Source organism: Bacillus sp. ISL-18 (genome assembly GCF_018613415.1).
Taxonomy (GTDB): Bacteria; Bacillota; Bacilli; order Bacillales; family Cytobacillaceae; genus Neobacillus.
On record NZ_JAGGQG010000004.1, the window covers coordinates 157,587 to 215,257 of the forward strand.

General features: G+C 38.8%; 50 protein-coding genes, 1 pseudogene and 1 riboswitch (1 of these 52 only partly in view). Of the genes and pseudogenes, 15 read left to right on the forward strand and 36 right to left on the reverse strand.

The features are described 5' to 3' along the window. From J7E81_RS08300 to J7E81_RS08365, 14 genes are all read right to left on the reverse strand, one after another. Positions 1–216: hypothetical protein (locus J7E81_RS08300; RefSeq protein WP_374104010.1), on the reverse strand; the 216-nt coding region annotated here is incomplete at its 3' end. Positions 217–456: 240 nt separating this feature from the next. After that, the gene (locus J7E81_RS08305; protein WP_215041689.1) at positions 457–1,122 is read right to left on the reverse strand and encodes an SDR family NAD(P)-dependent oxidoreductase; all 666 of its coding nucleotides are present in this window, start codon (positions 1,120–1,122) and stop codon (positions 457–459) included. Positions 1,123–1,260: 138 nt separating this feature from the next. Further along, positions 1,261–1,878, reverse strand: coding sequence for an AmiS/UreI family transporter (locus tag J7E81_RS08310; RefSeq protein ID WP_215041690.1), 618 nt, complete (start codon positions 1,876–1,878; stop codon positions 1,261–1,263). 100 nt (positions 1,879–1,978) lie between these two features. After that, positions 1,979–3,160: a NupC/NupG family nucleoside CNT transporter gene (locus J7E81_RS08315; RefSeq protein ID WP_215041691.1), complete on the reverse strand. Its 1,182-nt coding sequence runs from the start codon at positions 3,158–3,160 to the stop codon at positions 1,979–1,981. 61 nt (positions 3,161–3,221) lie between these two features. After that, positions 3,222–3,620, reverse strand: a complete 399-nt coding sequence (locus J7E81_RS08320) for a cytidine deaminase (protein ID WP_215041692.1) — start codon at positions 3,618–3,620, stop codon at positions 3,222–3,224. A gap of 62 nt (positions 3,621–3,682) precedes the next feature. Beyond that, positions 3,683–4,984, reverse strand: coding sequence for a pyrimidine-nucleoside phosphorylase (locus tag J7E81_RS08325; RefSeq protein ID WP_215041693.1), 1,302 nt, complete (start codon positions 4,982–4,984; stop codon positions 3,683–3,685). A gap of 597 nt (positions 4,985–5,581) precedes the next feature. After that, on the reverse strand, positions 5,582–6,727 hold the full coding sequence (locus tag J7E81_RS08330) for a glycerate kinase (protein ID WP_215041694.1): 1,146 nt from the start codon (positions 6,725–6,727) through the stop codon (positions 5,582–5,584). Positions 6,728–6,813: 86 nt separating this feature from the next. After that, positions 6,814–7,734: a ribose-phosphate diphosphokinase gene (locus J7E81_RS08335; protein ID WP_215041695.1), complete on the reverse strand. Its 921-nt coding sequence runs from the start codon at positions 7,732–7,734 to the stop codon at positions 6,814–6,816. A 147-nt stretch (positions 7,735–7,881) separates the two neighbouring features. Further along, the gene (locus J7E81_RS08340) at positions 7,882–8,748 is read right to left on the reverse strand and encodes a MurR/RpiR family transcriptional regulator (protein WP_215041696.1); all 867 of its coding nucleotides are present in this window, start codon (positions 8,746–8,748) and stop codon (positions 7,882–7,884) included. 106 nt (positions 8,749–8,854) lie between these two features. Further along, positions 8,855–9,814, reverse strand: coding sequence for a D-2-hydroxyacid dehydrogenase (locus J7E81_RS08345; protein WP_215041697.1), 960 nt, complete (start codon positions 9,812–9,814; stop codon positions 8,855–8,857). A 286-nt stretch (positions 9,815–10,100) separates the two neighbouring features. Further along, positions 10,101–11,438, reverse strand: a complete 1,338-nt coding sequence (locus tag J7E81_RS08350; RefSeq protein WP_215041698.1) for an MFS transporter — start codon at positions 11,436–11,438, stop codon at positions 10,101–10,103. A gap of 49 nt (positions 11,439–11,487) precedes the next feature. Next, positions 11,488–13,017: a xylulokinase gene (locus J7E81_RS08355; RefSeq protein WP_215041699.1), complete on the reverse strand. Its 1,530-nt coding sequence runs from the start codon at positions 13,015–13,017 to the stop codon at positions 11,488–11,490. Between the two features lie 15 nt (positions 13,018–13,032). Further along, positions 13,033–13,857, reverse strand: coding sequence for a class I fructose-bisphosphate aldolase (locus J7E81_RS08360; protein WP_215041700.1), 825 nt, complete (start codon positions 13,855–13,857; stop codon positions 13,033–13,035). A 36-nt stretch (positions 13,858–13,893) separates the two neighbouring features. Then, positions 13,894–14,931, reverse strand: a complete 1,038-nt coding sequence (locus J7E81_RS08365; protein WP_215041701.1) for a zinc-dependent dehydrogenase — start codon at positions 14,929–14,931, stop codon at positions 13,894–13,896. Positions 14,932–15,534: 603 nt separating this feature from the next. On the opposite strand from J7E81_RS08365, the gene J7E81_RS08370 reads away from it, so the two are divergent. The 4 genes from J7E81_RS08370 (at position 15,535) to J7E81_RS08385 (ending at position 21,530) form a co-directional block, all read left to right on the forward strand. After that, on the forward strand, positions 15,535–17,379 hold the full coding sequence (locus J7E81_RS08370; protein WP_215041702.1) for a beta-glucoside-specific PTS transporter subunit IIABC: 1,845 nt from the start codon (positions 15,535–15,537) through the stop codon (positions 17,377–17,379). Between the two features lie 14 nt (positions 17,380–17,393). Further along, on the forward strand, positions 17,394–18,860 hold the full coding sequence (locus J7E81_RS08375) for a glycoside hydrolase family 1 protein (protein ID WP_215041703.1): 1,467 nt from the start codon (positions 17,394–17,396) through the stop codon (positions 18,858–18,860). Between the two features lie 33 nt (positions 18,861–18,893). Then, positions 18,894–19,742, forward strand: coding sequence for a PRD domain-containing protein (locus J7E81_RS08380; protein ID WP_215041704.1), 849 nt, complete (start codon positions 18,894–18,896; stop codon positions 19,740–19,742). A gap of 615 nt (positions 19,743–20,357) precedes the next feature. After that, positions 20,358–21,530 carry an N-acetylmuramoyl-L-alanine amidase family protein gene (locus tag J7E81_RS08385; protein WP_215041705.1) on the forward strand — a complete coding sequence of 391 codons (1,173 nt, stop codon included), beginning with the start codon at positions 20,358–20,360 and terminating at the stop codon, positions 21,528–21,530. A gap of 259 nt (positions 21,531–21,789) precedes the next feature. Here the strand turns inward: J7E81_RS08385 and J7E81_RS08390 are convergent, their stop codons facing one another. The 11 genes from J7E81_RS08390 to J7E81_RS08440 all read right to left on the reverse strand — a co-directional run bounded on the left by J7E81_RS08390 (position 21,790) and on the right by J7E81_RS08440 (position 34,405). After that, positions 21,790–21,969, reverse strand: a complete 180-nt coding sequence (locus J7E81_RS08390) for a sulfurtransferase TusA family protein (protein WP_308162178.1) — start codon at positions 21,967–21,969, stop codon at positions 21,790–21,792. Between the two features lie 69 nt (positions 21,970–22,038). After that, positions 22,039–23,268, reverse strand: coding sequence for a selenium metabolism membrane protein YedE/FdhT (gene yedE / locus J7E81_RS08395; RefSeq protein ID WP_215041707.1), 1,230 nt, complete (start codon positions 23,266–23,268; stop codon positions 22,039–22,041). Positions 23,269–23,543: 275 nt separating this feature from the next. After that, positions 23,544–25,451 carry an Ig-like domain-containing protein gene (locus J7E81_RS08400; protein ID WP_215041708.1) on the reverse strand — a complete coding sequence of 636 codons (1,908 nt, stop codon included), beginning with the start codon at positions 25,449–25,451 and terminating at the stop codon, positions 23,544–23,546. Positions 25,452–25,585: 134 nt separating this feature from the next. Then, positions 25,586–28,342: a sigma-54-dependent transcriptional regulator gene (locus J7E81_RS08405; RefSeq protein ID WP_215041709.1), complete on the reverse strand. Its 2,757-nt coding sequence runs from the start codon at positions 28,340–28,342 to the stop codon at positions 25,586–25,588. A 253-nt stretch (positions 28,343–28,595) separates the two neighbouring features. Then, on the reverse strand, positions 28,596–29,252 hold the full coding sequence (locus tag J7E81_RS08410; protein ID WP_308162179.1) for an HAD family hydrolase: 657 nt from the start codon (positions 29,250–29,252) through the stop codon (positions 28,596–28,598). 39 nt (positions 29,253–29,291) lie between these two features. Further along, positions 29,292–30,347, reverse strand: a complete 1,056-nt coding sequence (locus tag J7E81_RS08415; protein ID WP_215041711.1) for an SIS domain-containing protein — start codon at positions 30,345–30,347, stop codon at positions 29,292–29,294. A gap of 20 nt (positions 30,348–30,367) precedes the next feature. Continuing rightward, on the reverse strand, positions 30,368–31,174 hold the full coding sequence (locus J7E81_RS08420; protein ID WP_215041712.1) for a PTS system mannose/fructose/sorbose family transporter subunit IID: 807 nt from the start codon (positions 31,172–31,174) through the stop codon (positions 30,368–30,370). Continuing rightward, complete coding sequence (locus J7E81_RS08425; protein WP_215041713.1) at positions 31,167–31,961, reverse strand: PTS mannose/fructose/sorbose/N-acetylgalactosamine transporter subunit IIC; 795 nt, start codon at positions 31,959–31,961, stop codon at positions 31,167–31,169. Before J7E81_RS08425 ends, J7E81_RS08420 begins: the two co-directional genes overlap by 8 nt. A gap of 21 nt (positions 31,962–31,982) precedes the next feature. Then, the gene (locus J7E81_RS08430) at positions 31,983–32,465 is read right to left on the reverse strand and encodes a PTS sugar transporter subunit IIB (protein ID WP_215041714.1); all 483 of its coding nucleotides are present in this window, start codon (positions 32,463–32,465) and stop codon (positions 31,983–31,985) included. Then, positions 32,443–32,883, reverse strand: coding sequence for a PTS sugar transporter subunit IIA (locus J7E81_RS08435; protein ID WP_215041715.1), 441 nt, complete (start codon positions 32,881–32,883; stop codon positions 32,443–32,445). The genes J7E81_RS08430 and J7E81_RS08435 overlap by 23 nt, the downstream gene beginning before the upstream one ends. A 484-nt stretch (positions 32,884–33,367) precedes the next feature. Further along, positions 33,368–34,405: an asparaginase gene (locus tag J7E81_RS08440; protein WP_215041716.1), complete on the reverse strand. Its 1,038-nt coding sequence runs from the start codon at positions 34,403–34,405 to the stop codon at positions 33,368–33,370. 184 nt (positions 34,406–34,589) lie between these two features. On the opposite strand from J7E81_RS08440, the gene J7E81_RS08445 reads away from it, so the two are divergent. Next, a complete protein-coding gene (locus tag J7E81_RS08445; protein ID WP_215041717.1) occupies positions 34,590–34,937 on the forward strand; it encodes a helix-turn-helix domain-containing protein in 348 nt (115 codons plus the stop codon). An 81-nt stretch (positions 34,938–35,018) separates the two neighbouring features. Here the strand turns inward: J7E81_RS08445 and J7E81_RS08450 are convergent, their stop codons facing one another. Beyond that, positions 35,019–35,894, reverse strand: a complete 876-nt coding sequence (locus tag J7E81_RS08450; RefSeq protein ID WP_215041718.1) for an SH3 domain-containing protein — start codon at positions 35,892–35,894, stop codon at positions 35,019–35,021. 756 nt (positions 35,895–36,650) lie between these two features. Between J7E81_RS08450 and J7E81_RS08455 the strand changes: the two genes are divergently transcribed. The 4 genes from J7E81_RS08455 (at position 36,651) to tatC (ending at position 40,258) form a co-directional block, all read left to right on the forward strand. Then, positions 36,651–37,418, forward strand: coding sequence for a gluconate 2-dehydrogenase subunit 3 family protein (locus J7E81_RS08455; protein WP_215041719.1), 768 nt, complete (start codon positions 36,651–36,653; stop codon positions 37,416–37,418). Positions 37,419–37,443: 25 nt separating this feature from the next. Continuing rightward, positions 37,444–39,153 (forward strand): GMC family oxidoreductase, encoded by a 1,710-nt coding sequence (locus J7E81_RS08460; RefSeq protein WP_215041720.1) that lies wholly within the window; start codon positions 37,444–37,446, stop codon positions 39,151–39,153. A gap of 160 nt (positions 39,154–39,313) precedes the next feature. Beyond that, on the forward strand, positions 39,314–39,526 hold the full coding sequence (gene tatA, locus J7E81_RS08465; RefSeq protein ID WP_215041721.1) for a twin-arginine translocase TatA/TatE family subunit: 213 nt from the start codon (positions 39,314–39,316) through the stop codon (positions 39,524–39,526). A gap of 12 nt (positions 39,527–39,538) precedes the next feature. Then, positions 39,539–40,258 carry a twin-arginine translocase subunit TatC gene (tatC, locus tag J7E81_RS08470; protein WP_215041722.1) on the forward strand — a complete coding sequence of 240 codons (720 nt, stop codon included), beginning with the start codon at positions 39,539–39,541 and terminating at the stop codon, positions 40,256–40,258. 235 nt (positions 40,259–40,493) lie between these two features. Here tatC and J7E81_RS08475 read toward each other — a convergent pair whose 3' ends face one another. The 7 genes and pseudogenes from J7E81_RS08475 to J7E81_RS08500 all read right to left on the reverse strand — a co-directional run bounded on the left by J7E81_RS08475 (position 40,494) and on the right by J7E81_RS08500 (position 49,660). Next, complete coding sequence (locus J7E81_RS08475) at positions 40,494–41,810, reverse strand: putative bifunctional diguanylate cyclase/phosphodiesterase (protein ID WP_308162181.1); 1,317 nt, start codon at positions 41,808–41,810, stop codon at positions 40,494–40,496. A gap of 20 nt (positions 41,811–41,830) precedes the next feature. Continuing rightward, a complete protein-coding gene (locus tag J7E81_RS08480) occupies positions 41,831–42,808 on the reverse strand; it encodes a hypothetical protein (protein WP_215041724.1) in 978 nt (325 codons plus the stop codon). 19 nt (positions 42,809–42,827) lie between these two features. After that, entirely contained in the window at positions 42,828–43,394 is a 567-nt protein-coding gene (locus J7E81_RS08485; protein WP_215041725.1) for a hypothetical protein, read from the reverse strand. 243 nt (positions 43,395–43,637) lie between these two features. After that, the gene (locus tag J7E81_RS08490) at positions 43,638–45,329 is read right to left on the reverse strand and encodes a methyl-accepting chemotaxis protein (protein ID WP_215041726.1); all 1,692 of its coding nucleotides are present in this window, start codon (positions 45,327–45,329) and stop codon (positions 43,638–43,640) included. A gap of 217 nt (positions 45,330–45,546) precedes the next feature. Continuing rightward, the gene (locus J7E81_RS31325) at positions 45,547–46,377 is read right to left on the reverse strand and encodes a methyl-accepting chemotaxis protein (protein ID WP_374104015.1); all 831 of its coding nucleotides are present in this window, start codon (positions 46,375–46,377) and stop codon (positions 45,547–45,549) included. Positions 46,378–46,488: 111 nt separating this feature from the next. Continuing rightward, positions 46,489–47,154, reverse strand: a pseudogene (locus J7E81_RS31330) (HAMP domain-containing protein); the annotation flags it as partial. Positions 47,155–47,467: 313 nt separating this feature from the next. Then, positions 47,468–49,660: a bifunctional diguanylate cyclase/phosphodiesterase gene (locus J7E81_RS08500; RefSeq protein ID WP_215041728.1), complete on the reverse strand. Its 2,193-nt coding sequence runs from the start codon at positions 49,658–49,660 to the stop codon at positions 47,468–47,470. A gap of 435 nt (positions 49,661–50,095) precedes the next feature. Next, positions 50,096–50,180, forward strand: a riboswitch (cyclic di-GMP riboswitch). Between the two features lie 157 nt (positions 50,181–50,337). On the opposite strand from J7E81_RS08500, the gene J7E81_RS08505 reads away from it, so the two are divergent. Continuing rightward, the gene (locus tag J7E81_RS08505) at positions 50,338–50,946 is read left to right on the forward strand and encodes a response regulator (RefSeq protein ID WP_251028539.1); all 609 of its coding nucleotides are present in this window, start codon (positions 50,338–50,340) and stop codon (positions 50,944–50,946) included. 393 nt (positions 50,947–51,339) lie between these two features. Here J7E81_RS08505 and J7E81_RS08510 read toward each other — a convergent pair whose 3' ends face one another. Continuing rightward, entirely contained in the window at positions 51,340–51,486 is a 147-nt protein-coding gene (locus J7E81_RS08510) for a YwzD family small protein (protein ID WP_215041730.1), read from the reverse strand. A gap of 207 nt (positions 51,487–51,693) precedes the next feature. After that, a complete protein-coding gene (locus tag J7E81_RS08515) occupies positions 51,694–52,224 on the reverse strand; it encodes a hypothetical protein (protein ID WP_215041731.1) in 531 nt (176 codons plus the stop codon). A 249-nt stretch (positions 52,225–52,473) separates the two neighbouring features. On the opposite strand from J7E81_RS08515, the gene tagU reads away from it, so the two are divergent. Then, entirely contained in the window at positions 52,474–53,406 is a 933-nt protein-coding gene (gene tagU, locus J7E81_RS08520) for a polyisoprenyl-teichoic acid--peptidoglycan teichoic acid transferase TagU (RefSeq protein ID WP_215041732.1), read from the forward strand. 122 nt (positions 53,407–53,528) lie between these two features. Here the strand turns inward: tagU and J7E81_RS08525 are convergent, their stop codons facing one another. Beyond that, entirely contained in the window at positions 53,529–53,672 is a 144-nt protein-coding gene (locus J7E81_RS08525) for a hypothetical protein (RefSeq protein WP_215041733.1), read from the reverse strand. A gap of 314 nt (positions 53,673–53,986) precedes the next feature. On the opposite strand from J7E81_RS08525, the gene J7E81_RS08530 reads away from it, so the two are divergent. The 4 genes from J7E81_RS08530 to J7E81_RS08545 form a co-directional block, all read left to right on the forward strand. Continuing rightward, entirely contained in the window at positions 53,987–55,342 is a 1,356-nt protein-coding gene (locus J7E81_RS08530; protein WP_215041734.1) for a DUF6056 family protein, read from the forward strand. A gap of 45 nt (positions 55,343–55,387) precedes the next feature. Further along, complete coding sequence (locus J7E81_RS08535; RefSeq protein ID WP_215041735.1) at positions 55,388–56,371, forward strand: glycosyltransferase family 2 protein; 984 nt, start codon at positions 55,388–55,390, stop codon at positions 56,369–56,371. Then, a complete protein-coding gene (locus tag J7E81_RS08540; protein ID WP_215041736.1) occupies positions 56,364–56,756 on the forward strand; it encodes a GtrA family protein in 393 nt (130 codons plus the stop codon). Before J7E81_RS08535 ends, J7E81_RS08540 begins: the two co-directional genes overlap by 8 nt. Before the next feature lie 482 nt (positions 56,757–57,238). Continuing rightward, positions 57,239–57,671, forward strand: partial view of a methyl-accepting chemotaxis protein gene (locus J7E81_RS08545; protein ID WP_215041737.1) — the start only. 935 nt of this gene lie beyond the right edge of the window; 433 of the gene's 1,368 nt are visible here — the first part of the coding sequence; its start codon is at positions 57,239–57,241; its stop codon lies off the right edge, out of view.

Genomic DNA, 57,671 nt, shown 5'->3' on the forward strand with positions numbered 1-57,671 from the left:
TCGGACACATCCTCGCTCTTTTTGCTTTGCCTTGTCTGAAGTTGGTTCGACTTCGGACACCTCCTCGCTCTTTTGGCTCTTTCTTGTCTGAAGTTGGTTCGACTTCGGACACATCCCCGCTCTCTTGCCTCTTCCTTGTCCGAAGTTGGTTCGACTTCGGACACAGCCTCGCTCTTTTGACTTTGCCTTGTCTGAAGTTGGTTCGACTTCGGACACGATCTTGCCATTTTAGCTTTGCCTTGTCCGATATTGAACCGATATTTAGACTGCCTCTATTTATGGTAAGGTTCTACAGAGTTAATTTTAAACTCTTTTCTTTATAATCCCATCTTCCAAAAAATACAAAACCTGCCTAACCGATTGAAGCCATAATTGATTTGTAGTTCAGCAATCCATAAAAAAGAAGCATGAGAACCGTCCCCATGCTTCCCCATGCTTCCTGCTAAAGATGAAATACTAACCAATAATCAACTCGATTTCATCTTCCCTTTCCAGTATTTCCAATGCCACTTCTTTTGCTGATTTTAATCTTGAGCGATCCGTTATATAATGATTTTCATCCCAAAAAGGAGTATCCATGCCACCCATATAAACACCAGAAACCGAAATCGAAGTAGGCTCTAACTCTTTCACTAAGGCTTCAGTGAACCCACGAATGGCAAACTTACTTGCACAATAGGCCGTTTCATGGACCTTCCCCCGTAATCCTGCGGTTGAAATAATGTTCATAATCTTCCCGGCATTCCGTTCCAGGAAGGCTGGCAATAGCGCTTTTGTTACATAGATGGTTCCTTTTACATTTGTATCGATCATGTGACTAATCTGATCCTCCGGGATGTTTTGCAAAGGACCGAAATAACCGATCCCTGCATTATTAATCACTTGATCAATTTTTTCGGTTTCATTCAAATCGGCGAGCACTTGTTTAACCTGAATAGAATCCGTAATATCACAAACCAATGATCTCGCACTGCCATTTGTTTGATCAATCATTTGCCTCACTTTATCCAGGTGTGTTTCGGTTCTTCCAATTAGAATAATCCTGTTTCCCTTTTGTGCATAGGCCAGGGCCAGTTCTTTTCCCAGCCCTGTGCCTGCCCCTGTAATGAGTATTGTTTTCAACCCCCGCACCTCCATACAAATAGTTAGTCCTATTCCAGACGTTGCCTTCTTTCAAATTTTTTAAAAAGCTTGTCCCCTAGCAGGCATGTTCACATTAATCTATTTTATATCCTCCCCAAATCAGTATCATCAAATATTTCATTGTTTTTCTGCATGGGTTAACGGGACGAATAACCTAAATTTGAATAAGCTTATACCAAAATAAGCGATGGATACGATTAAAACAATCAGCATTATTTGATTAACAACCGGGGTATTCCAAATACCTAAAAAATACAATAAAGATGGGATGGTTAATGTGACCCAGGATTGAACAAAGGCAACCTTCCCAAGATAATGGTCAATTTTCATTTCCAGTGAATTGGATAAAAAGAATAAAAACCAAAGAAAAGCCCACATCCCCCATGTTAGTGCACCCACAGTATCATGAAAGTGGATGATAGCTGTCAACGTATAAACAACCGCTATGACCGCCACCCATAAACAAAACCAGCCAAGTCCCCTGCCATCCAGTCCTTTTAATGCGGTGACTCCAACATATAAATAAGTTAAGCCAAATAAAAAGATAGAGGCGTAATTATATATGTCCCAATGATCTTGACCTGAAACCATTAGCAAATAAAACGGTATAATCAGCTGTATAACACCTACAAACAGATTAAAGACCCCAACACTTTTCGCTTCCGCTTTTCCTGTTAACATCAAGCTATTAAGAAATAAAACGGCACCCGAAAGAAATAGTCCGACAAAGCTCATATTCTCTGTTGTGAAAAAGTCTTTTCACAACATTCCCTCCTTCAAAAAGGAAAAAGCAGTTTTCCATCCTTTGAATGATGAAAAAATGCTTTTTCACAGATTATAAAACGATACTTACTACTACAGCCGACAATACACTTACTAAAGTGGCGCTGTATAAAAGCTTTAAGCCAAATTTGGCCACAACGTTCCCTTTTTTCTCGTTCAGACTTTTGACCGCTCCGGCAATAATCCCGATCGATGAAAAGTTGGCAAAAGAAACAAGGAAAATCGAGATAATTCCTAATGTACGAGGACTAAAGGATTTACCCACCTTTGCCAGGTCCATCATCGCTACAAACTCGTTCGTTACAAGCTTTTCAGCCATAATACCTCCTGCTTGGACAGCCTCTGAGAATGGAATTCCCATGATAAACGCAATTGGTGAGAAGACATATCCTAATAATTCCTGGAAGGTAATATGGAAAATTAAATCAAAAACATTATTAATCGCAGCCATCAAGGCAACAAATCCAATAAGCATCGCACCAACAATGATTGCTACTTTAAAACCATCAAGAATATATTCGCCTAACATTTCGAAAAAGCTTTGTTTTTCTACCTCTTGAATTTCAAGAATATCCTCGTTTGGATCAACCGTATAAGGATTCACAATCGAAGTGATGATAAATCCGCCAAATAAGTTAAGAACTAGGGCCGTGACCACGTATCGTGGTTCAATCATCGTCATATAGGCACCGACAATCGACATAGAAACCGTGGACATCGCTGATGCACAAAGGGTGTATAGACGATGGGCAGGCAGAAGACCAAGCTGTTTTTTCACGGTAATGAACACTTCAGATTGACCAATCATGGCCGAAGCAACAGCGTTATATGATTCCAATTTCCCCATGCCATTTACTTTGCTTAGCAATAACCCAATGGCCTTCATAATAAACGGAAGAATTTTCAAGTGCTGGAATATGCCAATTAACACGGAAATAAACACGATGGGCAGTAAAACATTTAGGAAGAATGGCATTTCTCCTTTATTGGCCATTCCGCCGAATACAAACGATATTCCGGCACCGGCATAATCTAGTAATTTAGTAAAGACCCCGGCAAATACTTTGATCAAATCTAATCCTAATGTGGTATTTAATAATAATGCTGATAATATCACTTGAATAATGACCATAAGAATAATCGGCTTTAATTTAATGTCTTTCCGATTATTGCTTGCCAAGTAGGCTAGTCCAAAAACAACAAGCAGTCCAATAATCGCAATGATGTATTTCATGTCAGACCTCCAGATGTATAAAATCTTTAGTGTATTCGCTTCCACTGCGAACAAAAAATAGTTACTTTGTTAAATCTTTAGAAGAAAAGTAACCAGGCAGCAATTGATCAATGGTTGTCTCTAGCTTTTCGCCTTTTAAATTCGCTAAAATGATTTTCGTATCTTTATCACAGAATTCTGCCATTACCTGCCGGCAGGCTCCACAAGGTGAAACAGGGCCCTCTGTATTAGCAACGACAATGATGGTATCAATTTCATTTTTTCCTTCAGAAACCGCTTTAAAAATGGCTGTTCTTTCAGCGCAATTAGTCAATCCGTAGGAGGCATTTTCAATATTGCATCCTTGGAAGACATGATGATCTTTTGTCAAAACAGCTGCGCCTACTTGAAAATTTGAATAAGGAGTATACGCTTTTTTTCTAGCTTCTATCGCTTGATCGAGTAATGCTTGCATATCCATACTTTGTCACCCTTTCAGTTATGTTGGAGGATACAGGCTGACCAAACGGCCAGCCATCTAGATTAATGAATTTCTGTATAAATGAGTGTAGGCTTGGCTACTTTTTCATCTGTCACTTTATAAGCGGAGTAAATTTTTTCAATGACTTCCTCAACATTTTCTTGATTGCTATGAATCGTAACCAAGGACTCTCCTGCCTCAACACGATCTCCTACTTTCTTTTGAAGGACAACACCTACGGCCAAATCAATGACAGATTCTTTAGTAGCTCGTCCCGCACCGAGCATCATCGCCGCAGTTCCTACTGTTTCCGCTGTAATTTCAGCCACATAACCTGAAGTTTTAGCTGGAACCTCTATCATAAAGGAGGCTGTAGGAAGTTTAGCTGGATCGTCGACAACCGATGCATCTCCTCCTTGTGATGCAAGGAAGGTTTTAAAGGCTTGTAAAGCCTGACCGCTCTGAATAGATTCGTTTAACATTTCACGTGCCTGCTCTAGATCAGCAGCCTTTTCTGCCAAGACAACCATATGGCTTCCAAGGGTTAAACAAAGTTCTTGCAAATCTTCAGGCCCTTGTCCATTTAGAGTGTCAATCGCTTCTTTCACTTCAAGAGCATTCCCAACTGCAAATCCAAGCGGCTGGCTCATATCGGAAATGATTGCCTTTGTTTTACGGCCGACGCCATTGCCGATCTCCACCATCGTCTCTGCTAATTCTTTCGCATCGTCAAGATTTTTCATGAATGCACCGCTGCCTGTTTTAACATCGAGAACAATTGCATCCGCTCCTGCAGCAATTTTCTTGCTCATGATGGAGCTGGCAATAAGCGGAATGGAGTCAACTGTTGCCGTTACATCCCTAAGTGCATACAATTTTTTATCCGCAGGTGTTAAATTCCCGCTCTGACCAATTACAGCAACTTTATTTTCATTTACTAATTGGATAAATTCTTCGTTTGATATCTCTACATGAAATCCCTTAATGGATTCTAATTTGTCAATCGTACCTCCAGTGTGACCCAAGCCTCTTCCTGACATTTTTGCTACTGGTACGCCAACAGACGCAACAAGCGGTGCCAGCACAAGAGTTGTGGTATCGCCAACTCCACCGGTACTGTGCTTGTCTACTTTAATCCCTTCAATGCCTGAGAGGTCAATTTGATCACCGGATTGAACCATTGCCTCTGTTAGGTAAACACGTTCTCCCTTTGTCATTCCTTGGAAAAACACAGCCATGGCAAAAGCCGACATTTGATAATCAGGAATATCACCTTTTGTAAACCCGTTTATCAAAAATTGGATTTCGTCTTTGGTTAATTCGTAACCATCACGTTTTTTCTCAATTACATCAACCATTCTCATGGAAGCGCACCTCTTTTTTATAAAAGTCATTTTTGTTTAAACTACGTATATGAATATAAAGGTTAGATGTTAGATGTCGGACGTCTAACGAACAACTTGATTTTACTCCTTTATCACTAGAGTTGTAAACCCTTTCTTTTTTGAAATTAATGGTAATAGATTCTTGGTTGCTCTGAACCTTCACTATCATTCCTGATAATAAGCGTTTACATTTCTGCGAATACAAGGTTTACTGTTTACTATTGCCACAGATTAATAAAAAACTATGTGATTACTATAGTGGTAGTAACCTGATTTGTAAAGGGGCTACCAAATTGTTTTAGTTTTATAATTTTTCAAAAAGAAGCACGGGGACGGTTCTTCTGCTTCCAAATCATCCCTTTAGGAGAAGGGTGCAAAGATTTGTGGTACACAATCATACCACTCATTGGCGAAGCAAGTTTCCCCATCGTGTGACCCTTTATTTTGCCTTACTAGATTAAGTCAAGGTCAGATCTAGTGGTCCAATCTAGCAAAATCTGCTCGACTGAATATAGCCGTAATGTGCTAGAGAATAGGATTCAATAAAAAGAAGCATGAGAACCGTCCCCATGCTTCTTAATTTATTAATTTTTTTTGATAAAAAAAGGAACGAACGATTTGCTCTGAGGTGAATTCGGTTAATTCGCATGCTTTATCCATTGCTTCTGTTAGCATCATGGGCTCGTTGATAATACTGTTGACGCTTACTACACCGTACTGGTAAAGCGCTTCGATGCCTTTTCCGATAGAGCCTGCTAGAATGATAGTGGGAATATTTTTCGATGAGGCAGCCTGAGCAACACCCATTGGTGTTTTCCCAGAGGCTGTTTGAAAATCTACCTTTCCCTCCCCTGTAATCACAAGGTCTGCTCCTTCGACTAATTGGTTCAGCCTGGTATACTCGATCACTACATCAATACCGCGCTTCATTTTAGAAGGGAAAAAGGCTTGAAAAGCACCACCAATTCCGCCTGCTGCCCCGGCACCGGGAAGATCATGAAGATGTACGCCCGTTTCCTTTTCAATTACATCTGCAAAGCTCCTCAAACATTCATCAAGAAATTCTACATCCTGAGGAGAAGCACCCTTTTGGGGGCCAAAAACTTTTGATGCGCCGTCCGGACCGATGTAAGGATTTTGTACATCGGAAGCGATCAAAAATTCACATCCTGCAATCCTTGAGTCAAACGTTGAATTATCTATTGAAGTAACTCGTATTAACTCGGCACCACCCAATCCAATCTCTTCTCCGTTATCGTCAAGTAGCTTTAACCCTAGGGCCTGCAGCATTCCAGCCCCTCCGTCATTAGTGGCCGAACCGCCCAAGGCGAGAATAAATGATTTGTATCCTTCATCCAAAGCCTTTTTAATTAATTCTCCTGTTCCATAGGTTGTGGTTTTTAAAGGATTTAACTGAGATGGAGGCACAAGCACAAGGCCAGAAGCCTTTGCCATTTCAATTACACATGTTTCTCCATCACCAAGAATGCCGTATTCAGCTTCAGTCATGTCTCCAAGAGGACCTTTAACATCCACAGAAATCTTATATCCCTCGGTAGCTGCAACTAGTGTATCTAATGTTCCTTCTCCACCATCCCCAACAGGCAACAGAATCGTTTCTGCTTCAGGGAACGCACGTAATACTCCCTTATTAATGGAATTCGCTGCCTTTACTGAACTCATACATCCTTTAAATGAATCGGGGGCAATTACAATCTTCATGGAAACCTCCTCGTTAACTCTTTTGGTTTAATACTATTTCTTGTCCTACTATAGCATCTACCAGTTAATGCAAATGAAACTTACTTCTATTCAAATAACGGACTTACTGACTTATTATTATGAATTCGATCAATTGCCTCTACCAACAATGGGGCCACGGATAAAGAGGTAAGTTTATGAATTCTTTTCTCATACGGCAGTTCAATTGTGTTCGTGACAACAAGTTCTTTAATGGCTGAAGATTGGATTCTACAAATAGCTTGACCTGAGAGAACAGGGTGGGTACAGCAGGCATAAACAGCCTTTGCCCCTTTCTCAACTAAGGCATTTGCTGCTAGTGTAATAGTACCTGCCGTATCAATTAGGTCATCGATCATTATGGCATTTTTACCTTCAATACTTCCGACAATATTCATGATTTCAGCAACATTCGGCCGAGGGCGTCTTTTATCGATAAAAGCAATCGGAGCATTTAGACTGCTTGCCATTTTCCTTGCTCTTACAACACCACCGTTATCTGGTGCAACGACAACAATATCTTCTAATCCTTTATTCTCAAAATATTTAGCAAGGATTGGAACACCAATTAATTGGTCAACAGGTATATCAAAAAAGCCCTGTATTTGCGAAGCATGAAGATCCATTGTAATGACCCTATCTGCCCCAGCTCGTTCTAAAAGGTTTGCAATTAACTTAGCCGTAATCGGTTCACGGGAACGAGCCTTCCGATCCTGCCGCGCATAGCCATAATAGGGTATGACAACGTTAACAATTTGAGCAGAGGCTCTTCTTAAAGCATCGATCATAATAAGAAGCTCCATAATATGTTCATTACCGGGCTGTGAAGTAGATTGGATTAAGTATATTTCACTTCCTCGTACACTTTCTTCAATATTAATTTGAATTTCACCATCACTAAACCTTTTTACAGAGCATTTCCCCAACTCACAGCCTAACAGTGCGGCCATCTCACTAGCTAGCTCTTGATTAGAATTTAAAGCAAACATTTTAAAACACTTCTTTAATTGGTACGCCACCTAAGTCCACCACACAATATTTCAAATTTTTGAAAATATTTTTCATATTATTATCTTATCATGTGGTGGTAATTTCCTTCAATGCATTTCTAAAAAAAAGAGTAACTTTTTAATAAGCTACAGCTTTTTTTCGGTTGTTGAATGGCGTGTTTTCTGAAGGTTAGCTTGACTAAATTCATATTTTTGATTTGCAACCGCAGCGACAAGAATATCAATAATGGTTAATTGAGCAATCCTTGATGAGATTGCATCAGTACGAAACAATGTCTCCTTTGATGCGGTTTGCAGAACGATATTTGAAATTTTTGTAATGGGCGATTTAGATGAATTGGTAATACAAATAAGGGTGGCACCTGCTTCCTTAGCCAATTTCATCGCAGCCAATACGTCAGTATTTGAACCGGTATGTGAGATTCCAATGACTACATCCTGCTCTGTCAGTACACTCGCTGACATCGCCTGAAGAACCGAATCGTTATAGGCAAATGATTTTATCCCTAATTTTAAAAGCTTATGCTGTGCATCAAGAGCAACCGTTCCTGATCCTCCTGTTCCATAAAACTCAATTAAACGGGCATTTGCAATGGCTTCAACGGCCTTAAGAATTTCATCATCACTACAAACTTCAATGGAATCATATAAAGCTTGAATGTTTGACTGAAAAACCTTCTTTTTAATGGTAACAGCATTGTCGCCTTTTTCAATAGCCTCATGAATCTGCATTTCAGGGGCGACTACTTCCTTTGCCAAATTGATTTTTAAATCTTGAAATCCTTTATAGCCAAGCCTCTTGCATAAACGGACAATGGAAGATTCACTTGTTTCACTTCTCTCCGCTACTTCTGTAATGGAAAGGTGGATAATTTCTTCCGGATTCTGTTCAATAAACTCAATAATCTTTTTTTCTGAATCCCGCAGTTTAGACATCGCTGCATTTATTCTCGTAAAAAATCCAGGATTTGTATTTATGTTTAATTCACTCATATGTTTTCCTCCTTTCCTTTGATTTTATAATATTTATTCGACATTTTTCTACCTTATTTTAGAAAAAAAAAGGGCAATGGAATTCCCAATGCCCTTAATCCAGGTTCTAACTGGAATATACCACGTTCTTAGATGTTCCAACTACAAACGCTTTTATATTGTCCACTGCCAAATCCAACAAGCGGCTGCGTGCCTCCTTGGTAGCCCAAGCAATATGAGGCGTGATAATACAATTTTTTGCATGCAGCAGTGGGTTTGTATCTTCTGGAGGTTCCACAGCCAGAACATCCAATCCGGCACCGGAAATCACTCCTTGATTAAGAGCCTCCGCTAAATCCTGGTTGTTGACAAGTTTCCCCCTTGATGTATTGATAATAATGGCTGAAGGTTTCATAAGGGATAAATTTTCAGCGTTTATCATCCCTTCCGTAACCGGGGTCAGCGGACAGTGCAAGCTGACAACATCTGATTGCCTCATTAAATCAGACAGCTCGGCCCATTGGAAATTTGGCAGATCAATATCGCGATGATAAGCGTCATAGGCGAGAATGTGCATACCAAAAGCGGAAGCAATCCTTGCCGTCTGAAGTCCGATACGCCCGAAACCGACGATTCCCATCGTTTTACCAGTCAATTCAACAAGCGGGTAGTTCCAGAAGCACCAATCAGGATTCTTTCCCCATTGTCCATCCATAACTGCATCACTATGGCGTTGAACATGATGACAATGTTCTAACAGCAGAGCAAATACCATTTGGGATACCGATTCCGTCCCATAAGTCGGAATGTTACTAACGACGATTCCTCGTTCTTCTGCAGCCTTTGTATCCACCACATCAAAGCCTGTTGCCAAAACCCCTATATACTTAAGATTAGGCAGCTGCTCAAGTGTTCCCCTGCTTAATGGCGTTTTATTTGTTAAAATAATCTCTGCGTTTTCAGCCCTTTCAATGATAAGATCCTCTGGAGTTCGATCATAGACAACAGTCTTCCCTATCTGCGATAATTGATCCCAACTTAAGTCACCAGGGTTCAAGGTATATCCATCTAATACACAAATATTCATCAAAAAGCCATCTCCTCTTATCGTTTTATCACTTTGGCAAATTACAGTGGAAAAACACTTTAAATTATCGGTAATAATTTCCGTGTTTTCCCACAATAATAAGGTGGTAATTTCCTTCATCGTCGCTTTAGAGAAATCCCTTTTTCTATCATTGCTAGCCTTGTCTCTTTTCAATTGGGTATCTACGTATTTTCCTCAGGTAGTCTGAATGATCGTTAGAAACGAATCATTTCCTGCGAGAATTTCCATCCATGGCTGGAAACTTCGTTTCATTTAGGTTTTTTAATTAAGCTTGTTTAGGTTCTTTTAATGTTAAAATAACACAGAAGCCAATGATTAACATAATTCCGAAGAAGCCAAATGCCAGGTTGTAATTGCCGGTTGCATCAAGAATCGCACCAACAATCATTGGAGAGAAGAATCCACCAAGGTTTCCTCCGCTGTTAACAGTGCCAATTGCAATTGGATAAGTTTCTCTAGTTGTTAAGCCCATTGGATAGGCTGTAAAGGACGGCCAGCCAATATTAAGGAAGAAACCAGCCAAACCTAAGGAAAGGGCTACAAGTGTACCATTGTTAGGGATTTGTGTAACAACCAACATCATAACCGCTGTTGCTAACGCGGTAATCAACATCGTTGGTTTACGTCTCTTTAAGAAAACTCTATCAGAAATTAAACCGCCTAAAAGTGCGCCGATTAGTCCGCCAATTGCCGGTGTGGAAGCAAGGAAGCCCATCTTGATCAAGGAGAAGTGCTTCGCATTTACTAGATACATAGGAACCCATGTCAACATCCCGTATAACACACTGTTCATCAAGAAATAAGCAAGCGTATTTCCCCAAATATTCCAAGAACTGAACACCTTTTTTGGAGTGCTAATGGGTTGTATTTTTTGATAACGAATCAATTTATCGATCCAGCCTAGTGATCTTTGGTTATCGACAGTAGTTTCAGTCGTAACCACTTCTTCCTGACGGATGTAGTCCAACTCTGCTTGTGAAACCTTTGAGCTGTCTTCTGGTTTTGACCGAACAAATAAATACCAAAGTATGGCGATAAAGATCCCTGGAATGGCAAAATAGAAGAAAACAGAACGCCATCCGAACGATACAGCAATTGCCGCAGCCACTATCGGTACAAAGATTGGAGCAAGCTGGGTGGAAGCAATATAAAAGCCTGTTGCGGTTGCCTTTTCTTTAGCCGGGAACCATTGGTTAATCGTCGATGTCATACTGACCGGTACAGGGCCTTCAGTTATACCTAAGAGTAACCTTAAAATAACAAGGAAAGCAGCACCTGAAACTGTTCCAAGTAAGAACGTAACAATTGAAAAACCAATAACGGCAATCGAAACGATTTCACGGGTTCCTTTTTTACGAAGCAAGAAGCCTGCTGGAATTTGGGTACAAGCGTATCCTAAGAAGAAGAAACTTGAAATCGCTCCCATCTGGAAATTATTTAACGTAAATTCTTTTTGAATAAACGGAAGGACTATACCAATATTTGCACGGTCTGCATAACAAACCATGTATAGAATAAACACGAGTCCGAGAACTAACCAGCGATAATTCGACTTCTGCTTAAGTGCATGATTGACCCTGACCTTTGCCTCAGGTACTGACATTTGATTTCCCCCAGTTCGCTATTTTTTTGTAAAGGTTTTCACTTTTTTTTTAACTAAATACCTCTCTATCTACATTCTTTAACTTGTTTTCCCTTGATCTAGCACTTAACGTAAAGAATGATTGTAAGGACGGATATAACTCATTAAATACTGGATGTAACTCATCATACGATCTCAACAGTTCTTCTTCAGGCTCAACAATAAAGATTGTATCGTTACTGATTTCATCTGCTGCATTTTCCAAAGACGAATACCGGCCGATTGCTGTGCCCGCTATTAAACAAGTACCTAAAACACCTGTTTCACAAATATCCTTTAGATGAATTTTCTTATTTAATACATTGGCTTTAATTCGTGCCCACTCTCTATTTTTGGCACCGCCGCCAATCGAGGTAAAGCCGTCGAAACGCAGCTGATATTTCGTTTCAATAATCTCATTGATTTGTCTGAGTCCTAATGCGCACCCTTCCAAAACGGCTCGATACATATCCGCTTTCGTTGTATTCAAATGAATTCCGACAAAAACACCCCGTGCATCGCCATCCCAAATAGGCGCCCTCTCCCCTTGCATATAAGGGAGGAAAAAAACACCGTTGGAACCCGGTATCGAAGCCTGAGCCAGCTCACTTAAAATCGCTTTGGAATGACCCTCCGGCTTCAAAAATTGTTCATAGAACCATTGAACAGCTGCACCCGGAAACGACATCGGCCCATGAGATAACCAGCGGTCTTTAATGACATGGCATCGATTCATAAAGCGGATATCCAACACATCAGGGTTATCCATGCAGGTGGTTAGCACGTTAGAGGTTCCGACGGATTCAAACATTTCATTAACGCCGATCCCAAGGGCAATTGTTGAACATGCTGTGTCTGCTGCACCGGCGATGACAGGAACAGGAGTAAATTGTGCTTCATCGAGAATCAACTCACCAACAATTGAACTGGGTGCAACAACATCCGGTAGTTTTTCATGTTCAATGTCAACGCTTTCATAAATAACTGGAGACCACTCGTAATTTTCAATATCATACATACCGGTGTAAGAACTTTGCGTCCAATCCATCACAAATCTTCCCGTAAGCTTATGCAAAATAAAGGTGGAAAGGTTACCCCATTTATACATTTTTTTATACTCATTTGGATAATGGTTCTTAAACCACAAAAGAGTTGTTAGCGTATACATTCCGGGTTCTAATCGGTTTTTCGTTATCTTAAATATCAGGTCTTCCCCAATTGTGCTCTTAATCCAATCGCACTCAGCTCTACTTCTTTGGTCTAAATAGGTAATCCCTTGATGTAACGAATCTCCATTTTCAGTTAAAAATACGGAACTATTGCAAAAAGTAGAAAGGGAAATCGCCTCAACTTTGCCAACTGTTTCTACCTGCTGCCAAACTTTCAATAAAAGCGCCTTCGTTTTTTGCCAAACGTCCTCTAAATCTATCTCTACCAAACCCATTTCAGGGTAAATCAGGGAGTATTGCTGGTACTCGAGGTACCGCAATACTCCTTCATTATTCATGGCTCCGACCTTAATTCCGCTCGTACCGATATCGATCCCAATAATATGAGACATCGCTTTTCACCTTCATTATATATTTACTGGAGTGTGAATTAACTCGTTATATAATTCGATGGTTTCTTTGACAGTTCCTTTATTATGAATAATATTTTTAAATGCTTCTACCACTGCTGTTGGATTAGCGTTGTTCCATACAATTCTTCCAAAGGTAATTCCTGTTCCTCCGGCATCAATGACGTCATAAACCATTTGGAAATAATCTTCGATACCGCCGCCGTTATCCCCCCCTGCCACAACTACTTTTCCAGGCGTAGATTCAACGACTTTACGGAATGTATCTGGATTTCCAGTATATTTTGTTTTTACAATATCTACACCAAGCTCTGCTCCTGCCCGGACAGCATAAGCAATATGTTTCCAATTATCTTTATCTTCTTGTGGAATTTGGTTTCCTCTTGGATAAATATGAGCAATCATTGGAAGACCGTGTGCGGCCGCTTGACCGGCAATGATTCCAAGATTACGAAGCTGTTCAGGCTGGTCATCTCCGCCAACGATACAACCCATTGAGACAGCATCTGCTCCTAAACGAACGACTTCATCTACTTGAGTAACCCATGCATCATAGTTTGGCTGCCAAGGTGAAAATGTGGAACATTTTAAAATCAAACCTGCTTTACCAGCATGTGGACGGAAGCACATTTCAGCAATTCCTTTGTGCATGGTCATTGCATCAGGACCACCTGCGACAATTTCATCAATCTTTCGTTGGATTGGCATAAGTTCATCAAATATACCACGTGCCATTGCTTGATCAACTGCAACTGCTAATAGTTTTCCATCCTGCTGGTTTAATAGACGGCTCATACGAATTTCTTTACCTAAAAATGACATTTTCAAAAACTCCTCTTCCAATTTTATTTTTTTGGTTTATTGAGTAATAATTGTTTTCATACCATTTCCATTTTTTACATCTTCAATCGCCTGTTCAATATCATTTAGGCTATATCCCGTTGTTGTGATGACCTCCGTATTAATCTGACCGGAAGCAATCAGTGAAAGTGACTTATGATAGTCAGAGCGAGTTAGAGCAGAAGTTCCATTTATAGTAATCTCGTTATAATGGATAACATTAGGATCGATTTCTGATAGTACCCCTTTTGTAAATCCGGCAAATAGATTTAAATTACCACCCTTTTTCAATAGATTTGCACTTGAATTCACGAGGAACGGAACACCAATAGCCATAATAACAACATCTGCACCAAGTCCCTCTGTTTCACTAAGGACTAAATCCTCTAAAGAATCCTTTGTAGGATCGATTGCATAATCAGCACCAGCAATAAGACCTTTTTCACGGCGATGATCAATTGGTTCACTTAATATAATGGATTTTGCTCCAGCAATTTTTGCTAATTGAACATGCATAAGTCCAATTGGGCCTCCGCCAATTACGACAACGCTATCACCCATTTTCACATTCGCTTTTCTTTGACCGTTAAGGCAACATGCGAGCGGCTCAGTGACAACGGCTTGTTCAAAGGAGATATGATCAGGAATTTTCACTAGGTTTCCTGCCTCTAATGCTGTACGTGGAATCCGAACATACTCAGCAAATCCTCCATCAAATTCATAACCGATAGCGGTCCGGTTTGCGCATACATTTTCTCTGCCATTTAAGCAGTAATAGCATTTTCCACATGGAATAACCGGCATAACCCCTACCCGATCCCCAATAAAAAACCCATTTACCTTTTCGCCGACTTCTTCAATCGTCCCAACAAGTTCATGACCTATGATGGAAGGGGTTCTCACACCCTTTGTCTTTTTTCCTTCATAAATACGAACATCGGTACCACATACTGCACTTGCTTTAACCCTGACTAGTACCTCATATTCATTGATTTCCGGGTTGTTTACTACTTCAAGCTTAAGGTCATTGGGTCCATAGAATATTGCTGCTTTCATTCCTTCCACTCCTTCCTTTTATTATTAACTATATTATATTGGTGGTAATTTCCTTCACAAAAAGATTATTAATAGCGTTATTTTTTTTCAAATTACCATTAAATAGCCTTAATTTTGCAATTTCAATCAATCACCTCGCTAAACCAGATAATAACCGCGCTTTCTTTTCCCTGTAAACAGTGTAAACACCATTTACTATAAGAATTTTCAAACAACTCTTCCATGAACATATCATAACATATGGTGGTAATTTCCTTCAACATTTATTTAACAAAAATGAATATTTTTTTCAAAAGATGCACAGGGACGGTTCCTCTGCTCCATAATAATTAAAAAATATGATTTGTTTATGGAAACTTAGGAGGTGGATCCTCCCTCCCCCCTGTATAAAATTGGAATTTCTAAAGTGTTAAAAAGTTGTTGACGCTTTCAAAATCAGGTTATATAATCAAAACAAATCAAATACACAAACATAGACATGTGACTGGTAATGCAGGCAGGATCTAAAAATTGGCAAATATTGTTATTTGTCGTTTTAGATCCTGCTTTTTTTTCGTCCAAATTCTGCAGCCTTTCACGAATCTAAAAAAGGAGAGAATCAAGATGAACTACAAACTAACCGCGGCTGAAGTCTTGAAGTATGTAGGCGGCAAAGAAAATATTTCTCATTTTGAACATTGCTCAACAAGATTAAGATTTTCATTAATTGACACTAGCAAAGCCAATGTTGAAAAGTTAAAAAGCGTTCCAGGCGTGATTGCAGTAAAAATGACGGGCCAATGCCAAGTCGTTATCGGAAATGAAGTAGTCGAAGTTTATGATGAAGTGATGGACATGATTGGATCCCCTCCAGCAAGCGCTGGATCCACCAGTAAACCAAAACAGAAGCAAAAAATTGGAAGCGTTATTTTAGATTTTATCGTTGGCGTATTTCAGCCGCTGGTACCTGCGATTGCCGGTGGCGGGGTTCTAAAGTCCATACTACTGCTATTCTCATTAATGGGTTTACTGGATGCAAACGGACAAACCTATAAAATTTTAAACCAAATTGGAGATGCACCTTTATATTTTCTCCCACTCTTAGTAGCCGTCACAACCGCAAATAAATTGAAGGTAAATACACTAGTGGCCCTTGCTTCCGTTGGCGCTTTAATATTACCAAATATGACAGCCATGTTAACCGAAGGCGCGCATCTATTTGGCTTCACAGTGAAGAATATTGCTTATGCTTACCAGGTATTCCCTGCTATCTTAACGGTTCTTCTATTCGCACAGGTGGAAAAGTTGTTTACTCGGATCTCACCAAAAGCGATTCGGATCTTCTTCGTCCCAATGATGTCACTATTAATTACCGTTCCGATTTCATTACTGATTTTAGGACCACTAGGTTTTACAATAGGCCAAGGTTTTGCAGCCGTGATTTTAGCAGTATTTGCAAAAGTTGGTTGGATTGCTGTAGCTCTTCTAGCAACTGTATTACCCCTTATGGTTGCAACTGGTATGCATAAAGCGATGGTTCCATATGCAGTAACCGCAATGGGTTCTGGTAAGGAAGTTCTATACTTACCTGCTTCCCTCGCACACAATATTGCGGAAAGTGGTGCTTGTTTCGCAGTTGCTCTAAGAACAAAGGATAGAAGAGTAAGATCCACAGCCATTTCTGCAGGGATTTCCGCATTATTTGGTATTACTGAACCAGCATTATACGGGGTTACACTCCAAAATAAAAAGGTGTTAACAAGTGTTATGATTGGCTCTTTCATTGGCGGTACATTTATCGGAATCGTTGGATTGCAGGCGTTCGTACTGGTTGGACCGGGATTAGCGAGCTTATCGATGTTTATCTCTGAAGACCTGCCAAAAAATATTATCAATGCCATCATTGGATTGGTGATCTCATTTGCAGTTTCATTCATCACAGCATTTATCCTAGGAAAAGATCAAAAGGTAAAAGAAGAGCAGCAAGATTTCATTTCGAATGTATCGGCTGAAAAAGAGTTTAAGAGTCCTGTTATCGGACAAATGATTCCCCTATCAGAAGTAAAGGATGAAGTATTCTCATCCAAGATTATGGGTGAAGGTATCGCTGTAATTCCATCAAAAGGAGAACTATACGCACCTGTTGACGGAAAAATAGAAATGATTTTTGATACCAACCACGCATTGGGAATGACGACAGTAAATGGAGCACAGATTTTGTTCCACGTAGGTATTGATACCGTCCAATTAGGCGGAAAACACTTTGAACCGAAAGTGAAAGTTGGAGATGAAGTAAAGGCCGGAGATTTGTTGTTAACGTTTAATATTGAAAAGATTGTAGAAGAAGGATACGATCCAGTCACAATTGCTGTCGTGACGAATAAAGACAAGTACTCTGTAAAAGTCGCTGATTTAAAGAATGTTGATCGTAAAGATACCTTAATGTTTGTAACAGCATTAGGAAACTAAAATATGAGGAGAGAATGGCTATGACTAAAGGATTTCCAGAGAATTTTTTATGGGGCGGCGCTGTAGCTGCCAATCAGGTTGAAGGCGCATGGAATGTAGATGGAAAAGGACTATCGGTAGCCGATGTGGCTACCTATAAGTCTAACTTAAAATTAGATGATTATGAGGGCCATGTGTCTATTTCATCTGATGTAATTGAAAAAGCAATGGCTGATCAAAGTGATAAGATTTATCCTAAGCGAAGAGGGATTGATTTTTATCATCGTTATGAAGAGGATTTGGCGCTGTTTGCGGAAATGGGATTTAAAACCTTACGTGTTTCGATTGCCTGGAGCCGAATTTTCCCTACTGGAGAAGAGGAACAGCCGAATGAGCTTGGATTACAATTCTATGATCGTCTATTTACTGAAATGAGAAGATTGGGAATCGAACCAATTGTTACCCTCTCCCATTATGAAATGCCCCTTGCATTAAGTGTGAAATATAATGGCTGGGTGGAAAGAAAAGTAATCGACCATTTCGTAAGATTCTCGAATGTGTGCTTTAACCGCTATAAGGATCTAGTCAAATACTGGCTGACATTTAATGAAATTGATAGTATCAACCGCCATCCCTTCACCACTGCGGGAATTATTCCAGACCGCTGTCCGGAAGGCAAGGAAGAAGAACTTGTTTACCAGGCATTGCATCACCAATTTGTTGCATCTGCAATGGTTACAGCAGATTGCCATCGGATCATTCCGGGGAGCCAGGTTGGCTGTATGTTAACAAAGCTGACTTGTTACCCAAATACTTGCAACCCTGAAGACGTGGAAGTTACACTTAAGAAAAATCTTCATAACTATTTTTACGCCGATGTACAAGTTTTTGGGGAATATCCAGTGATGATTGAAAAAATGTTTGAACGGAAAAATATCCAGATTAAAATGGAACCAAATGATCGCGATATTCTTCGCAAACATACGGTTGACTTCATCTCGTTCAGCTATTATATGTCACTGACCGAATCAGCAATAGATGGAATGGAAAAGACAGCTGGAAATACGATTATGGGCGTTAAGAATCCATATTTACCTTCAACAGACTGGGGTTGGCAAATCGATCCTGTCGGCTTAAAAATATCTTTAATTGAATTGTATGATCGTTATAAAAAGCCGCTTATTATTGTAGAAAATGGTATGGGTGCATTTGATAAAGTCGAAAGTGATGGATCCATTCATGATGACTATCGGATTAATTACTTTAGAGAACACTTTAAACAAATGAAAGCTGCCATTGAAGAAGGTGTCGATCTGTTTGGTTATACAAGCTGGGGACCAATCGACCTGATTAGTGCAGGTACATCCCAGATGTCTAAACGATACGGTTTTATTTACGTAGATCAGGATGATGAAGGAAATGGCACGTTAAATCGCAGCCGCAAAGATTCCTTTTACTGGTATAAAAAAGTAATTGAAAGCAACGGAGAAGATTTGGAATAGGAATCCAATTTCTCTCATAGGAAGGTGAACACGGTGATAAAAATTAAAAAAGTCCTAAATTCAAGCGTAGTATTGGTAGAAAATGAACAAAAAAAAGAATACATTCTATTTGGTAAAGGAATTGGTTATGGACAAAAAGCTGGGAGTATCATTGAGGAACAGCAAGCGGATCAAATCTTCCTGCCAGTTGAGAATATCAAAGTGAAAGAGTTTCTTGGTTTATTAGACACCATTCCACCTGTATTTATCGAGCTGACTCAGCAAATTGTAAATTTTGCTGAAGAAAAACTGAACACCAAGCTTAATACAGGGATCTATTTTACGTTGATGGATCATTTACATTTTGCCGTAGAAAGATATATAAAAAATATCAATATCACCAACCGCGTATATTGGGAGATTAAAAATTACTATTCAGAGGAATTTGAAATTGGCGTATATGCCCTAAAGCAAATGAATGAAAAGCTCAATGTAGAATTACCAATCGAGGAAGCAGCCAATATTGCTTTTCATTTAATCAACGCTCAAGGGGAAAAGAAAGAATCGAAAGATGGCATGAAGTTTGCCAAAATGATTGGGAGCATCGTCAACTTAGTTCGGTATACGTTGAATATCAACATGAATCTGGAAAACATCCATTATACTCGGTTTATCACCCATGTTAAATTTTTTGTAGAACGCTTCTATACAGATAAGATGATTGATGAAAAAGACAATACACTGTTCGAGCAAATTGCCAGCTTATATCCACAGGCTATGGATGGTGCGTTTAAAGTAAAAGAATATATTAAACAAGTTCACGGAATTACCATTCCGAATGCCGAACTAGCCTATCTTGCCGTTCATATACACAGGTTAATTTCCTATAATCAGCTTGGATAATAAGTATGCACAGGGACGGTTCTTATGCTTCGGAAGCATGAGAACCGTCCCTTAATTCTCCTCTCTTCTATAATAATTTCCCCAGGTGTTAATCCTTTTACAAAATCAACAGCAGTTCCCACTCCGATTTTTACAGCCCTCGCTGCCCATGCAAAGGTGATTTGGGTACCTAACTCACAACCTGATTCGACTATATTCTCGCTATACTTTACCAATCAAACATTTAATTAAAAAAGCGGAATCCTTTGTTCTTAAAGTCATTCTCTTGAAAACTAGTAAAAATACTGTCGAGTCAAGTTAGGATAATATACCGAAATCTCTCCAATTTCCCGGAAAATTTTATAATTATCGACTCAGCCGAGACATTTCCCATTCTTTCCCCATATCTCGCAAGTAATCAAACATTTGTTTAAAAACGCCACTATCCGCGTGGTTGCAGATTTTCTCATTCCATTGGTCTGAATAAAATGTCGAAACCTTCCCTTATGTAGGCAACTTCTTGGAGGCAAAAGAACCGTCCCCATGCTTCCCAAATTTATTTCAAAAATTGATTATGTTTTGATGAAAATTTGTCCATGCTAGTTTTAGAGTTTTTAAAACAGGGAGGTTGCTAACATGCTACTATCTAAAATTCGGAACGACGGCCTATTTAAGTTTCTGACGATTCTTAGTGCAATTACGGTGCCCTTATGGAATTATCAGCAGGCAGCGAATGCCGATAAGCCTTCTTCCCAGGTCACGGTTACTGTACCGACACTTAATGTCCGGGAATCTGCCGATCTTTCAAGTAAGGTAATTAGCCGCGTTCATCAAGGAGAAACTTTTGATATCATTCAAAAGCGGAATGATTGGGATCAAATTAAACTAGTAAATAACCAAACTGGCTGGGTGTACGACGCCTACATAACTTCTACTGAAAAGATCGCTGGAACCATAAACACCTTTTCTTTAAACGTCCGGGAACGTCCTAGTGCCTCTAGTAGTATCGTAGGGTATTTAAAATCGGGAACAAAAATAACCATCCACACGGAGCAAGCGGGATGGGCCAAAATTGTCTCTTCTTCTGGTGTGAGCGGGTGGGTGAACGAAAAGTACATCGATAAAGAAACACCTAGCAGCCATCACACACAACCTGCAGCTCCAACACCAAAGAAGGATGGTAATACAAATGAATTAAAGGTAGCTAGGGCAGCAGATGCCCCGATGACTACTCCATCCGAGAATTCCGTGCCTTTGCCAAATAATCAGGCACCGCTGAAAGGAAAAACGATTGTGCTTGATCCGGGCCATGGAGGGAAAGATAGGGGAACAACCAGTGTTGCCCGCACACCTGAAAAATCATTGAACTTACCAACAGCCGAGGCCGTTAAACAAAAACTTGAAAGTGCAGGCGCCCAAGTCATCTTGACTCGAACAAATGATACGTATATTCCTTTAGAGCAACGTGCAAAAATCTCCAACCTAAACCAAGCAGATGCGTTTATAAGTTTTCATTACAATTGGTCCAATAATCCATCGGTCAATGGCATAACTGACTTTTACTATCAAAAATCCAGTAACCCACTAGCCACCGCTATCTTAAACCAAGTGGCCAAAGAAACAAACTTAACAAACCTAGGAACAAGATACAACAACCTAGATGTTCTCCGAAACAACAAACAACCAGCCACCCTAATCGAACTCGGCTTCCTATCCAACCAACAAGAAGACTCCATCGTCGAAAGCCCTCAATTCCGTAATAACGTAGCCCAGGGAATCTACCTCGGATTACTAGATTACTTTCAGTAAGAAGCATGGGGACAGTTCTCATGCTTCTTTTTATTCATTACGGCTTCATTTGGTCGTACAGACTTTGGATTGATTAACCACTAGGTCTACCATTGATTCATTCCGGTAAAGTGAAAAAGGGGCGAGTCCTTCTCCCCCCAATGAGTGATATGCTTCTTCCATAAATCCTCACTCTTTCACTTCTCCAAAAAAGTATGGCGAAGCAGAAGAACCGTCCCTGTGCTTCCGATGGCGGGAAGCACAAGAACCGTCCCCACGCTTACTGAACAACCTTAATATAGAAATAGATATCCTGCCCCACTTTATTCGGCTTTGTGAGGAGTTGGTAGCCATGTTTTACGGCTTCCTCCGGGACACTTCGAAACGATTGTGGACAGTCGGCAATGACTTGTAATACTTCACCGATTTTCATGGTTTTTAGCGCATCCAGCGCATAAATAACAGGGTACGGTCAAGGCTCGCCGCGAATGTCTAACGTGTAGTTAACATCGATTACTTGTGACATCCATTACGCCTCCTTTGTAACATGAGAAATCCGGTCCGTTTTCTGAGGTTTGATTCCTTTTCCGTAGCGGAACCGCTTTTCCCACCAATTTGAAAGTAAGAACCAAGCAGCAAGCATGGCAATGGTTCCAAACAGGGCCCCCATCGGTCCCCATTGTTCGATTAAGTTTACTTTTGCTCCCTTTTCCACAAGGGCATGATAGATGCCGAGATGATCCCAGCCATAAGCAAGAGCCGTTGCTCCGACAATATTACCTGCGCCAACTACCCAATATAACAATTGACCTTCCATTGCCCGATACATCATGCCTGTCTCACAGCCACCGGCTAGAACAATACCAAACCCGAAAAGAAGTCCGCCAATTGCCGTGCTAGGTGCAGCCATCTTGATAAGAGCGACAGAACCATTTTGAATATAAATAAAGGTGATAACAACACTGATCAGCATCCCAACCGCAATCGCTTTGGACATCACAGCTCGCCCGCTAATCCATAAATCACGGAAAGCGGAAGTGAAACAAATTTGTCCGCGTTCAATTAGAATCCCAAACAAAGCTCCGGCTATACAGGCAACCGCGAGCATTGATTTGCCTGTTGTGAAAAAGTAAAGAACAAGTCCAAGGTACAAAAGCGCAAAAATGAGACCGAGCAGCGGCTGAATAGTCCTTTTTTGGACAGGCTGAGTAACAACCGGGTTCATTGAGCCTTTAGTCAAGAGTGGTTTTCCACGCCACCATTTGGTATTCACGACTTTAACGCCAAAATAGGTTCCAATCGCAGTGGTCAACATAAAAATCCAGGAATGAAATGAGAATTGAGGGACACCTGTGAAAAAGGCGGCCAAATTACAGCCAAGGGCAAGGCGTGCGCCAAATCCTGCGATGATACCACCGATAAATCCTTGGAGTAACCGCCGCTTTTGTTTCGGTACACGTATTTTAAAACTGTTACTTACCAAAATCGTAATCAATGCACCAACAAGCATCCCGATGACAATCCAGCCGTCGGTCCGGCTGATCGGTGTTCCTTCGATACCGACCAATTGAAAATACGCCCATTGTGACACATCGACACCAAACCATTGTAAGATGTGTCCTCCTAATCTGGTGAATTCCCCTGTAACGGCCCAAACCGTACCTGTAATCCCGAAGTAGAACGCACTAGCTAGACCAGCTAAACTAATGGCTATGTAAGGATTCCAGTATTCTTTAAAGATTTTTTGGTAAAGATTCATGAAATCTAACTCTCCCTTTCATGGGACGATTCTTGTGGCCTGCAGCGTCAGAATATCCCAATGGAATTGTTTTAAACTGTTTATACACACAAAAAAAGCCCAGCAATTTCTAGGCATTTAAAAAAATCTATACAAATACTAATGTAACGATTATGAGGCAACTGAACAATTCGATTTATCGATAAGTTGAATGGGTATTTATCGGAATAGCAAATACTTAGTGGATCAGCAATCAAAAAAAAGAAGCATGAGAACCGTCCCCATGCTTCTTTCCTTTATTTTGATACGGTAGCCGTTCTTACTGCGCTAGTTTGTGCTTTTGCGTCTTTTGCGTATACATATAGTTTTGTACCTGCGGGTTGTTTTGGAATGTATACCTTGTAGTTTCCGTAAAGATTGGCTTGGGTTGTGTATGTTTTTGCTCCGATTTTGATGATTACTATTGCATATTTCTCTGTGTTTCCTGTCACTGATGTGGAAGTGTATCGAACTGTGTTCACTGTAGGCATGTTCGGTGCTACGCGAATGACTACGGTGTCTCTTGCTGCGCTTAGACGGCCTGCACTATCTTTTGCGGTGATGGATAGCTTTGTTCCTGTATTTTGCGGCGTAATGGCTACATTGTAGTTTCCATACACATTGGCTTTTGCGGTATAAGCTTTACCTGAAACGGCCACGGTCACGATGGCATTTGCTTCAGTTTTCCCGATTACGTTCCAAGCCTTATTATTAACTGTGTTCACAACTGGTAAATTCGGAGCCGCTTTTACGACTGTAATGGCTCTGGCCGCACTTACATTACCTGCTCGGTCTTTCGCTATTACCGAAATCTTCGTTCCTGCGTTTTGGATTGGAATAGCTAATTTGTAATTTCCATATAGGTTCGCTTGTATATTATATGCTTTTCCAGCAATCGTGGCTGTTAAAATGGCATATGGTTCTGTTTTCCCCGTTACATCTGCAGACTTATTCGTCACAGCATTTACTACCGGGGCTGATGGCGCCGTTTTATCGGCTACTATTACCGATGAAGATAAGCTTTGTGCATTCTGCTTATCCTCGTAGGATACCGTTACTGTTGTCCCCGCTTTTTGAGGAGCAATCCCTGCTTTGAAAAATCCGTTTGCACCAGCAGTGGCAATCTGACTTGTTCCATTCTTTACTTGTACCCTGCCATACGCAGGTGCTTTTCCAGATACGGATAAATCATTATCATCCACCGGGCTGACTTCTAACTTTTTTATAAGATAAGCAGAGGAAATATAACCTGCTAGTTTTTGATCTTCCGTTTTGACTGGGTACCATACAAATTGGTTTACACTGGAAGCGTTTTGATCAAATACAAAATTCCCTGAAATAATCAGCGTCGTATTTAATGCTAACTCCTTCAACAAGGAAGTAGAGTTACTAGTAGGTACTGACCTTAACTTTGCCTTATCCTCAGTTACAACTACTTTGTCTCCCGTATGAAACAGGGCAGTAGAAGCATGCACCTGGTCAGTTAGTGTATACACTCGCTTTTTGAATACAATATTTGCGTCACTGTTAGAATCATATTGAAAGTCAGCTGTACTAAACGGATACTGTGCTAATTTAGTATCACCCAAAAAGCTCTCTTGTTGAAGAAATCCAAAAACCTTTTCTTGATAAGCTTCGGTATTTTTAGTCCCATCCGCCTGTTTCAGTGGACTATTAACGGGCTTTGTCCCATTGTAGGCCATGACTGGGAAGTACCAATTTTCAATGACCTCAGGTCCTGCCCCTTGAATCTTTGGCAAATCAGTCCGCTGATACATGCTCTTTAGGATGTCAACACCTGCCTGGATATTGTAGTAAATATCAGTTTTCAACTTCGATTGATCATAGTTTGGTTGATTGGTAATTTGCATAAGGCCAATACCGCCATCCGGTGCAATAACAGGCTGTCCATTTGCTTCAAATTGTCTCCAACCACCATTTTCTTTTGTGGCCACAGCTTTGACTACTTCGGGCGGAATATTTGCCTCTAAGGCAGCATTCGTCAATAAGCAGTTCATTTGCTGAAAAGATGGATTTTGATTTGCATTCACTTTCGCACATTTAGAAGGCCATAAAGCCTCCGCAGAAGCCTCCTTATAAGACCAAGAACCACCCAGAAGTATTAAACTAGCAAGTACTCCCGCTCTCCATAAAATTGATTTCATCCCATTCCTTCTCCCATCCATTGCATTTACAATATAATACATTTTATCCTATAGATTAGTATTTTGCTAGAAAAGAAGCATGGGGACGGTTCTTGTGCTTCCAAAAAAGAAGCATGAGAACCGTCCCAATGCTTCTACTCAACTATAGATTTAATAATGTTAAAAATATAACCGATCTCAGGTATATTCATTTGAACACTATAACTTTTTTCAAGTACACTGAATGCGTTTCTTATCATGCTTATTTCCTTTTTATGGATACGTTCAAACTCTTCTTGATTAGGATATTCTGATATCGGTGCCTTTCTTATTAAGCGTTCAATCATGCAACTGACATGAACAAATAAAGCAATTTTTTTATCATTGGGCAGCGTTTGTCTCATCTGATTCTCCAACTGCTTTATTCCTTGTTCCACCTTTGAAATAACTTTTTCCGTATCTAAAATAATCAAGGAATCAATCACTCTTCGGAGAGAAAAATTCTTGATGATTCTATCATTCACTTTTCGAATCGTTTCCGGAGGCGCAATTTTCTCAAAGATTTTGAAAACATCATTTTCACCTTTTCCAGAAATGATATCTTCTAATGAAATAAAATTGATTCCCTCGATTTTAGGATTGTCTGTTCCCACAATCGCCAAAACATCATAAATTCTAAGCGGGGGCTCGTTCATTCCATTTTTCTTTAGACGCTCAAAATCATGTGATACTACTTTGATATCTAGCAAATCTTCCATACTTTCAGAAAGTAATTGCTGAATCTGCGTGGCCGTTCCAATACCTGTAAAACAAGAGGAAACAATCGCGTATTCCTTGCGTTTAGATGGATAGTAAAGATTAATAGTAGGCCGAACGAGTTGCTCCAAAGGCTGCAGCATCTCTTCAATCGATTTGCCTTGTGACAAATAATTCCCGATTTCTAAGGCAAAAGAAGTCGAAACCTGATCTATACAAAGGAGTGGACCTTTAATTGCCTCTTTGATTTGATCATGAAGGAGGCTTAGCGACCCCATATCCACTAAAACGACCAACCCGCTGGAAGTATCATTTTCTTCTATATATTGAAGCATTTGTTTTGTAATATCTTTAATAGATGACTCAACAGGCATGTCAATGAAGTCATATACCTTAACACCTAATAGACGATTACAGACATTGGAAATACTGCTCGCTGTTGCATAACCATGGGCAATAATCATCGCCTTTACACGGTTATCATGATGCTGTATTTGCTTTTTACACAAAAATAATGTCATCAAAATAATATCTTCATGATATAAATTTAATTCCATTCTCTTTTCGATGAAGGATATGACTTTCGCCGCTATTGAATATTCTGCTTTGTATTGTTTTTTTATAAATTGAAGCATTTGTTTTGTCAACATCTCATCCTGTTTATTAAGGATAAACGGATGGGACTTGAAAAATAAGTAGGAGGACAGCGTATATACGCTATTTCCATCATATTTAATATTATATTGGTCTTCTAAATAACGAAAAATGTCCTGTATAGCGGAAAGATTAAATTCCATCATGAAGCTCTTTGATTCATTCGGTCTTTCAAAAATTAAATTGTCCATCATGACCGTAATTTCTTCTGTACACTTCTCAAGAAATTTGGATTCTTTCCATTCACTATTTTCCAATTTAGAAAAATACCCTAAACAATTTCTGTAGGTTTGCTCTATATGCTTAATCTTCGTTTCGTCCACATGTAGGATTTGCTTTTTTTTATCAGGAAGGAATAATACCCCTCCTTCCTTTAAAGCATAATGATCAAACAATTGTGGGGAGCTCTTATAAATTTGGCCAGGCAATTCCTGTAACGTGATAAAAATTTGGTCCATGTTATTCGTTTTCTTGGAATAGGCAAACCCGCAGGCATATTTAATAATGTTCTTGCATTCTCCAATATTACCTCCATAGTAATATTTATTTAAAATATCAAGTGCCTTATTGGTGACATGGATTGGAATACCGAGCAATTTGGATTCCTCGGTAAAAAAATGCTGAATAAACTGACTTTTTTCAGCCTGCCCCCGTTCTTCAAGACTCGGCACATTCACAGTAATAGGAATTCTTCTTAAAAATGTTTCCAAAAACACAGATAAGCTTTCTGTGGTTGCAAAAATTAAGCGGACCTTGGATTTTCTGACCACGGTTGTTTCACCCATTCGGGAAAAAGTTCCCTGGTCCATAAACGTAAATAATTTCTCCTGTCCTTCCCGATCCAGCCTATGAACTTCATCCAAAAACAATATACCTTGATCAGCCTGCTCAATGAGTCCCCTTTGCTCTTTGATCGCACCAGTAAAGGATCCCTTTGCGTGGCCAAACAGATAACTTGTCAGCAATTCCGGATTATTCGCATACAAAGCACAATTAAATACATAAAAAGGAGCATCAGCGGCAATGATCTTTTTTACCCGGGAATAGTCATAAATCAGCTTGGCCATAAAGGTTTTTCCTACTCCAGTTGGTCCTAGCAGCATTAAAGGTAAGCCATTGTCCGGATAAAAGATAGATGTTTTTATTTGCTGAATCGCTTCTTTCAGACTCTTCTCATAGCCAATCAACTGACTAAAAATAGCTTCTTCTCTATCGTTTACCAGTTCGTTTTTTAAAGCCCCAAAATTATCATAAATGGAATTTTCCACACTTCCATAATTTTCTTCGATTGTCTCCCTGTGTAAAAAACAAACGGGACGTGTATTAACTTTCAAAAGAATATCTTCTTTAACCAATTCATTCAAAATTCTACTTGCTCTTGTTCGATCTATATTAAAGCGGAAAGCCACAGCTTCTGTTTGATAGGGTTCAAATCCTTCTTCGTGCTCAAAGGAAAACTTGGTAGTCATTTCAATCATATAATTGATCAGTTCATCATACATCCTGTTAGCCTCCCATCTATCAAGAACTACTTTAAAATTAATTTTACTATATAATTATACGGCATTCTATAAGGTTCTATAATGTATTACAGTGGAGTAAATGGAATGTATTGGTAACTTTTTATATAAAAAAACCTAAATCGTCCAGTAGTATGTTTATATAAAAAGGCCGGATCCCTTTCTGCTTAAAGGGTCCGGCTATTTATGATTCACTTGTAATGCCTCGGATTTTTCCGACCGTCACGCAGGCATTTTACACTATAGTAATACTTTTGTTTATGACGTCTATCAGTGATTGGCCAGCCATAGATTCAATCCGCAGATCGTAATCATGGAAGGTCAGTTTTGCCGTTATAGGATTCGGTACGATGACACAAGTTACACCAGCTGCTTTTGCCGCTATCGCTCCATTGTTTGAATCCTCAAAAGCGACGACCTCATTGGACCTGACCTTTAATGCATCCAAGCATTGAAGGTAAACCTCGGGATCGGGTTTAACCTTTTTGACATCATCACCGGTCTTAATGACGTCAAAGAAATGGAGTAAATCAAGCTTCTTTAGAAAATGATCAATCCATTCCCTGTCCGAACTGGTAGCCAAACCAATCTTGAGACCCAACTCTTTTGCCTGTGTTAAATAATCATGGACTCCCTCTCGCATATCAATGTCGGCAATTTTTTCACGATGGTATTCCCTCACAAGTTGTCTAATCTTTTGGACACTAACCTTGCTGCCCAAGCTTTCTTCTATATATTGATCGATAATGGTTCCTTTTGTTCCGACACACGGGAGGAAAATTTCTAATGGAAACTCAACATTAAACCTTCCCAATACCTCTTTAAAACTATCATACCAAACGGTTTCGGTATCAATGATCAGTCCATCAAAATCAAAGACAACTGCCTTCATCAACGTATGAACCTCCCTTTCTTAAATCCACTTTAACATCTACTTATTAAACTTCTTACTTTCCAATTTCATATGAAATTGCGGGTCTTTTGGAATACTAGGGTTCACTCCTTTTAATTCAGGCACCTTGGCACAAATTAATTGAATTGGAATAATATATTCAAACGTTTTATAATACGCATGGTTACTAAAGTCTGCTTTCATATTTTGTGTGGCTTCCCCTGCATCCTTACCAATTACGTAAATATTCTCAGTCCACTCGGATAGAACATTAATCAATTTCTCTACCCTTTTTTCAACACCTGTATCTAAGATAATAAGGGTGGAATCTTCATTAACCGCATTGTAAATACCATGAATAAATTCCTCAAACTCATAACCGGTGACAGGCACCCTTAAAGTCTCAAGCATTTTTAGAGCACTTTCTAGTGTATCTCCATACACTTCGCTTGTTCCCACCACGCGAATTTCTTTTGCCTGAGCCAGTTTTTCCTTATTTGTTTCGACCCACTGAAGGGATGTATCATATATTTTCAAAAAATGATCCGCACTCTTCTTCAATTCAGCGATTTCATCTGCATATTGTTCTTTTGTTAACTTGCCTGTTTCTCTAGCTAATTGAAGGGAAAGAAGAATTAGATTTAATTTCGTGCAATAAAATCCTTTTGTTTTCGCCCCTGCCAATTCTTCTCCACAACGAACTGTTAAGATAAAATCTGCGGGTTCATCAATCAGCGCATTCTCTTGTCCAGCCATGGAAGCAATCAAACAGCCTTTCTCCTTCGCTAGTTTCATCGCATTATAGGTGGAATAGCTGCTGCCTCCCTGTGAAATACCTATAACTAGAGTTCTAGAATTATCCCCAATAAAAGTCAGCTCATCGATGGCAAATGGATAATAGATATCTACGCGAATTCCTAAGAAATGCTGCATGGCTTTATGCACTTGAAGTCCGGAATGATAGCTTGTACCAGAGCCGGTTACAATGATCCGGTCGATGTCCTTTGTTCTTACATCTGCAAATATTTCATCTGCTTGCTCGATAATCTCATTCATTCTTGCTGGTGTCTCTTGTAAATAATCTTCAATTCTCATCTTTTTCTTCTCCCTTTCTTTTATAAAATACCGGCCCAGTGAATCAATATTCCGCCGATAATGATCCCAAGTGTTAGTTTCGTGATACTTACTTTTCGTTTCATTAAGGTAAATACTACAAAGGTTATTAATAATGGCAACATGTTTGGAAAAATTTGATTTAATATGTCTTGAACAACTACTTTTGCTCCATTGATATTCAAATGAAGGGGGGTTTTTACATTTAACATCGTGGCTACCATTCCTCCGACAACAACTAGTCCAATAGTTGTCGCAATCGCCATTATTTTTTCCATCAAGCCTTCTTTTTGAATTTTCTCAAGAGAGGATACACCCACCCGGTACCCTAATCTCAACCCCGCGATTCTTACAAATAAGTGCGGAATATTATATAAAAGGAAGAATAGAATAGGGCCAAAGATATTTCCTTTTGTCGCTAGGGAAATCCCAATTCCTGCTGCGATGACTCTGAATGTGCCCCAGAATAATGAGTCTCCAATTCCGGCAAGCGGGCCCATTAAGGACGCCTTTACGGCATTGATAGAATTGTCATCGAAGTCTTCATTGTTCGCGTTTTGTTCTTCCATTGCTGCTGAAATGCCCATTATTGTGGTTGAAATCGCAGGTGTCGTGTTAAAAATCTCCAAATGGCGATTTAACGCCTTTACCTGATCGTCATGTTGCGTATACAGTTTTTTGATAACGGGAATCATTGCGTATACATATCCCATATTTTGCATCCGTTCGTAGTTGAACGCTCCTTGAAGGGCTAGCGATCTCCAAAAAACTTGGCGAAGTTCTTTTTTCGTCACCTTTATCTCAGTCAAAGTCAATCTCCCCTTCCGTTAAATTATCGATGGCCATAGAGCCATTTCCAACCTGGGTTTTATTATTATTTATAACAATATGAATAATAATGGCAATACAAGCTCCGAATAAGGCAATGGCTGTAATATTTAATCCGAGGTAGGAGGCTGCCAAAAATCCAAGGAAGAAAAATACGGCCATTTTCTTCGAATAGAGCATATCAAGCAATAAGGCAAATCCGACGGCAGGAAGCAGATTCCCAGCAACGCCTAACCCATCAAGAATCGTTTTAGGAACAGCATTTATTAAACCTTTTACTTGGTCTGCACCTAAAATGATCGCTAAAAAGGTTGGAATAAAAACACTTAGGAAGAATAGTACCGGTGGTATCCACATCATCAATGTCACACCACGAAAATCGGCCTTGGCAGCAAACTTTTCTGCTTTATGCATAAAATAACCATTAACGATACGTACTAAAACCCCTAAAGATTGAGCTAACACAGCAATCGGAACAGCAATAACCAACGCTACCTCCGGCCCTTTCCCGGTTAAAATAGCAAATGCAGTTCCCAGTACCCCGCCTGTTACAACATCCGGAGGAGTTGATGCACCAATTCCTGCAATCCCCATCCAGATTAACTCTAGCTGGGCCCCGATTATGACACCCTGCTTGACATCGCCAAGAACCAATCCGACTAATAATCCGGTAACGAGAGGACGCTCGAGCATGAGGGCACCGAAAATCCGGCTGTCCAAGATGCCAATTCCTGCAATAATTCCCAGCATAATTGCTTGTGAAACCATTTTATATCCCCCTTTTAACTACTAATTTTTTAGTAAATCTTTTAGATTTTTCTTCTTGTCACGAGGTAACATCCTAAATTCTAGGTCAACTCCACATTCTTCCATCTCTTTAAAATTTGCTAAGTCTCGGTCATCTACCGCAACTAAGTCGGTTAGTTTTCGCTTTCCTTCAGAAAAACGCAACCCGCCTACATTAATTTCCTTTAATACGCCCCCAGAACTTTTGACAAGTTCTAGCGCGTCATCTGTGTTTTTCACGAGTACCAACACTCTACTTTTTTGGGATTCAGCAAATTTTTGAACAATTTCACCTGACTCCTGTACCCCGCGGATGTATAATTTTACGTTATCGGGTTTTGCTAAATTTAAGGCCATTGCCTTCATCTGATCATTCTTCGCCTCATCATTTACCACGAGGATGACATTAATCTCCAATGCTTTACTCCAGCCGTAGGCTACTTGTCCGTGAATTAAACGGTCGTCAATCCGTAATAATGAGATCATCTTCATCCCTTCCTTCCTGTGTTTCTACTAATTTATTAATATGAATAATTCCTTCTTTGGCAGAGCGGACTCCTTCGTTAATCATGTCCTCGATGCTGAGTTCATCCCCTGATAAAATCATGGTCAGCATCATTGGAAGGTTTAAACCTGTAATAATATCAAAATCCTTATGTTCCATCAGGAGCTCGGTACAAATATTTGTAACGCTTCCTCCAAAGACATCCGTTAAAACAATAAAATGTTCATCCTTCTTTTTCGCAGTTAAAATCTTTTTTAATTCCTCTTTTGCTAAATCACCGGATTTTAGTTTAGTCATTCCAAAGTATGAAACATTCGAAGTCTTACCTGCAATTAGTTCTAATGTTTCAATAAATGCTTTGGATAACTCTCCGTGTGTAGCAATCAAAAAATGCTTCATTTCATAACCTCCTTTGTTTCTTACACTTTATAACGCAAGAAGCATGCCAAAATTATGGCATGCTTTATCGTTTTTTGAATTTTTCGCCTAATTCCTTTTGTAGCAAGGTGTTGTGCTTGGTTCTATAAATAAGTTATTTAATCTTTTGAAACGTCATCTGCACACTATCATGATCTTTCAGCACACTAAAACATTTTTGATAGCGACGCTTTCTTTTGTGTGCACACGATTAATTAATCGGTCATCTCACTTCCTTTTAAAAAGAAATCTTGTCCTAAATCAACAAGATGGTACCTTCGTGGAAAGCCCCAAATACCGCAATAACGCAGCCAAGGAATCTATTCGGGGTTACTAGAATAGTTCCAATCAATATAAAAAGCACGGGATCAGTTCCCGTGCTTTTTAGCGGCCGAACTCGGCCCCCTTCTTCTTTTAGATCTATCTTCACGTGTCCTTATAAAGACAGAATTAACGCTCCCGTCTATTAAAGCAAACGAATAAGAGGTTCTATTTCGATATCTTCTTCTTGATCTGATTTGGAGGTTAAGTCCTCTGCAATTGGTGTTTCAATGATTTTCTTGACCTGTTCCAGAGAATGCGCTTGTCCCAATGCCCACATTAATTTGGGAACAATGGCTTCTGTATTCATATCCTTAGATAATATAACTTGATGCTGAGCTACCTTACGGCCCACTTCATATAGAAGCAGGTCTTCCCCTTCTTCCAGGCATTGCGTTGTGATAACGACCGCAATCCCCTTTTCCGTAAGCTCTTGGATTTTCGAAAGCAAGTTCCTTCCTTCAAAAGGCAAGCCACCGTTTCCAAAGCTTTCAATGATAATTCCTTTATATAAATCTTTTAGACAATCAAAAGTCTCAGGCTTCATACCAGGATATAATTTCATCAAAAATACATCGGTACATAAGTTAGCATGAAAAGAAAACCTTTTTGAGGTACGAACAGGTTTCCATTTATAGTTAATTTCATTTCTATCTATGTAAGCTACATATGGATGGTTAATACTTTCAAATGCATCATAACTTTTTGTTCTCATTTTAACTGCTCTTGTTCCAAGAATAACCCGGCCATCAAATAGGACAAATACTCCGCCAATATTCTCACAAGCAAACCGTAGGGCATCGGAAACATTTTTTTTCGCGTCCGTTTGTTTGAAACAGATCGGGACCTGCGATCCGGTCAGCACAACCGGTTTTTCCAGACCCTGCAGCATATAAGAAAGGGCTGCGGATGTATACGCTAACGTATCTGTTCCATGTGTAATGACAAATCCGTCATAATTATGATAATGGGTATAGACGGCCTCAGCGATTTTTATCCATTGCTCTGGCTGCAAATTGGTACTATCAATATTCATTAAAATTCTACCGTCAACATGTACATCACTTGATGTTTCTGGTAAAAAGTCCAAGATTTCTTCAACAGATAATTCTGGAACCAGCCCCTCATTCCTCTCCACTGAGGCAATTGTTCCACCGGTAGCAAGCAATAAAATCTTCTTCACAAGCAACATCTCCATTGAAAAGAATGGTCAAGATTTACGCGAAACGCGTATTTATACTAGCTATTATATAACTAAATTAAGAAAAATCAATATATTGTTCTCGTTTCGCGCACGTGTTTTCTAGTATTCGTCAATTTCCAATGGTATAATAAATCCAATATTAAAAAGCTGGAGGCCTGAGAACATGCTGGAACGTTTATCTGTATTAAGAAAAGAGCGAAAATGGTCCCTACAAGAAACAGCCGACAAACTTGGGATAGCAAAAAGTACTTATGCCGGTTACGAATCAGGCTATCGTGAACCCTCCCTCCTCTCCTTATTACAAATTGCGGATCTATTTGATACAACGGTTGATTATTTATTACGAGCAGATAAGGACGATTTGATTGAGATTACAAATTTTTCAAGCAGCCATTCTCACAAACTTTCAATAGATGGGGAACATTTGTCAGCCGATGAATTAATCGATTTTGTCTCTTTTGTGAGAGTGAAAAGAATGTTGAGAGCAAAGGAAATCAAAAAAGAGGCCTAGATAGGTAAGATCCTCAAAAGAAACATGGGGACGGTTCTTGTGCTTCCAAAAAAAAGAAGCATGAGAACCGTCCCCATGCTTCTAGTACTTATTTAGCTCCTGAATCGGTGTTTGGATGATGACTGGGCTCTTTGTAGGGTCCAACCATTTTAGGATGTTGACAACATTAGTTTGTGATGTTGCGGTACAACCCAATGTATAGCTGCTGCCAATGTGGAAGAAGATTGCACTGCCTTTATAAGGAGTTCGTTGTGCATTGTATCTAATAACGAAGCCGTAGCTATAGGCTGCGATATTCATGTTTTCAGCACTCTTCCATTGACCTTGTGTATTACTTCTTGATTGCCAAGTGTTGTAAAGTTTTGAAGTTGGATCATCTACCCAAACATCATCGCTTGTGATTTTTCTGTAAGGCAGTTTGGTTCCTGGATTAGCATAACGTCCAAATGCGGTTCCAATTGCATACTTCCCAAGTGGAGACCGTTTACCGCCTTCACTCATATTTGTGTAAGTGGCAAAACCATACTTACCAATATAGCCTGTTGTGGTTAACACAGGTACCCATTTACCAAGCGAATTTCTCTCAAAGGTACGAATTTCAGCACTTGAAGTATTGTAACCATTAGCTGTTACAAGAATTAACTGCTTGTTGCCTCCAACTGTCTTCAAACCTTCGGCCAAATTCTTAGTGGTTAAGTATTGATTGGATGCCCAACCTGTTTTACCACCAACAGTTACCTTATCCCACGCACCTTGCGTTTGTGAAACAGTGACAGCTTGGTTTTGCTTAACGGTTGTGACAATTGCGTAGGTAGTTCCCGGACCCGTTCTGACATTCAAGGTGGTCGCTGTTACATATTTTGTAACGGTTGTTGCAGCTTTAACCGGTTTCACTATAAGTAGCCCTGCAAATAAAACAAACATCGCAACAAAGATTGCCAATCCCTTTTTAAACATCTACTTACCTTCCCCATTCTAGTTATACTATCTTCCATTCTAATTATATAACAATCACATCACTCTATTTCAATAGGGATTACGTCCCCTTCCACTTGCCAGGAAGCATGGGGACGGTTCTCGTGCTTCCTTATTTTTAAAAAAAGAAATTCTATCAATCAATCTCCCATCCAACGACACGATTTCGACCACATTCCCTATATGCTATACTACTCAAACGTTTGTTTAAAAACACCAAAACTATATGTCCTTCCCTGAATTTATCCTTTAAACCCAGAAAAAGAATGTCGAATAGATTTTCGAACATTTATAGATAAAATGACAATTTCCCGGAAAATTCTATAGAAATCGTTTCACCTTCCATCATTCTTCCCAATTCCTACTGATTCGCTATTAAACAAGCGTTTGATTAATAGTGAGTTAAACCAGCATTAATTCTGTATTTTCATCCCTAATGGTTTGAAAGAAATGTCGAGAACGAAGAGAATTAAGCCATTTTAATTGCAGAAAAACATTTAATCTATTCTTTCAATCTCCCAGTTGTGTTCAAACACCGAATACATCCCTTTAGTGTGAACGAAACAAATATTCGGAACCCATCCAGCGACAATCTTAGCCTTTCATTAGGTTTATACGGCTGCAGGATCATTAGAATTCCATTAAAAATAATTTTTTTCTAGAAAATAGGTTTAGTAAATAAATAGTGTGGAAGCTACAAAAGGGAGAGTAAAAATTCAGTTACCGAGGAGGACGCAAATGTCACAAAAGACAAAAAGTTCATTGTCTCGACGGAAATTCATTCAAAATTCCAGTTATGTAGCAGGCGGGCTAATCGGAGGAGGTCTCCTAGGGGGCCTAGGAGGAATCGTTGGCAGAAACATCTTTGGACATGAAACTGCCACCACAACCGCTACCCCATCCAAACGAGTTGCAGACGAATCCTATAACCACGCTTTTATGTATTTCACGAATCCGGCCCAATTCGAGGTACTTAAAGCAGCTATCGACCGAATCTATCCGGAAGACGAAAACGGGCCGGGTGCAACCGGGCTTGGCGTTCATTTCTTCATTGACCATCAACTAGCAGGGACCTACGGCCATAATGCAAGGGACTATATGCAAGGACCCTTTGCACCGGGCTCCAACTTCCAAGGGTATCAGTCGCCACTCAAACGTCACCAAGTATTCGACGTTGGCCTCGATGCCTTACAAACTTACAGCCAGAGTCAATACAAAAAGGACTTCCCAGACATCACAGACAACCAAAAGGACACAATCTTGAAGGCGTTCGCAGAAGATAAAGTCCCGCTAAAGGGGGTAACATCTAAAACATTTTTCAGCATTCTCCGGGCACTTACCCTAGAAGGGGTATATTCGGACCCATTATATGGCGGAAACCGTAACATGGAGGGCTGGAAAATGAAAAAGTTCCCTGGCAGCCAAATGGCCTATATCAACCAAATCGACTCGAAGAAATTCAAAACCATCAAACCACAAAGTTTACACAAACATTTTAACTCATAATGAATTGGATGACGGAGGATTAAAAATGGCGAAACAATTACCAAAAACAGATGTAGTTATTGTGGGTGTTGGCTGGGCAGGCGGAATCATTGCGGCCGAGCTTGGAAAACAAGGGCTAAAAGTAATAGGCTTAGAGCGCGGCAGAGAACGAAGCATCAAAGACTATACCATGATCCACGATGAACTTAGATATGGAATCCGCTACGAATTAATGCAGGATTTATCAAAAGAAACAGTCACCTTCCGCAACACTCTAAAAGAACAGGCATTGCCCATGAGGCAGCTGGGATCCTTCCTGCTCGGTGAAGGCCTCGGGGGTGCAGGAGTTCACTGGAATGGACATACCTTCCGCTTCCTGCCTTATGATTTTGAAATTAAAACCCAAACGGTCAACAAATACGGGGCAGATAAAGTAAAAGATTTACAGATTCAAGATTGGGGTATTACCTATGATGAACTCGAACCCTATTATGACAAATATGAAAAAACGGCCGGCATCGGCGGGGAAGAAAATCCATTTGCGGGTAAACGTTCCAATCCCTACCCAAATCCACCGATGAAGGACACACCCTTAACGGAGCGTTTTAAAAAAGCCGCGAAGAATCTGAAGCTTCATCCCTATCAAATGCCATCAGCGAATATGACAAAAGCCTATGAAAACCCGTATGGTGCCAAAATGGCTCCTTGCCAATACTGCGGTTTTTGTGAGCGGTTTGGCTGTGAGTATGGGGCAAAAGCAGATCCAACGGTTGCGGTGATTCCTTTTGCAAAAAATACAGGGAACTTCGAATACAGGACTTACTCCAACGTTACCCAAATTCTTCATGATGGTAAAAAAGCAACGGGTGTCCGCTACATAGATGTGCAAACAAATGAGGAATTCATTCAGCCGGCGGAAATTGTGGTCTTAACAAGTTATGTTATGAACAATGCCCGCCTTCTATTAACCTCTAAACTTGGAAGACCTTACAATCCTAATACAGGTGAGGGTGTGATTGGCAAAAACTATTGTTATCAAATCAACCCTGGAACACAAGGCTTCTTTGAAGACGAAGAGTTTAATACTTTCATGGGTGCCGGTGCACTTGGGGCAACTCTTGATGATTATAATGGCGATAACTTTGACCATTCCAGTCTCAATTTTATTCACGGAGGTTCGATTACCCTGAATCAGTCGGGCTATCGTGCCATTCAACATAACCCGGTTCCAAGTGACGTGCCAAGCTGGGGAAAAGAATTTAAACAAGCCTCGCTTAAATATTTTACTCGTTCTATCAATATCGGTGCACAGGGAGCCTCCATGCCAACCAGGATGAATTATCTTGATTTGGATCCAACTTATAAGGACGCGTATGGACAGCCCCTATTACGCTTAACATATGATTTTACGGAGCAGGACAAAAATTTATACAGCTTTATCGGAAAACAAACGGACAGAATAATGAAGGAGATGGGCGCTTCCAAAATCAATGACCGTAAGACACTCGAACATTATGATATTGTCCCCTATCAGACAACGCACAATACAGGCGGAGTTATTATGGGAGCGGATCCAGGAACGTCTGCAGTGAATAACTATTTGCAAATGTGGGATGCGGAGAATGTCTTTGTAGTAGGTGCATCGGCCTTTCCACACAATAGCGGATACAATCCAACCGATACCGTTGGTGCTCTTGCCTATCGGGCTTCAGAGGGGATTATAAAATACAGCAAGCAAGGCGGAATGTTAGTGTAATGAAGTAAAGCGGAGGCGCGCGGGTCAGCTTTGCACAAGTTGACGGGCGTTATCCGCAAGTTAGCTTCTGCTTTCCGCAAATTAGCTTACACTATACACAAGTTGGCCGGCTTTCCGCAGATATAATTTCTAACACTATTAAAAAAGGGAGCGATAAATAATGGGATTCTCAGGAATTGGTATACCAGGATTAATTATTATTCTCGTTATCACACTAATTGTATTTGGTCCAAAAAAGCTGCCGGAAATTGGTTCAGCATTCGGAAAAACATTATCAGAATTTAAAAAATCAGCCAAAGATATTATGGATGATCACGATAAGGAAACCGTTTCAAGTACCGATAAAGACAAGCAAAGCCTATTAAAAGAGTGAGGAGGAAGCTAAATGGATGCGGAAGAACAACCCCTTGTCGAGCATTTGATTGACCTAAGAAAGTCACTGCTCCGCTCTCTGGTGTTTTTCGTCCTTTGTTTCGCAGCCTCCCTGCTTTTCATCAATAAACTGGTTCCGATCATCACGCAAAATCATGAGCTCGTGATGATGGGACCGCTTGATGTGATTCGGCTTTATACAGGGATCGCTGCTAGTGTCAGCCTGGGTTTGTCGCTGCCTTTTATTGCCCATCAACTCTGGCTGTTTGTCAGACCCGCGCTTACGGAAAAAGAACGGAATGCAGCTGTGAAGTTTCTACCGGCGATTAGTTTAAGCTTTATTGGCGGACTATTATTCGGATATTTCGTGATCTTTCCAACCATCTATCACTTCTTGATTGATATGGGGCAAGAACATTTCAAAATGTTCATTTCAGCCAAGGAATACTTTTCGTTTCTATTAATGTTCACGATTCCATTCGGATTTCTATTCGAGGTGCCTCTGGTGCTTTTATTCTTGACCACCATCGGAGTGATCACTCCCTCTTCTTTGGGAACGATACGAAAATACGCTTATATCGCACTAGCAGTAGTTTCAGCCGTCATCACCCCACCAGACTTTTTCTCACAGCTAATAGTACTGGTACCATTAATCGCACTCTACGAAATGGGAGTATTCTTATCAAAAATGAAATGGAAACAAGGGGACGGTTCTTATGCTTCGGAAGCATGAGAACCGTCCCTATGCACCCCACTCGTGAAAAATATTAATCAATTGTTCATAGACCGTTCATAATTAATTAGTAACATAGTTAGCGGGTAAACGAACCAATACCCGAAGAAGGAGGAGGTCCAGCCCCACGCGCTGGACTTTTTTATGCCTTGGAGTTCATAAATTCTATACCATCGCTTGCCCTTTATCTTAACGTCTAAACACAAAAAAGAAGCAAGAGAACCGTCCCCTTGCTTCACACCAGCAGCCTTTCGCAATCTTCTACGCTTAGGGGGCGGCTGAATAAATAGCCTTGAAATTCGTCACAGTCGATTTCTTGCAAGAAGGTTTTTTGGACTTCTTCTTCTACCCCTTCGGCTATTACTTGGAAGTTCATACCTTTTGCCATTAAAACGATTAATTTAACAATATCGGCATCCTTCTGGCTCTTTTCTAAGGAAGAGATAAAAGAACGGTCAATTTTTAAACGATCGATTGGGAATTGACTTAAATAATGAAGTGAAGAATACCCCGTACCAAAGTCATCCATCGCAATTTGGAATCCCATTTGCTTTAAGAAAGTGAGTTTCGCAAGATTATTCTCGATCGGGCCCATGGCAATGCTTTCTGTAATTTCCAATTCAATATGATTAGGGTTGGCCCCAGTTTCTTTTATAATTCGCGATACTTTCTCGATAAAATCATTGTCATGAAATTGTAAGGATGAAATATTAACGGCTATTCGTAAAGGAGATATTCCTTTCTTTTCCCAAGCAACCGACTGCTTACATGCCTCTAGTAAAACTTTCTCTCCCAGTGGTACGATGAGACCTGTTTCCTCAGATAGAGGAATAAATTGCGAAGGTGGTACCATTCCATAGCCAGGTCTTTCCCAGCGAAGTAACGCTTCTACTCCTACAATTTCATTGGTTGGTATGGAAATCTGGGGTTGAAAATATAGAAAGAACTCATTCCGTTCCAAACCTTTTCGAAGTGAGCTTTCTAACTCCACCATTGATTCCATACTCATTGAACCACTGTAGATTTTAAAATGATTTTTCCCCTTTTCCTTCACCTTGTACATAGCCGTATCTGCTTTCATTAATAAGGAATCAAAATCACATCCATGGTCAGGAAAAATGGATACCCCTATACTTGGAGTAACATGGAGTTCAAACCCTTCAATATAATAGGTTTCCCGTAAGGCCTTTAAAATGTCAGCAGCCTTTTTCTCGATTTCTGGAATCGTGGTGTTTTCCACTAATAACGCATACTCGTCACCGCCAAATCGACAAACTAACTCATGGGGTTCTAAACAGTTAACAAGTCTTTTCCCTACTTCTTTTAATAATAAATCCCCATACGAGTGCCCAAGACTATCATTAATATGTTTAAACCGGTCCAAGTCAAGAATCATTAAGCCCATTTTCTTTCGCCCTGTCTTATCATTAATGGCAAGTAATACTCTTTTCTCCATAAATCGCCGGTTGGGCAGCCCGGTGACCACATCATGATAAGCCATCTGTTCCATCGAATTGAGCGTTTCTACTAATCTGTCGGTGCGCTCTTTCACTTTCAATTCAAGCTCTTCGTTTAAAGTATTAAATCATTTACTAATTGATTATTCTCTAATAAAGTGAATAATTGCCTTAATATGACTAATAAAACACTTAAAAACAGCCCCACCACAATGGGATGTGTTTTATATAGTAAAGATATGACATAAATAGAAAGAAAGAGCACACTTACATAAGGAAGACTATATCGAAAAATCATCCCTTTTTTCCGGCGTTTCATTCTGGACGGTTTCGTGACAGCTGGAACGTGATAAATTCCTGCTAAGCCTATTAAAAGGATCGAAAATATCCATAATGGTTCATTTAAGCTGCCTACAGAGTACAAATTCATTACTTTTAAATAGGAAAAGATGGAATCCGCAACAATTTGGATGAGAAAACCTGATATTAGCAGAAAGGACGTACCTTTCTTAAAAATATGATTTGAAGCAATAAAGAAACTCAACACTCCGAAAAGTACACCTAAGTCTAAGATGGGATAGAGTAATTGTGTAAAATTAACAAGAGAAGATTGATGGTGAATCAACGGATCAATAATATAAATCCAGCTAAATGTCGTGGCAACGGACATAACGATTAACATATCCAAAAAAAAGCGGATTGTTAACAAACTACTTCTTATTTTATTCATTAACACAAGGAGAGCCAAAAAATAGAAAACATTTTGTCCAATCCAAAATACTCCTGGGAGATTATTCAAATCGCCATTATTCTTAAGGATAAATGCTTGAAAAGCCCAAATGGAAGTGCCCACTAAGTAAAAAATAATTCCCAAACCAAGGAATAACCAAAAACTTTTGGCTGTTCCTTTATGTTTCAAAAAAGTGGACAACAGCCATATAATAGATGTGAGGCAGGCGATAACTTGGAACGTCACACCGCCCCAATCCAATAAAGTTTGTCTATCATAAAATATCGTATTCCAAAGCACGTTAGCTAGAATAAAAATAAAAATAAAAGAATACGCAAACTTTTTTGTTTTTAGACTGAACATATGCCTCTCCATTCTTCATTTACGTGAAAATTAGTTTTCTCTTTTTCTCCTGTTGGCTTTTTACGATCCAACTATACATGTGCTTATTTTGATAAATTTCCTTTGGGAAAAGGATAGAGGGAATCACGTAATCTCCTTTATAATAGATTTTATCACTAACCGCCTGTAACGGAATCTTATATACGTTTCTTAATGCTTTGTAAAAAACCCTTTCCAGTAAAACAACGCAATACTCTACGTTATGCTGCTCCGTATACTCTACAAAAACCGATAATAAGCGTTCTAAATTCTTTCCTCTGTACTGTTTTAAGATAGCTACCTTATCAATTTCGACCACTGCGCTTGGATTGCTAGTAAGGTATTCGACCGAATGAAAAGGAAATACTGTATTAATATTATTTTGGCTATCTAAACTATAAGGTTTAAACTCAATCGTTCCCACATTTTGATTCTGCGCATCGGTGATAATAAAGCGATCAGATTGAATATCTTCATTCTCTAGAACAAAACCTTTTTCCAGCCAACAATCCATCCAGATTTCATTAAAACTATTTAGCAACGCCAAGGAATCTACCTTTATGTACATGGGACCCTCCTACAATTTTCTACAAACGTTTACAATTCTAGTATACATTCTATAAGGAGCATTCCTCTAGTAGGTATTTCCATTTTCAGCATCCGAATGCCCACATTTCTAGAGTTGTATGTTCATATTGAACCTTGTAATCTTTCTAAGCCCTCAATTTTTCCTATGATTGTCCAGTTGATGAAAAAAATAAAAAACCCACAATCTGTGGGTTTTTAGCTGGCTGAGAACAATCGAGTATGTTTAAACAGTAAATTTTCTAATATGCTGCTGTAGTTCCCCAGCCATATTTGATAAAAAGTTGGACGAATCCGTAACCTCTTTCATCGCAGCAGCTTGTTGTTGACTAGCCACTGCCACTTCATCTGTACCGGATGAAGTCGTTTCTGCTATTTGAGTAATTAACGTAATAGATTGTGCCATTTGTTCTGTGCTTGCAGCAATTTCTTGGACCGCTGCCGAAACTTCTGAGGTTTGTGTGGTCACTTGATTGATGGCTCCCTTAATCTCCCCAAAAGATGTTCCTGCAATGTTAACAACCTCAATTCCTGCTATAACTTCTTTTGTAGCATCATCCATTGTCTTAATCGATTCTTCAGTTTCCTTTTGCATAGTGGATACTAATGTGGATATTTTTTGGGCAGATTCTGCTGACTGTTCAGCTAATTTTCGTACCTCATCAGCTACAACCGCAAAACCACGTCCATGTTCTCCAGCTCTGGCTGCTTCAATAGCTGCATTTAAGGCTAGAAGGTTTGTTTGGGCGGAAATACTTGTAATTAATTCAATGATCTGTCCGACTTCTTTTGACCGTTCTCCTAATCCTTCTAGCTTATTGGACAGCCCTGTAAAGGTTTCATTAATAGAATTCATCTGCTGGATGGCCATGTCAATTGTCTTTTCACCTTCTGAAGCTTTTTCAGAAGCATTCAGAGAACTGGAGGAGACATCTAACGAATTATCCGCAATTTGTTGGATCCCAATGGCCATTTCACCAATCGATAATGAGGTTTCTTCCACTGTATGTACCTGCTGCTTAACTCCTTGAGCTACGCGCTGCATGGTCTCGCCAATTTGAGTGGATGCCGCACTCGTTTCTTCTGCACTCGCTGACAACTGGTCAGAGGAAGCGGCAACCTGTTCTGCATTGATTTTAACTTGTTGGATTAATTGTCTGAGATTACTAACCATCTCAGTGAAAGATCTCGATAAATCTCCAATCTCATCATTATTATTAACATGCATATCTTCTAAAGTTAAGTCACCCTTAGCAATTTGATGGGCCACATTTACTAGTTTTATAATGGGTTTAGAAATCATCCTGCCCATGATAAAAGCAACAATTGCACCCAATATAATGGCAATCAATCCTAAAATTAACACCCAGGTTTTTACAGAATTGACCTTTTTGGTATTAGCCGCATTTCCTTGGTCTAACAATTTCTGCTGGAATATATCTAATTCGGCAATTGTTTTATCTAAACTAGTAATCACCTGGTGACCTTGAAGATTAGATAATTTTATATATTCATCGGTTTTATTCTGCTGTTTAAGTAAAACCTGTTGATTACCTATAGTAAAATATTCACTTTCTGATTCCTTCACACTTTTTAACAACTTTTTGGCCTCGGGACGAACCATTATGCTATCCAAGTTCTCACTAGCTGTCACAAACTCTTCGTGTGCCTTGGTAAAATTGCTTAGTGCTTCAGGATCCTTGGTTATCAAATAACCTCTGATGGAAACCTGTTCTGTTTTGATAATACCGTTTAATTTCTGCACTAAAATAACCTTATTAGCCTTATCATTAATTAGATTATTATAATTGTTATCAATGGAGGTTAATTGCGTATAACTGATGACCACCGTCACTGCTAAGATGATTAAAACGGCAAGAAAACCAAAAAATAACTTTTTTCCAATTGTAAATCTCATTATTAATCCGCCTTCCAAAGGTGTTTTTATTGAACAATTAACATTTTACTATTCACACTTATTATCGGTACCAGTCTAAAAATGATTAGGGGTCTGTCACCTATTTAATCCAGCTTTTTACTAAATTCATAGAAACGTCAAAAAGTTCTCTCCCTCACGTTCTTTCTATTGGACTAAAAAACATCCCTCAGCAAGGCTGGGGATGTTGAGCAAACTATTAAACTTTAAATTTGGCGACTACTACATTTAAATCTGTAGACATATTGGATAATTTATCAGCATCCTGCTGTACAGTTGCTATATTTTTCAAATGAACATCGGAATAATCAGCGATTCTTTGAATCAGATCAGCTACATGATTAGAAAGAGAGTTAATTTCGCTAACGGTGGAGGAAACCTCGGTGGATCCTGCCGAAAGTTGTTCAGTAGTGGCCGAAATTTCTTGAATACTCGTTGAAATCTCTCCAAATGATTCAATTATCCCTTTAAACATGGCTTCAGTTGATTGAGCAGTATTGCGGCCCCTATCTACTTTTTCTTTTACCAGGTCAAAACTATTTACAGTCTGGCGGGTCTCTTTCTGAACACTGCTCACAATATGGGCAATTTGATTGGTTGAGGTTAATGATTGTTCAGCAAGTTTTCGAACCTCATCGGCCACAACGGCGAATCCTTTTCCGGCTTCCCCTGCCCTTGCTGCTTCAATGGCGGCATTTAAGGCTAATAAATTCGTTTGATCAGATATAGCCTTTATGATATTCAATATATTTCCGATATCATTTGATTGCCTTTCCAAACTTAATATACTCCCCAATGATTGTCTTACCAATTCATGAATGGAATCGATTTCCTCTACTAACTTTTTAAGTTCTGACGTTCCAATCTCCGCCCTGGATGTGGCACTACTTGATAATTGAGCGACATTTGAGGCATAATTAGAAATCTGACTAATTCCAATTACCATTTCCTTTACAGAATGATTACTTTGATTCATCATTTCACTTTGACTCTCAGAGCTAGAAGCGACTTCTTTAATGTGCATATTCATGGTTTGCGTGGCTGTAATAACATCATAGGAAGCGGTCTGAAGGGTTTGGGATGATAGATTCACCTCTGTTGCACTAGTCCCTACTTGTTTGAAGAGGTTTCTTAGTGTTCCTATAAACGTATTAAATGATTGTGCAAGGCTGCCCAGTTCATCCTCAGCATTTACGATTATTTCTTTTGTCAAATCCCCTTCCCCTTTGGAGATGGTGTCTAGTTGAACCTGGATGGTTTTTAAAGGAAGAAAGATAGAACGGATTAAATAGAATCCTAAAGTTAAAGTAAGGATTGTTAAAACTAAGATAATAATCATTAAGATCCGTTGATTTTGCTTGATTATGTTTTGATGATCGAGAGTTTGTGTTTCAACTTCTTTCTTTATATCCATTACTAACTTTTCAACTTCCGGGTCCATTGTTTGCTTACGTAAAGTACGCTCATCGTTAAAATGAACCGTCATGGCCTGATCATGACTTGTTGAGTTAAACATCTTATCCTTTAAAGAATAATAATCTTTAAGAATTCCCTTGATTTTCGTTACCTCTTGTTTCTTGGTAGAATCTGAATATAATTTGGCAATATCAGAGAAATCTTTCTCAATTTCCAGTCTTTTTTGCTCCGTTTCTATTTCATACTTCCGGTCCCCTGTAAGTAAAAACGCTCGTTCATCATTAGAGATCCCTGCTAATCGGAATTGTACATGAGTAAGCAGCTTTTGGATATCCTTATTGGCTTGTAAACGGCTTACACTTTGTTCATTCAGTTTTTCCATTTGATTCATATAAATGCCAATACTAACTAAACTAACTATAAATATAGTTAGTAATATGATTAATCTTTGCTTAATCGTGACTTTTTTCAATCAGATTCACCCCGGAGTTTGTTGTGACAATTTTATGACAATTATCCTACTTATTTTTTCGGCTATATAAAATAAAAGTTTAATAGGCCATCTATGTATTAACTCAAAAAACAGAAACAAAAAAACTGCCAGGTTTCCCTGAACAGTCCTATCTCTTTCCACTATTATTTATACTAGTTTCCCATTTTATTAGTAATCCCAACGATTGTAAATACATTCCCAGTAGAGGAATTTAACTTGTTTTCATTAATCCTAGTTTCTGCTGAAACAAAAATTTCTCCAATGGCTCAGTGGCAAGGGGCCTACTAAATAAATAGCCTTGAGCGCGGCCGCACTCAAATCTCCTTAGTACTTCAAGCTGTTCAGCGGTTTCTACACCTTCGGCAATGACACTTAAGCCAAGGTTACGGGCCATGAGAAGAATCGTAGTAGCAATATTCTCATCCCCTTTGCTCTTAGGCATATCACGGATAAACGATTTATCAATTTTTAAAAAGTCGATCGGAAACGCCTTTAAGTAGCTAAGCGAGCTATAACCTGTTCCAAAATCATCAATCGAGATATTAACACCAAGACATTTTAAATGATTTAAAATCGTGAGGGCACGCTCGACATCCATCGTCATGCTTTCGGTTATTTCAATGGTGAGATGTTTTGGTTCCATATTCGTTTCCTTCAATATGCTTGCGATCATCGAAATAAGGTTGGGCTGGTAAAATTGTCGAATCGAGATATTCACCGATATGGTTGGGAGCAAGATGCCCCTTTTCTTCAAATTGTTCCAATGTTCACAAGCTGTTCTTAGTACCCATTCGCCGATTTTGACGATCATCCCAGTATCTTCCGCGATCGGGATAAAGTGATCAGGTGGAACTTGACCATGCTGAGGGTGTATCCACCGGATAAGAGCCTCAACACCCGCTAATTTATCCGTTGACAGATCGATGATCGGTTGGTAATGCAGAATAAATTCTTCTTTATCTAATGCCTTTCGCAATTCGTTCTCTAGTTCTAAACGGTCATTTGTTTTGTTATCAAAAATAGGTTCATAAAACTTAAAGTTATTTCGACCTTCATGTTTTACTTTATACATAGCAATGTCCGCTTTTCTAATTAATTCCTCTGCATCGACTCCATCAGGGGGGTAAAGGCTAATCCCAATACTAGGTGTAATAAAAATCTCATGGCCACAAATGAAAAATGGCTGAGATAATTTTTCTAGAATAGCTTGTGAAGTGGAGATAATTTGTTGTTTTGAGACTTCATCTAGTAAGATAGTAAACTCATCACCGCCTTGCCTTGCCACAATATCCTGTTTACGGATGCAGCTTTGTAAAGTCCCCCCTACTTCTCGTAACAGTTGATCTCCTACACCGTGACCAAGAGAGTCGTTAATCAATTTAAAGCGGTCTAAGTCTATAAATAATAATGCCAACCCCTTTTTAGGATCTTTTACCTCCCGTTCAATGGCTTGGTTTACTCTTTGATTAAATAGTCTTCGATTGGGCAGTCCTGTTAAATCATCATGAAAGGCCATAAAATTAATTTTCTCTACGGCACGGTAATGTTGAATGGCCAAACTTGTCAGATATGTAGCTCGTTCAATAATTTGGAGGTCTCCCTCTTTTGGGGCATTTGCTTGATCAAAATAAATCCCAAAAACTCCGATTACCTGTTGATCGGTGTCATAGACAGGGGAAGACCAGCATGCACGTAAGCCATGTTTGAGGGCATTATGCTTGTAGTCATTCCACAAAGGGTCGGAAGCAATATCTGTCACAATAATCCGCCGTTTAAAGTAGGCCGATGTTCCACATGAGCCTACTTTGGGGCCAATCGGCACCCGTTTAATATAGTTACTATATTCTAGGGGCAATGACGGGGAGGAACCATGCTTTAAAAATGTGCCAGTTTCGTCAGTGAGCAGGATGGAGCATGCACCCTTTGTGACACTTTCAACTAAATAGTTAATCCGATCTAATACATCAGAAAAAGGTGAACCTTTTGCAATCATTTCAAGGACGAAGTTTTGTCCGCTAAATAAGGTTTCCAGTTTATAACTTTCCGTCATTTCTTTCACGATTCCCCCAATTCCTTTAATATGTCCATCCCGCCAAATAGGAATAGTGGTAATGTATAAGTCCACTCTGTGTCCTCTTTTATGTTTAATCGAAATATCAAAGCTATGGCGATTCCCTTTAAGTGTACTGTTAAAGTAATGAAAAGCTCTATCGATACAATCCTCTTGCATAATGGAGACAAAAGACATTTGAAGGATTTCTTCTTTTTCGTATCCTGTAGCATCAACGGCAGCATCATTCACTAAGATAAAATTACCTTCTGAATCCAATGCGTAACTTGCATTATGATTGAAATCAAAAAAAGATTTATAGATATCTGAATCAGGTCCAATGAGTGATTTCATCGTATGTCCTCCTTCGTTCCATCCTATTTTAATTCTTTATATACTAAATTTCGGCAATAATCGCCTAAAAGTTTAATTGGAAACTATTGTAAAACTCACAACAAAAAAAACCACTTTGTTTGTAATAGTGGTTTTTTTGTTGTGCTTAAAAGCACTATATTACTTACTCTTCTTATATTCTTTGCCTTGTCCGTTATAGAAGTACTATGGCAATTAAGAATTCCTATTTGTTTATACGACAAAAAACGATAAAATCTGACAAATTCACTTCACAAATGGTCATGTTTTATTCTATACTAACTATAAAAATACAATCACACAAAAGGGCAGCACCATTGTAAACTGGTTACGTAAAACAATAGAAAGCTTTTACGGTCATGGGACTATGCTTGACAAACCAAAACTATAATTATTAAAAACTACTAATTCAACAACTAAATATTTCGGCAAACTATCCTAAAGGATAGGACGCAAAACTATAGGGGCTAAAGTTTTTTAACAAAGCCAGCCAGTTGCTCTTCTAAAGGAAGATTGAGTATGCCTCTTCTTATTCTTAGGAGAGGTTTTTTATATTAAAAACCTCATTGCGCCACTATCTCTTTATACCCGCTTACCAATGAAATGTTAGTTTACTTTAAATTTCATAAATGCTATTTGAGGTGTTATGAGTGAATCAAATGCTAATTGTTGATGACCATTTATTGGTGGGTGAAGCCACTAAGTTAGTGATTCAGAAAGAAATGAATATAGAGGTTCGAGTGGAAACTTCTTGTTTAAAAGCTTTAGAACTAGTAAGAATACAATCGTTTGATTTAATACTTGTCGATTTGCAAATGCCTGAAATGGATGGTTTTGAATGGACGAAAAAGGTACTCGCCATAGACCCATCGGCTATTATTTTGATCTATTCAGATTTTAAGATGAAGCCTTATTTGAATACGTTCATGGAGTCGGGTGCTGCTGGCTTTGTTTTAAAAAATGATTCGAAGGAACAATTAATCATGGCCATTCAATGTGCATTAGCTGGAAATATTGTCATTCCAGTATCATTTCTGAAAGCCATATATCGTAACAATCAAGAAAAACATTTAGAAAATACGTCGCTAAATGAAAATGATACGGAGATATTAAAAGAGTTAATTAAGGGTAAGAAGAATAAGGATATCGCTCAAGCACTGTATATCGGCCAGAGGACTTTAGAATACCGTCTTACCAATCTGTTTCAAAAATTAGGGGTTCATTCAAGGATAGAGGCTGTACTTAAAGCTAAGGAAATAGGTTTCTAAAGGAAATCCAATATTCTTTCTATTTAAAGAAATGGACGTTTTTGTAAGAGAACTATTAATTCTTTATAATATTTGAAAAGGGTGTGTTCAGTTGGGGTTAGTAGGTTTAGATCAAGAACACCATATATTTAAAGGCATTTTCATTGGGGCAACTTTGAGCATACCATTATGGATATCATTCTTTGGCTGGATAAAAATAGTCATTCATTTTTTCCACTAGAGCCTCTGGAAACTTTATACCCTAGGTTTGGCCAGAGCCTACTTCTTGTTATTTGATCCATTACTAAGATTTATGCACATGCTTGGAAGAACCGTCCCCACGCCCCACATTTATAATGTAATCAAAAAAGAAGCAAGAGAACCGTCCCCTTGCTTCCATATCTATTTTATTTATTAGCAGATCACTAGTTGTTTTAATTCCGCTTTTAATTCTTCTATCAATTTTTCAAGTGTGATTTCGGTTTCATTTTCGCCTTTTTCATAGGCATTTTTGACAATCTGTGAAAAGTCAACGAGATTATACTTTGCGTCAAGCTTCAATTTTCTACTTCACCCTCCTCTTTATATATTAAACCAACATTTTACTATTTATTCCGACAATTGTAAACGTCATCCGATCAGAAAATTGTGACAATTTCGTGGAAAAGATAGAAATTTTGATTGTTTTGAAGATTAATATACCCACTTAGCCCAAAACGTAAACCACCGCTTTCATCACGTAAGCGGTAGTTTGTTTTATATTTAGATTTAATCTTTAAAAAGCAGTTTTTTTAGTTTTCTTCGATATATTTTTATTTCAGCCAAATGGGCTAACAAGCCAAGCAGTAGTCCAAAGGTTAGTCCGTTAAAAACGGGATAATCAAGGAACGGAAATCTTTGAATAAGGTCCATATCATGCCAGAATAAGCCGAAGTCCATTCCGATCACAAGACCGATAAAGAACCCTGATAAATAGGTTCGTTTTTCAACACCATTTCCCTCTAATCGATTATTATTTGAAATTGCCATATTAAAAGCCTGCCAGAGAGCAAACCCATAGATAGAAGGATAGAAAAGTCCCCAACTGTAATTAACCGAATCATGCGCACGAAGGAGGTCTCCTGTTAAGGTATCTAATAGAACTATATTTAAATGTGATTTTAAGTTGATCAAGAATTCTAGCACTAACAATATAGTACCAATATAATAATCCTTATTGTATAATTGTCCAAATCCCGGCAGAACGAGTGACCAAAACAAGGCAGCTAAAGGGGATTTATAGGGCCGGCTACTTCTCATCGGGGTCTCTCCCTTAAGTGTAATATATCGCTATAATTTCGACAGGGTTAGGTTAATTTCCTCCTATTTTACATTTATTAGTAATTAAGTCCCTAAAAATGGAACCCGCTGCAAAACCAATTGTCCCTCTATAATAAAAAATTAATTCCCATAAAAATCCCCTCTTATTTTTGTATCTATTTTCCTATATTTTTGGTATTCTTATAAACGAGTGTAAAAAATTTGTCAAATTTTTGGAGGTTTTCTCGAATGAGGTCTCAAAAAACGAAGAAAAAGAGAACTTGGTTGAAAGTCACAGGTATTGTTCTTCTCATACTTATTATTGGTGTAGGAGTTTACGCATATAATGTATATAGTTCCTTAAAAACGGCTGTCACAACGATGCACGAGCCAACCGCTGTAAAACAGTCAGAGAAACGTCAAGAACCAGTTGCCTTAACAAATAAAGATCCTTTTTCAGTCTTAATGCTTGGTGTCGATGAGCGAGCAGGCGACAGAGGCCGCTCCGATACGATGATCGTTTTAACCATTAACCCAAACAACAACTCAGTGAAGATGCTCAGCATTCCTCGTGATACTCGTACAGAAATTGTTGGTAAAGGGAAAGTGGATAAAATTAATCATGCCTATGCCTTCGGTGGCGTTCAAATGTCGATTAACACAGTTGAAAACTTCTTAGACATACCCATTGATTATTACATGAAGGTCAACATGGAAGGATTCAGGGACATTGTAAATGCAGTTGGCGGCATTACCGTTCAAAATGATTTAGATTTTACGTATGATGGTTACCACTTCACAAAAGGTCAATTGAATTTAGACGGTAAAAAAGCATTAGCTTACTCAAGAATGAGATATGATGATCCGCGCGGCGATTTCGGTCGACAAACAAGACAGCGTCAAATTATTCAGGGTGTTATTAAAGAAGGAGCAAGCGTATCCAGCTTAGCCAATTACTCCGATATCTTTAATGCCCTTGGTAAAAACGTTAAAACCAACCTTACCTTTGACCAAATGATCGATATTCAAAAAAATTATAAATCTGCTGGCTCCAATATTACCCAAATGGAGATTAAAGAAACAGGAACCAAAATTGGTGGTATTTATTACGGTTTAGTATCTGACGCAGAGAAACAAAGAGTTCAAAGTGAGTTGAAAACTCAGTTAGAATTAAATAAATAAAAAGCAAATGCTGATTGGAATGAATCCAATCAGCATTTTTTTAACAACAATCATCTCATTTATTTATCAAAACTGTAATGTTACCAACTATTTGCAGTAAAAGTTGCCTTCTTGGGATGTTTTCAATGAATCGAAGCAGTAGAACCGTCCCCTTGCTCCGGCTTCTCTTTTTTCTTTCCACAAGTTACGCACTTGTCTGTATAGTAGCTATATTTATGATGTTTACGGAAATAACAAATTAGTCCCATTAGTTTGGATTTAATCATATGGAATCATACCTCCTCTGATTTCTATTTAATAAGCATAGAGGAAGAATGTTATCAAACTATTACTAACAGATTAAAAACGAATAAATTCTACATTAATATATTTGGAAGGACAACAGTATTCCCTCCATTTCTCCATGCATTAGGAATAAATTGTAATTAGGGAGAAATATTAGTAAGAATACGGGATTGCTGTAAATATTTCTGCTAAATTGAAGTTAAAAATGAAGCAAGTATGATATTCTTAATTTGTCCTTTTAGTTGGTTTGGGTTAAATTTAAAGGATTAAAACTATGAGGAGATAAACATCAGACATGAAATTTCTAGAAAGCAAACTGCTAACCTTTTATAAATCGAGTTATTTTCCAATTATGATCTTATCACTAGGAATGTTATTGATTCATTTCGTTCTAAATTTAGACCATCCTGGTGACGATAAATCCTTTATGAAAGTTTTAAGTAATGATCATTTGAACCCATTGGCATATCTCACAACGCGATACCATACCTGGTCATCAAGAGTCTTAATTGAATTCATCCTTATTTTTGTCGTCCATTTTCCCGTAGTTTGGCGTTTACTGGATACCGGTATGATGGTGTTAATCGCTGTAAGTATTTCAAAATTGATCCCAACTTCGAAAAGTAGAGAGAAAAATTGGCTGATTACAGGCCTTCTTTTTATGTATCCATTTGTTCATATGGCCTCCGCTGGATGGATTGCCACTACTCTCAATTATATATGGCCGTTAGCTTTGGGACTGTTTTCCATGATTCCAATCAAAAAGTATCTCTGTAGTGAAAAAGTATTTTGGTACGAATTTTTATTTTATATACCTGCATTAATCTTCGCTGCCAATCAAGAACAATTATGTGTAATTCTTTTATCGGTATACGTGGTTTTCACCGTTTATTTTGCACTTATCAAAAAAGTAAATTGGTTTATGATAGTTCAAACGATTATTTCAGGAATCAGCTTTCTATTCATTATAACTTGTCCTGGTAATGCAGCTAGAAATGTGAAGGAAGTAACCCGATGGTTCCCGGAATTCAATACGATTTCCTTTCCTAGAAAAGTAGAGATGGGATTTTCCTCTTCTTTATTTGAATTTGTTATGAAACCCAATATAATTTTTACTTTATTTAGTTTTTTATTACTTTTATGTGTAGTGCTTACCCATCATAAAAAAATCCTTCGCTTCATCGCTGGGATTCCATTTGCGTCAAGCTTAGTATTTGGTATCTTTAATAATGAACTAGGTGGAACTTTTTATGCGATTACAAAAGCAAAAAATTCAATGACAAAATTTGGGACAGGTATTAGGCTGAATTCTGTCACCAGCTGGGTTCCTGATCTTTTATTAGTGGTCATTTCCTTAGCTGTTTTAATTTCTTTGTATTTCTTATTTAAAAATAAGAAAACTTCCCTAATTGCACTATTTATTTTATTACTGGGATTCGGCTCTCGCATGATTATGTCGTTTTCTCCAACCATTTGGGCTTCTGGACCTAGAACCTTTTTATTTATGTATGTTGCCTTTATCATACTAACCGTACTTTTATTTCAAATTATTTTGGATTCAAAGAGCAAGATCTTTAAATCTCTTAGTATAAACACCGTTACAGTTTTAGCTATATTATCGTTTTTTAATACGTTTTATACATTAAGATAAGTTATCTTTTTAATACATTTCATAAATTGAGGGAGATAAAACGACTTGGTTAGGATCACCATTCTTATACCTACTTATAATGAGGAAGAAGTGCTAAATCATTTATATTTACGTATAAATGAAGTCATTAACCAAATTGATTCTTATGATTTTGAGATCTTATTTATCAATGATGGAAGCACGGATCAATCATTATCCATGATTAAGGATCTACGAGCAAAAGATGAAAGAGTTTCCTATGTGAATCTTTCACGAAACTTTGGAAAAGAAATATCGATGATTGCAGGACTGGATTACGCAACAGGCGACGCTGTGATTATTATGGATGCTGATTTGCAGGATCCACCAGAATTAGTACCCGAAATGATCAAGTACTGGGAACTGGGATATGATGATGTGTATGCAAAAAGGAGAAGTCGGGCTGGAGAATCTTGGTTGAAAAAGTCGACCTCTTCATTCTTTTATAAACTACTTCAGAAATTCACGAAGATCGATATCCAAGAAAATACGGGAGACTTCCGCCTTCTCGATCGCCGCTGTATCGAGGCATTGAAACAATTACGAGAAACACAACGCTATACAAAAGGGATGTTCAGTTGGATTGGCTATAATAAAAAGGAATTATTATTTGACCGTGATCCAAGGGCTGCAGGAGAAACAAAGTGGAATTATCGAAATTTAATCAATCTAGCGATTGAAGGGATTACTTCGTTTACGATTGCACCGTTACGGATCTCTTCGCTGTTCGGCTTCATTATCTCTTTCTTTAGTTTCATCTATATCATTTGGATTGTCACCAAAACATTACTTTTCGGAAAAGATGTTGCCGGCTATCCTTCTTTAATGACCGTTATGTTGTTTTTGGGTGGAATCCAATTGATTTCACTCGGAATTATCGGTGAGTACTTGGGACGTATATTTAATGAAACCAAAAACCGCCCTCTTTATTTTGTAGATGAGTATAATCGAGAAAAGGTAACGAACACCGGAACTTCACAAAAGATTACGGTAGGAGCAAAAAATGAATAAGGAAGTTGTTTTATATCTGTTCTTTGGAATTTTAACTACGTTCATTAATATTTTGAGTTTCTGGATTTTAGACGATTTATTTAATCTTGATTACAAGATTGCCACTACCCTTGCCTGGTTTTTATCGGTTATCTTTGCATTTATAACGAACAAAAAATATGTATTTAATCAGAAATCTTCTGGTGGTCAATCTGTTCGCAAAGAGTTGATTAGTTTCTTCTTTTTCCGAGGACTATCTTATATTTTAGATTTAGCAGGTATGGTTTTTCTTGTAGAAGTCATTCATGTTGATAGTACGATTGCAAAAGTCATTACCAATATTATTGTCATTATTGCTAATTATTTTGCCAGCAAATATGCTGTTTTTAGAAAATCATATGAATAATATTGTTCCAAAAGATCCTATAAATGGTGGATAATCTACACCTTTTAATGGGCGTGGGTCGTCTTGGACGAACAAGAAAATGTACAGCGATCATTATGAAGGGTAGCTATACCCAGACAACTTGGAGATCCAGCCCATCACGCTGGATTTTTTTATGCCCTGTGGTCATATATTTCATTTCACGATTGCAATTGTAAGAGAACCTTAATCCCAGACCCCTCACACAACCTTAGGTTTGCTTCCATATACGACCGTTCAATCTTTTAATTATCCCAAAGGTTCCACAAAAAAGAAGCAAGAGAACCGTCCCCTTGCTTCCTCGAGTGCATGTAATTGCACTCTTTTTGCGCCCAAAGGTCTCTTGTTTACAAAAATGTCAAAATTTCATTTTTCGTTCCCAATTAATGCCTTGTCTGTAAGAAAAATGTCCTATATACTAAAAATGTTTTTAATTTTGAAAGCATTATCATAGGGGGAAGTTTATGTTTATTTTTGGTCAAAGAAAAGAAGCACCTACACAAGAAGAGTCATCACTACATCTAGTGAAACAATTAGAGAAAATCTTTGAATTAAATTCAAATTATGGAGTTTCGCAAGAAAATGCTTATTTAGAAGGAAATGGTGAACTAGAAAACATAATCAACAAGATCCTTGAATTAAAGAACAGCCAAGTACGTGAGATGTTTCTATTAAATAGCGAATTAATCGAATTTGTTACCCAAATGGACTATGTAAAAGAAATGGTAGACCATATTTCGTTTCAAAAAGCATCTGTAGATGAAGTTGCTGCCAGTAGTGAAGAAATGAGCCGGGCAATTGAAAACATTTCTAATTATGTTCAAACCTCATTAGTGACAACAAAGAATGCCATTTCTTTTTCAAAAAATTCAATTAGGACCTTAACTGAATCCTTCC

What these genes read in the sequence shown, in the direction of transcription:
- J7E81_RS08340 (WP_215041696.1), bottom strand. Translation starts at nt 8,748, where the DNA reads ATGAGTGAATTAAACATAAATACAAATCCTGGATTTTTTACGAGAATA.
- J7E81_RS08350 (WP_215041698.1), bottom strand. Translation starts at nt 11,438, where the DNA reads ATGTCAGTACCTGAGGCAAAGGTCAGGGTCAATCATGCACTTAAGCAG.
- J7E81_RS08410 (WP_308162179.1), bottom strand. Translation starts at nt 29,252, where the DNA reads ATGAAGGCAGTTGTCTTTGATTTTGATGGACTGATCATTGATACCGAA.
- J7E81_RS08370 (WP_215041702.1), top strand. Translation starts at nt 15,535, where the DNA reads ATGAACTACAAACTAACCGCGGCTGAAGTCTTGAAGTATGTAGGCGGC.
- yedE (WP_215041707.1), bottom strand. Translation starts at nt 23,268, where the DNA reads ATGAATCTTTACCAAAAAATCTTTAAAGAATACTGGAATCCTTACATA.
- J7E81_RS08355 (WP_215041699.1), bottom strand. Translation starts at nt 13,017, where the DNA reads ATGTCTCATATTATTGGGATCGATATCGGTACGAGCGGAATTAAGGTC.
- J7E81_RS08460 (WP_215041720.1), top strand. Translation starts at nt 37,444, where the DNA reads ATGGCGAAACAATTACCAAAAACAGATGTAGTTATTGTGGGTGTTGGC.
- J7E81_RS08455 (WP_215041719.1), top strand. Translation starts at nt 36,651, where the DNA reads ATGTCACAAAAGACAAAAAGTTCATTGTCTCGACGGAAATTCATTCAA.
- J7E81_RS08405 (WP_215041709.1), bottom strand. Translation starts at nt 28,342, where the DNA reads ATGTATGATGAACTGATCAATTATATGATTGAAATGACTACCAAGTTT.
- J7E81_RS08530 (WP_215041734.1), top strand. Translation starts at nt 53,987, where the DNA reads ATGAAATTTCTAGAAAGCAAACTGCTAACCTTTTATAAATCGAGTTAT.
- J7E81_RS08345 (WP_215041697.1), bottom strand. Translation starts at nt 9,814, where the DNA reads ATGAATATTTGTGTATTAGATGGATATACCTTGAACCCTGGTGACTTA.
- J7E81_RS08365 (WP_215041701.1), bottom strand. Translation starts at nt 14,931, where the DNA reads ATGAAAGCAGCAATATTCTATGGACCCAATGACCTTAAGCTTGAAGTA.
- J7E81_RS08515 (WP_215041731.1), bottom strand. Translation starts at nt 52,224, where the DNA reads ATGAGAAGTAGCCGGCCCTATAAATCCCCTTTAGCTGCCTTGTTTTGG.
- J7E81_RS08425 (WP_215041713.1), bottom strand. Translation starts at nt 31,961, where the DNA reads ATGGTTTCACAAGCAATTATGCTGGGAATTATTGCAGGAATTGGCATC.
- J7E81_RS08490 (WP_215041726.1), bottom strand. Translation starts at nt 45,329, where the DNA reads ATGAGATTTACAATTGGAAAAAAGTTATTTTTTGGTTTTCTTGCCGTT.
- J7E81_RS08445 (WP_215041717.1), top strand. Translation starts at nt 34,590, where the DNA reads ATGCTGGAACGTTTATCTGTATTAAGAAAAGAGCGAAAATGGTCCCTA.
- J7E81_RS08385 (WP_215041705.1), top strand. Translation starts at nt 20,358, where the DNA reads ATGCTACTATCTAAAATTCGGAACGACGGCCTATTTAAGTTTCTGACG.
- J7E81_RS08485 (WP_215041725.1), bottom strand. Translation starts at nt 43,394, where the DNA reads ATGTACATAAAGGTAGATTCCTTGGCGTTGCTAAATAGTTTTAATGAA.
- J7E81_RS08480 (WP_215041724.1), bottom strand. Translation starts at nt 42,808, where the DNA reads ATGTTCAGTCTAAAAACAAAAAAGTTTGCGTATTCTTTTATTTTTATT.
- J7E81_RS08360 (WP_215041700.1), bottom strand. Translation starts at nt 13,857, where the DNA reads ATGTCATTTTTAGGTAAAGAAATTCGTATGAGCCGTCTATTAAACCAG.
- J7E81_RS08415 (WP_215041711.1), bottom strand. Translation starts at nt 30,347, where the DNA reads ATGAGAATTGAAGATTATTTACAAGAGACACCAGCAAGAATGAATGAG.
- J7E81_RS08315 (WP_215041691.1), bottom strand. Translation starts at nt 3,160, where the DNA reads ATGAAATACATCATTGCGATTATTGGACTGCTTGTTGTTTTTGGACTA.
- J7E81_RS31325 (WP_374104015.1), bottom strand. Translation starts at nt 46,377, where the DNA reads ATGAATATGCACATTAAAGAAGTCGCTTCTAGCTCTGAGAGTCAAAGT.
- tagU (WP_215041732.1), top strand. Translation starts at nt 52,474, where the DNA reads ATGAGGTCTCAAAAAACGAAGAAAAAGAGAACTTGGTTGAAAGTCACA.
- J7E81_RS08430 (WP_215041714.1), bottom strand. Translation starts at nt 32,465, where the DNA reads ATGATCTCATTATTACGGATTGACGACCGTTTAATTCACGGACAAGTA.
- J7E81_RS08400 (WP_215041708.1), bottom strand. Translation starts at nt 25,451, where the DNA reads ATGAAATCAATTTTATGGAGAGCGGGAGTACTTGCTAGTTTAATACTT.
- J7E81_RS08450 (WP_215041718.1), bottom strand. Translation starts at nt 35,894, where the DNA reads ATGTTTAAAAAGGGATTGGCAATCTTTGTTGCGATGTTTGTTTTATTT.
- J7E81_RS08525 (WP_215041733.1), bottom strand. Translation starts at nt 53,672, where the DNA reads ATGATTAAATCCAAACTAATGGGACTAATTTGTTATTTCCGTAAACAT.
- J7E81_RS08375 (WP_215041703.1), top strand. Translation starts at nt 17,394, where the DNA reads ATGGCTATGACTAAAGGATTTCCAGAGAATTTTTTATGGGGCGGCGCT.
- J7E81_RS08505 (WP_251028539.1), top strand. Translation starts at nt 50,338, where the DNA reads ATGCTAATTGTTGATGACCATTTATTGGTGGGTGAAGCCACTAAGTTA.
- J7E81_RS08325 (WP_215041693.1), bottom strand. Translation starts at nt 4,984, where the DNA reads ATGAGAATGGTTGATGTAATTGAGAAAAAACGTGATGGTTACGAATTA.
- J7E81_RS08435 (WP_215041715.1), bottom strand. Translation starts at nt 32,883, where the DNA reads ATGAAGCATTTTTTGATTGCTACACACGGAGAGTTATCCAAAGCATTT.
- J7E81_RS08540 (WP_215041736.1), top strand. Translation starts at nt 56,364, where the DNA reads ATGAATAAGGAAGTTGTTTTATATCTGTTCTTTGGAATTTTAACTACG.
- J7E81_RS08330 (WP_215041694.1), bottom strand. Translation starts at nt 6,727, where the DNA reads ATGAAGATTGTAATTGCCCCCGATTCATTTAAAGGATGTATGAGTTCA.
- J7E81_RS08335 (WP_215041695.1), bottom strand. Translation starts at nt 7,734, where the DNA reads ATGTTTGCTTTAAATTCTAATCAAGAGCTAGCTAGTGAGATGGCCGCA.
- tatC (WP_215041722.1), top strand. Translation starts at nt 39,539, where the DNA reads ATGGATGCGGAAGAACAACCCCTTGTCGAGCATTTGATTGACCTAAGA.
- J7E81_RS08500 (WP_215041728.1), bottom strand. Translation starts at nt 49,660, where the DNA reads ATGAAATCACTCATTGGACCTGATTCAGATATCTATAAATCTTTTTTT.
- J7E81_RS08320 (WP_215041692.1), bottom strand. Translation starts at nt 3,620, where the DNA reads ATGGATATGCAAGCATTACTCGATCAAGCGATAGAAGCTAGAAAAAAA.
- J7E81_RS08310 (WP_215041690.1), bottom strand. Translation starts at nt 1,878, where the DNA reads ATGAGCTTTGTCGGACTATTTCTTTCGGGTGCCGTTTTATTTCTTAAT.
- tatA (WP_215041721.1), top strand. Translation starts at nt 39,314, where the DNA reads ATGGGATTCTCAGGAATTGGTATACCAGGATTAATTATTATTCTCGTT.